The following is a 57,671-nucleotide window of genomic DNA, read 5'->3' as shown; positions in this document are numbered from 1 at the left end:
TATTGCTGGCGGGCCCGCGCCAGCGCGGAGCTGAGGTCGTCGGGGCCGTTTTCCGCCACCACCCCGACGGTGATGCCTTTGCCCTGCTCGCCGCGCGTCGGTTTGACGACGACCTCGCCGACCTCCTTGAGGAAGGCGAAATCGCCCTCGTCGAAGGTGGCCAGCCGCGCCCGCGGCACGGTGATGCCGGCCTCGGAGACCAGGCGCCGTGTCAGCCGCTTGTCGTCGCACCGGCACATCGCCACCGCCGAGGTGTACTCCGACAGCGACTCGCGGGTGATGACGCTGCGGCCGCCGTGGGTCAGACGCATCTCGCCCGTCTCGGCGTCGAGCACCTCCACCCAGATCCCGCGGCGCAGCGCCTCGTCGGCGATGATCCGGGCGTAGGGGTTGAGGTCATCGACCGTCTCGGGCGGCGGGCTGAACAGCGGCTCGTTGATCGCGTTCTTGCGCTTGATGGCCAACACCGGCACGCGGCGGAAACCGAGTTTTTCGTAGAGGCCGATGGCGGCGGCGTTGTCGTGCGCCACCGACAGATCCATGTAGGCGCGGCCCGCGCTGCGGAAGTGCTCGGCCAGCGCCTTGGTGAGGGCGCCGCCGACGCCGGGCAGCCCGGCGGCCGGGTCGACCGCCAGGGTCCACAGGCTCGACCCCTCCTCCGGGTCGTTGAACAACAACTCGTGATCGACGCCGGTGACCGTGCCGACCACCGCGCCGTCCTCGTCGCGCACCGCGAGCAGATACTTCACCGCCGGCACGTTCTGGTGGTTGTCCCAGATGACGTCGACCCCGGCCGGGACCATGCCGCAGCGCACGTAGACGCGGTTCATGGCGTCGGCGTCGATCGGGTCGTTGAGCGTGCGCACCGTCACGCCCAGCGGCGCCGGCGCCAGGTTCTTGGTCTCCGGCGTGAAACGCAGCCGGTAGGTGTGGCTGGGGTCGATGAAGAGCTCGGTGGGCGCCTCGGCGACCACCACGTGGGATTCGCGGGCGTAGATGCAGATGTCGCGCCGGCCGGGCCCCTCGCGGCGCAGCGCCTCGACCAATTCTTGGGAATTGGCGAAGGTCTGCCCGAAAATCAGTCGGCCCCAACCCAATTCGAGCTCGACATCTTTGGCCATCGCATCGACCAACTCGGGCGGCGACGCGTCGTGCAGGCCGAGCGTGATCGCCTCGGTGTGGTCGTGGCCGCCGGACGGATCGACCATCGTCATGCGACCGGACCGGTGACACCGTGGCGCTGCAGCCACAGCTCGAGCAGCGCGATCTGCCAGAGCTCGTTACCGCGCAGCGGGGTCAGCTTGCCGTTGGGATTGGCCAGCAGCGCGTCGACCGCATCGGTGTTGAACAGGCCGCGTTCCTTGGCGGTGGGCGCGTAGAGGGCGTCGCGGACCATCTCGAGGTAGGGGCCTTCGAGGTGCGTCAGCGCCGGGACCGGGAAGTAGCCCTTGGGGCGGTCGATGACCTCCGACGGAATCACCCGTCGCGCAGCCTGTTTCAGGACTCCCTTGCCTTCGTGGGCGACCTTGAGTTCCGGCGGGCAGGTCGCGGCCAGCTCGACCAACTCGTGGTCGAGGAACGGCACCCGGCCCTCGAGCCCCCACGCCATCGTCATGTTGTCCACCCGCTTCACCGGGTCGTCGATCAGCATCACCGTGGTGTCGAGCCGCAGCGCGCGGTCGATGCCGGTCTCGGCGCCGGCCTGCGCGAAGTGCTCGGTGACGAACCGCAGGCTGGGGTCGCCCGGCGCGACGATGCCCGATCCGACCAGCGCCTGCACCCCGGCCGCGTCGCGGTCGAAGAAGGCGCCGCGGTACTGGGCCACGGCGCCGTCCAGGGTGGCGGCGGCCGGATCGCCCATCGGCGGATACCAGTGGTAGCCGGCGAACACCTCGTCGGCGCCCTGCCCGGACTGCACGACCTTGACGTGGCGCGCCACTTCCTGGCTGAGCAGGTAGAAGGCCACGCAGTCGTGGCTGACCATCGGCTCGCTCATCGCGCCGATCGCCCCGTCCAGCGCGGGCAGCATGCGGTCGGAGTCGATGCGGATCTGGTGGTGGTCGGTCTCGAAGCGCTGGGCCACGATGTCGGAGTACTGGAATTCGTCGCCCTTGACGCCGCCCGCCGACTCGAAGCCGATGGAGAACGTCGACAACCCGTGCTGACCGGCCTCGGTCAGCAGGCCCACGATCAGGCTGGAGTCCACGCCGCCGGACAGCAGGCAACCGACCGGCACGTCGGCGACCAGGCGGCGCTTGACCGCCAGGCGCAGCGTGGACAGCACGGCATCTTCCCAGTCGCGCTCCGACCACTCCGCGCGGTCGGCGTGCCGGGTGAAGTCGGGCGCCCAGTAGGTGGTGACGGTGCGCCTGCCGTCGGGCTCGATGGCGACCAGCGAGGCGGGCGGCACCTTGCGGACGCCGCGCAGGATGGTGTTCGGCGCGGGCACCACCGAGTGGAAACTCATGTAGTGGTGCAGGGCGACCGGGTCGATCCGGGTGTCCACGCCGCCGCCGGCCAGCAGGGCCGGCAACGTCGACGCGAACCGGACCCGGTGACCGTCCTCGGTCAGATACAGCGGCTTGATGCCCAGCCGGTCGCGCCCGAGCAGCACCCGCCCGCTGTCGCGTTCGACGACGGCGAAGGCGAACATGCCGAACAGATGGCTGACGAAGTCATCGCCCCACCGGTGGTAGGCCTTGATCAGGACTTCGGTGTCGCTGTGCGAGAAGAAGCGGTAGCCGTACCCGCTGAGCTCTTGCCGCAACTCCTTGTAGTTGTAGATGCAGCCGTTCCAGGCCAGCGACAGGCCCAGCTCCGAGTCGACCATCGGCTGGGCGCCGGCTTCGGTCAGGTCGATGATTTTCAGGCGACGGTGGCCGAGCGCGACCCGGCCCTGCGACCAGGCGCCGCCCGCGTCCGGGCCCCGTGGTGTCAGCACCGCGGCCATCGCTGAGACCGCCGCTACGTCGGGCGCCTGCCCGTCGAGTCGTACCTCCCCGGTGACTCCGCACACGTCTTCGACCCTACCGTTGCCCGGATCGACGCGCGCGTGAGCTCCGCCAAAAGCGCTGCACCACCGCCCCTGCGGGCGCGCCCGACCCGTCGTGATCACCGTGATCGACCGACGTGTGAACTCGGTCGCACCGGCGCGGCGAACCGACGACGATCATGAGTTGGCGGGCGGCTCGTCGTTGCCGGCGGCCGCGTTCGGCCGTTCGTGCGGGGCCAGCTCGCGGCGACGTTCCGCGCGGACCAGGTGCCGCAGTTGCGGCCCGTACCTCTCGACCGAGTCGGGGGTGAGCATCTCGTTGTGCGTGCAGTCCACCGGGTGGGTGAGAACGTCGCCCGAGGCGTAGGGCTCCCAGGAGCGGACCAGCAGCGAACTGCGATCGCCCTGGTCCCGCACCGCGGAGAACACGCAGATGTCACCGTCGAACAGCCGGGGCTCGTGCAGCCGGTACAGCTCGATGTTGCGGTTGAGGTTGCCGAGCAGTAGCCCGACGAGCCGCCGGTGCCGCGATAGGTCCGCGATGCCCGACTCGCGCAACAGTTCCGCCAGCTGCTCGTCGGTGGGCGGGCCGGTGTGCGCGTCGACGCTGAGGTTGTAGGCCCGCAGGACGTCGTCGAGCACCTGCTGCTCGCCCAGGGCGTGCTCCGGCAGGGCGATCCCGTCGTCGATGCTGGGTTGAGCGTCGAGCAGGATCAGGCGTCCGACCACGCGCCCGCGGCGCTGCAGCTCGATCGCGATCTCGTGGGCGACGACCCCGCCGAACGACCAGCCCAGCAGGTGGTAGGGCCCGTCGGGGTAGACGTCCTGGATCCGGTCGGCGTAGACCTCGGCCAGTTCGCGGACGGACCGCGGCGCGGCGCCGTCGTCCCGCGGTGTTTGCTGGATGCCGAAGATCGTGCAGTCCACGTGCGCGCCAAGCGCCTGATACGGCCAACTCACCCCGCCGGCCGGGTGGATGCAGAACAGCGGCACCCCGGACCCCTCACGCAGGGTCTGCACGGGGACGACGTCGTCGGCGTCCGTCGCCCCGCACTGCAGCCGCTGACTCAGCGCCCTGACGGTGGGCGCGTCGAACAAGGCGCGGACCCCCACGTCAACGCCGAGGCCGGCGTTGATCGCGGCGACCACGCGCATCGCCGAGATGCTGTCGCCGCCCAGGTCGAAGAAGGAGTCGTCGACGCCGACGCGCTCCACGCCGAGCACCTTGGCGTAGTTGTCGGCCACGGCCCGCTCGGTGGCGGTGGACGGGGCCCGGTATCCGCTGCCGGTGTACTGCGCCGCCGGCAGGGCGCGGACGTCGAGTTTGCCGTTGGGGGTCAACGGCAGCGCGTCCAGGGCGACCACCGCGGCCGGCACCATGTAGACGGGCAGCCGCTCGGCCAGCGCGGTGCGCGCCTCGCCCGGGTCGGCCGTTCCGGTGATGTAGCCCACCAGCCGCTTGACGCCCGGCTGGTCCTCGCGGGCGATCACCACGGCCTGGTCGACGTCGTCCAGCGCGGCCAGCGCGGCGTGGACTTCGCCGAGTTCGATGCGGTAGCCGCGGATCTTGACCTGCTCGTCGGCGCGGCCCAGATAGCGCAGCTGGCCCGCGCCGGAGCCGGAGTCGCCCCAGCAGACCAGGTCCCCGGTCCGATACATGCGCGCCCCGGGCGCCCCGAAGGGGCACGCCACGAACCGCGACGCGGTCAGCCCGGCCCGGCCGACGTACCCGGCGGCCACCCCGTCCCCGGCCACGTACAGCTCGCCGACGACACCGGCGGGCACCGGCCGCAACCACGGGTCGAGCACGAACAGGGCCGCGCCGTCCACCGGCAAGCCGATCGGCGGCGTGCCGGATCCCCGCGTCAGCGGGGCGCTGATCGCCACGCACATGGTGGTCTCGGTCGGTCCGTACGCGTTGACCATCACCCGGCCGGGCGCCCAGCGATCCACGACCTCGGCGGGGCACGCCTCGCCGACCACCGCGAGGGCCACCGACTCCAATCCCTCGGGCGACAGCATCGCCACCGCCGACGGGGTCTGCGTCAACACGGTGACCTCCGCGTCGACCAGCAGGGCGTGGTAGTCCTTCGGCGAGCGGGCCACGGACTCGGGCACCACGACGAGCCGGCCGCCGCGCAGCAGCGCGCCGAAGATCTCCCAGACCGACACGTCGAAGGCGTACGAGTGGCTCTGCGTCCACACGCCCACCCGCGGCAGGCCCGCGTCCAGGGTTTGCAGCAGCTGGGTCACGTTGCGGTGGGTGATCGCCACGCCCTTGGGGACGCCGGTGGTGCCCGAGGTGTAGATGACGTAGGCGATGCCGTCGGCCGCGACCGCCGGTAGCGGCGTGGCCGCGCGGTCCTCGATCCGGGGGTCCTCGATGTCGATGACCGTCAGGTCGGAGCCGTTGAGCCGCGACCGCAGTCCCCCGGTGGTGACGGCGGCGACCGGCGCGGCGTCGTCGAGCATGAAGCGGATCCGGGTGCCCGGCGCCGCGGGGTCGATCGGCAGATACGCCGCCCCGGTCTTGAGCACCGCCAGGATGGCCACGATCGCCTGCGCCGACCGCGAGAACAGCAGCGCGACAGACTCTCCCGGGCCCGCGCCCTGCTCGGCGAGCAGGCGCGCCAACCGGTTGGCGGCCTTGTCGAGTTCGCGGTAGGTCATCGACGTGCCGCCCCAGCTGATCGCCGCGGCGTCGGGCCGGTCGGCGACCTGGGCGTCGAACAGCGCGGGGATCGACGGCAGCGCGGGCACCGGCCGGGTCAGCGCCGCCCGGTTGCCGATCTCGTCGAGGCGGGCGTGCTCGGGCGTGCCGAGCAGGTCCACCGCCGACAGGGGCCGGCCCGGGTCGGCGGTCATCGCGAGCAGCACCCGCTCCAGCCGGTCGCGCAGCCCGTCGATGGTCTGCGTGTCGAAGACGCCGGTGTCGTACTCGACCCGCAGGCCGAGTTCCTGGCTGGACAGGGCGGCCTGCATCGTCAGCGGGTAGTGGTTGCGCTCGAACATGTCGACGTGGGCGATCGCCAGGTCGTGGTCGACCGCCATCGCCGAGGTGTCCAGCGGATAGTTCTCGTAGGCGAACAGGGTGTCGAAGAGCTTCTCGTGCCCGGCGATCCGGTGCAGCTCGCTAAGCGCCAGGTGCTGGTGGTCGAGCGTGTCCGCGTGGCCGCGTTGCAGCTGGCCGAGCAGCTCGGTCGTGGTGGTCGCCGCCGTCATGTTGGCGCGCACCGGGACGGTGTTGATCATCAGACCCACCATCGATTCGGCGCCGAGGACCTCGGCTGGCCGGCCCGACACGGTGGTGCCGAAGGCGACGTCGTGCTGGCCGGTCAGCCAGGCCAGCAGCTGCGCCCACGCGGCCTGCAGCACGGTGCTGACCGTGGTGTGGCTGGAGCGGGCCAACTCGCCGAGCGCCCGGGTGGTGTCCTCGGACAGCGCGAACGCCCGGACGCCGCGGCCGCCGGGTTCCCGCTGTTGCGGCGGCCCGACCAGCGTCGGGGTGTCGAACCCGTCGAGCAGTTCGCGCCAGGCGGCGCGGGCGGCGTCGAGGTCACGCTCGGCCAGCCAGGTGACGAACCGGCGGTACGGCGCGGGCGCCGGCAGCCGCTGGCCGGTGTAGCAGGCGAACGTTTCGTTCAGCAGGATCGGCACCGACCAGCCGTCGAGCACGATGTGGTGCATGGTGAGCACCAGCCGGTGCCGGTCGTCACCCGTGCTGATCAGGGCGGCGCGGACGGGCGGCTGGTCGGCCAGGTCGTAGACCGCGGCGCGCTCGTCGGCGCACAGGCGCTGGATCCGCTCTTCGGGCTCGCTGCCGTTGGGCCTGATCTCGAGGGAGCGCCAGGCCAGCGCGGGGTTGGCCGGGATGATCTGGACCGGCTCGTCGAACTCCTCGCAGAACCGGGCCACAAGGTGCGGGTGCCGGCCGACCACGGTGTGCATGGCATCGCGCAGCCGGTCCCCGTCGAGCGGGCCGGTCAGCGTGAGGTCCAGCTGCACCGCGTACAGGTGGTCTTCCCGCTGGCCCCGGTCGTCCCGCCTGGAGCCGGTGTGGAAGAGCAGCCCCTGCTGCAGCGGGGTCAGCGGGAGCACGTCGGCGATCCGCTGGCGCCGCTCGAGCCGCTCGATCTGCTGCTGGTTCAGCCGCGCGGGCGCGATGTCCGACGGGGTCAGCCCGCCGCCGCCGTGGCGCACGTGCGCGCAGATGCCGGCCAGGGCCTCGAACCACAGCCGGCTCAGCCGGGCGACCTGGTCGCGGTCCAGCGCCGAGGCCGCCCACGTCCAGGTGGCGTGCAGCTGCGGTCCCTCGGCGGTGTCCACGGTGCCGGCGTTCAGGCCGACGGTGTGCATCAGCGGCATGGGCACCGCGGTGCTGGTGGCGGTGGCCGACGACCCGTCCGGGCTGATTCGCCACAGCTCGTCGGAGAGCTCGGCCGCCGCGCCGCCCAGCCGGCCCAGGTAGTTGAACCCGATCGTCGGGTCGGCGGCGTCCAGGTCGACGTCGGCGTTCAGGTAGCGCAGCAGGCCGTAGGTGAGCGGATCGGGCAGCGCGCGCAGCTGCTCCTTGGCCTCCTTGACCAGCGAGCCGAGTATCGGCGCGCCGGAGGTGACCTGCGACCAGGACAGCCCGCCGACGTCGAGCGCCACCGGGTACTTGGTGGTGAACCACCCGACGGTGCGCGACAGGTCCACCCCGGCGGCCAGTTCCTCGTGGCGGCCGTGGCCCTCGACGTCGATGCCGATGGGGGTGCCTTCAGCAAGGCGGCTGCCCAGGAATTCGGCCCAGGCCAGCGCGAACCCGACCAGCAGGATGTCGTTGACGCCGGCGTGGAATGCGGCCGGCGCCTCGCCGAGCAGCGTGCGGGTGGTCTTCGCGTCGAGCGTCGCCGACATGTTCTCGGCGGTCTCGTAGGTGTCGACCTCGGGCCGCACCGCCGGCAGGGCGGACGGGGTGGCGGCGACCCGGCGCCAGGCCTCGGCCTGGTCGACCACGGCCGGTGACTGCGCGTGCTCGGCCAGCAGCCTGGCCCATCGGGCGAACGAGGTGCCACCGGCGGGCAGCGCGACGGGCTGGCCGTGGTGATGCTGGCCCCAGGCGATGTTGAGGTCCTCGAGCAGCACCCGCCAGGACACGCCGTCCACGGCCAGGTGGTGAATGATCAGCACCAGCTGACGCGAAGAGGTCACCCACAGCGCGCTGAGCATCACCCCGGCGGCCGGGTTCAACCGCGACCGCGCCTCGATGACCGCCGCGTCCGACAGCTCGTCGACCGCGTGCACCCGCTGGGCGGCGTCGACCGAACCGGGTTCGGGGACCTGCAGCGACCATTCCCCGGCCCCGTCACCTGAACTGTCGTCGACGCGCAGCCGCAGCATGGCGTGCCGGTCCAGCAGGGCCTGCAGCACCGCCACCACGTCGGCCTCGGTGACGCCGGCGGGCGCCTGCAGGACTATCGTCTGGTTGAACTGATCGACCGGGCCGTTCACGCCGCGCAGCCAGCGGATGATCGGCGTGGCGGCGACGGCGCCGACGCCCTCGTCGAGCACGCCGTGCTCGCCGTCGGTGACACCGGCCAGCCGGGCCAGGCGGGAAACGGTCTGCTCGGTGAAGATATCGCGGGTGCGCAGCGCCAGGCCGGCCGCCCGCGCGCGGGTCACCACCTGCATCGAGGAGATGCTGTCGCCGCCGAGGTCGAAGAAGGAGTCGTCGACGCCGACCCGGTCGACACCCAGGACCTGGGCGTAGATGCCGGCCAGGGTCTCCTCGACCGGGGTGGCGGGGGCGCGATACCGGTCGACGTCGCGGTACTCGGGTGACGGCAGGGCCCGCGCGTCGAGCTTGCCGTTTGGTGTCAGCGGCAGCGCGTCGAGCGCCACGATGGCCGCCGGGACCATGTAGGCCGGCAGGCGATCGGCCAGCCGGGCGCGGACCTCGACCGGGTCCGCCCCCCCGGTGACGTAGCCGACCAGGCGCTTGTCGCCCGGCCGGTCCTCGCGGGCGATCACGGCCGCCTGGTCCACGCCGTCCAGCGCGGCGATCGCCGAGCGCACCTCGCCGAGTTCGATGCGGTAGCCGCGGATCTTGACCTGCTCGTCGGCGCGGCCCAGGTACTGCAGCTGCCCGTCCGCACCCCAGCGCACCAGGTCACCGGTGCGGTACATGCGCGCCCCGGGCGCCCCGAACGGGCAGGCCACGAAGCGCGACGCGGTCAGCTCGGCGCGGCGCCAGTAACCGACCGCGACGCCGCCGCCGGCGACGTAGAGTTCGCCGACCACGCCGTGCGGGACCGGCCGCAGGGATTCGTCCAGCACGAACAGCCCGGCCGCCGGCACCGGGGAACCGATCGGCACTGGCCCGGTAGTGGGCGATCCGGCCTGCAGGGGGGCGCTGACCGTGGCGTACACCGTCGCCTCGGTCGGGCCGTAGGCGTTGATCATCGCGCGCCCCGGCGCCCACCGGTCGACCAGCTCGGTCGGGCAGGCCTCGCCCGCCACCACCAGCGTCGCCGAGTCCAGCCCGTCGGGCGACAACACGTCCGCCGCGGACGGGGTCTGGCTGATCACGGTGACCTGTTCGGCGACCAGCAGCGCGTGGAAGTCGTCCGGCGAGCGGACCACCGAGTCGGGGATGACCACCAGGCGCCCGCCCTGCAGCAGCGCGCCGAAGATCTCCCAGACCGAGACGTCGAAGGCCAGCGAGTGCCATTGCGACCAGACACCCTCGCGCGGCAGGCCGGAATCACCGGAGGCCAGCAGCCGGGCGACGTTGCCATGCGTGACCGCAACGCCTTTGGGGACACCGGTGGTGCCGGAGGTGTAGATCAGGTAGGCGATGTCGTCGGCGCTCGGCGCCGGCAACGGGGCCGAGGGCTGGGAGTGCGCCGCCGGATCGTCGATATCACCGACGTCGATGACGGCGACGTGGTGGCCGTACAGCCGCTCGGCCAGCTCGGCGGTGCTGATCGCGACCATCGGCGCGGCGTCGGCCAGCATGAAGCCGATGCGCTCCGCCGGCAGCCCCGGGTCGATCGGCAGATAGGCCGCACCGGTCTTCAGGACGGCCAGGATGGCCACGATCGCCTCGGCTGAACGACCGAACAGCAGGGCCACCCGCTCACCGCGACCGACGCCGAAGCCGGTCAGCCGGTGGGCCAGCCGGCTGGCGGCCTCGTCCAGCTCGCGATAGGTCCACGAGCGGCCGGCGCAGCGCAGCGCGACCGCGTCGGGGGTGCGCGCGACCTGCTCGGCGAACAGCGCCGGGATCGAGGCGGCCGCGGCGGCGGGCGCGGTGAGCACCGCGCGGTTGCCGAGGGCGTCCAGGCGGGCATGCTCGCGGCGGTCCAGCAGGTCCACCGTCGACAGCGCGCGGGTGGGATCGGCCGTCATCGCCTCGAGGACCCGCTGCAGGCGCCCGATCAGCGTCGCGATGGTGGCCGCGTCGAACACGTCGGTGCGGAACTCCACCCGACCGCCGATCCCGGCGGGCTCGTTGTCCTCGCCCCAGCGCTCGGCCAGCGAGAACACCAGGTCCATGCGGGCGACCTGGGTGTCCAGCGGTATCGAGGTGACCTGCACGTCACCCAGGGCCAGCCCGGCGCCGGGATCGCTGTCCTGGCCGGCGAAGTTCTGCCAGGCCAGCATGACCTGCACCAGCGGGTGGTGCGTGAGGCTGCGGGTCGGGTTGACGCGCTCGACCAGCACCTCGAACGGCACGTCCTGGTGCTCGAAGGCCTCCAGGCTGCGGGCGCGGACGCGGGTCAGCAGCTCGGTGAAGCTGGGGTCGCCGGCCAGGTCGACCCGCAGCACCAGGGTGTTGACGAAGAACCCGACCAGGTCGTCGAGCGCGGGGTCGCGCCGGCCGGCGATCGGGAACCCGACCGCGACGTCGGTGCTGGCGCTGATCTTCGACAGCAGCACGGCCAGCGCGGCCTGCACCACCATGAAGCTGGTCGAGTTGTACTCGCGGGCCAGCCCGGCGACCTGCTGCTGCAGGTCGGCCGGCCAGTCCACCTCGACGGCCGCCCCGCGCTGATCGGCGATCGGCGGGTAGGGCCGGTCGGTGGGCAGCGCCAACCGCTCCGGCATGCCGGCCAGCGCGTCCTGCCAGTAGGCCAGCTGCGCCGCGATGCGGCTGCCGCTGTCGGCGAGTTCGCCGAACTGGGCGCGCTGCCACAGCGTGTAGTCGACGTACTGCACCGCCAGCGGCTCCCAGTCGGGGGCCTGCCCGGCGCAGCGGCTGGCGTAGGCCATGCCCAGGTCGCGCACCAGCGGCCGCAACGACCAGCCATCCGCGGCGATGTGGTGCACCACGGCCACCAGCACGTGTTCGTCGTCGGCGAGGCGGAACAGCGTTGCGCGCAACGGGATCTGGGTGGCCAGGTCGAAGGTTTCGCGGGCCGCGGCGTCGATGGCCTCGCGCAGCCGGCTCGCCGACCAGCCGCGGGCGTTCACGGTCCGCCAGCTCAGATCGGCTTGCTCGACCGGGATCACCACCTGCTGGGGCGTTTCCCCGGTCACGGCGAACACCGTGCGCAGGCTCTCGTGGCGGGCCACCACGTCGGCCAGCGCCGCTCCCAGCGCCGGGACGTCGAGGCGTCCGTGCATCCGCATGGCCGCCGCCATGTTGTACACCGGGGACGGCCCCTGCAGCTGGTCGAGGAACCACAGCCGGCTCTGCGCGAAGGACAGCGGGACCACCGCCGGACGCTCCCCCGCCACCAGCGGGTCGAGCCGGCCGGTGTCCTCGCCGATGCGCGGCGCCAGCTGCGCGACGGTGGGCGATTCGAAGATGACGCGCACCGGCACGCCGACGTCCATGGCGCTGTTGACCGCCGCGATCACCCGCATCGCCGAGATGCTGTCGCCGCCGAGGTCGAAGAAGGAGTCGTCGACGCCGACCCGGTCGACGCCGAGCACGTGGGCGTAGATGCCGGCCAGGATCTCCTCGGTGGGGGTGGTCGGCGAGCGATACCCGGCCGCGGAGTATTCCGGCGCCGGCAGGGCGCGGATGTCGAGCTTGCCGTTCAGCGTCATCGGCAGGGCGTCGAGCACCACGATCGCCACCGGCACCATGTAGGCGGGCAGGCGCTCGGCCAGCTGAGCGCGGGCCTCGGCGGGATCCGCGGGGCCGGTGATGTAGCCGACGAGGCGCTTGTCGCCCGGCCGGTCCTCGCGCGCGATGACGACCGCCTGCTCGACGCCGTCCAGCGCGGCCAGCGCCGAGCGCACCTCCCCGACTTCGATGCGGTAGCCGCGGATCTTGACCTGCTCGTCGGCGCGGCCGAAGTACCGCAGCTGGCCGTCCGGTCCCCAGCAGACCAGGTCGCCGCTGCGGTACATGCGCGATCCCGGTTCGCCGAAGGGGCAGGCCACGAACCGCGACGCGGTCAGCCCGGCCCGGCGCATGTACCCGTACCCGACGCCGCGGCCGGCGACATACAACTCACCGATCACCCCGGCGGCCACCGGGCGCAACCAGCCGTCCAGGACGAAGAGCGCGGTCCCGGGCACCGCCGAGCCGATCGGCGGCGTCCCCGAGCCCGCGGACAGCGGCGTGCTCATCGACGCGAAGATGGTGGCCTCGGTCGGGCCGTAGACGTTGACCATCGTGCGGCCGGGCGCCCAGCGGTCCACCAGCTCGGGTGGGCAGGGCTCGGCACCGATCACCAGCGCCGCGGATTCGAGGCCCTGCGGCGAGAGCATCCGCACGGCCGACGGGGTCTGGCTCAACACCGTGACCTTCTCCGCGACCAGCAGGGCGTGGAACTCCATGGGTGAGCGGGCCACCGAGTCGGGCACCACGACCAGCCGCCCGCCGTGCAGCAGCGCGCCCCAGATCTCCCACACCGAGTAGTCGAAGGCGTACGAGTGGAACTGGGTCCACACCTGTTCGGGTGACAGCTCGACGCCGACGGCCTGCGCGTCGAACATCCGGGTCACGTTGTGGTGGCTGACCGCCACGCCCTTGGGCAGACCGGTGGTGCCCGACGTGTAGATGATGTGGGCGACGTGTTCGGGCGCCGGCGCCGGGAGGGCGGTGCGGGGCTGGCGCGCCACGGCGCGGTCGTCGATGTCAATGACGATCAGGTCGTGGGCGTGCAGCTTGTCCGCCAGCGCCGCGACGGTGATCGCCGCCATCGGGGCGGTGTCGGTGAGCATGAACTCGATGCGGGCCGCCGGCAGCGCCGGGTCGATCGGCAGGTACGCGGCGCCGGTTTTGAGCACCGCCAGGATGGCCACGATCGCGTCGGCCGACCGGCCGAACAGCAGCGCCACGGACTCGCCGGGGCCTACCCCCCGGTCGATCAGCAGGTGCGCCAGCCGGTTCGACTTCTCGTCGAGCTCCCGGTAACTCATCGACCGGCCCTCGAAGGTCACCGCCGCCGCCCGCGGGCTGCGCGCGGCCTGCGCGGCGAACAGCTCGGGGATGGACGACGGCGTGGCGGGCTCGGTGAGCACCGCCCGGTCGGCCCAGCCGTCCAGCCGGTCGTGTTCGGCGGCGTCTAGCAGGTCGATCGACGACAGGCGCCGCGACGGGTCGGTCGTCATCACGACCAGCACCCGCTGCAGCCGTTCAATCAGCGTCGCGATGCGTGCGGCGTCGAAGACGTGGGTGTCGTATTCGACCTGCAGGCGCAACTCCTTGCCGGGCTGGGCCTGCACCGTGAGCGGGTAATGGGTGGATTCCCGGGTGGTGATGTCGGTGACGGCCAGCTCGTGGTCGGCCGACAACGCGCTGGCGTCGATCGGATAGTTCTCGTAGGCGAACAGGGTGTCGAACAGCTGGTCCTGTCCGGTGATGCGGTGGATCTCGTTGAGCCCCAGGTGCTGGTGGTCCAGCGTGTGGTTGTAGGCGCCTTGCAGCTGGTCGAGCAGCTCGGCGGTGGTGGTTGTGGCGGAGATGTTCGCCCGCACCGGCACCGTGTTGATGAGCAGGCCGACCATGTTTTCCGCGCCGGCGACCTCGGCGGGCCGGCCCGACACGGTGGTGCCGAACACGACGTCGCTTTGGCCGGTCAGGGCGCACAGCAGCTGCGCGAACGCGGCCTGCAGCACCGTGTTGACGGTGGTGTGGCAGGAGCGGGCCAGCTCGGTGATGGACTGGCTGAGCTCGGCGGGCAACGCGAACGACTCCACGCTCTGCCGCCCCAGCTCGGTCCGGTCCTGCGGGCCGACCAGGGTCGGGGTGCCGAAGCCGGCGAACACCTCGGCCCAGGCGGCGCGGGCGGCGTCGACGTCGCGCGCGGCCAGCCAGTCGACGAAGCCGCGGTAGGGCGCCGTCGCCGGGAGGCGCTGGCCGTAGTAGCCGGCGAAGATCTCCCCCAACAGGATCGGCATCGACCAGCCGTCGAGCACGATGTGGTGGTTGGTCAGCACCAGCCGGTAGCGCTCGGGTGCGGTGCGCAGCAGCGCCACCCGGAAGGCGGGTTGGCCGGCGAGATCACCGCAGACGGCGGCCCGCTCGGCGGCGCAGAGCCGCCGGATCTGCGCGTCGGCGTCGGGGTCGGTGTCCAGCTCGACGTACTGCCAGGCCGCGGCGGGGTCGGCGGGGATGATCTGGACGGGCTCGTCGTAGTCGTCGCAGAAGCGGGCCACCAGGTTGGGATGCCGGCCGATCATCGTCTGCACGGCGTCGCGCAGCCGGTCCGGGTCGAGCGGGCCGGCGATGTTGATGTCCAGCTGTCCGGCGTACAGGTCGTCGCTCGCCTGGGCGGTGTTGGCGTGGAAGAGCAGCCCCTGCTGGACCGGGGTCAGCGCCAGCACGTCGGCGATATTGTGTTGGCGCGCAAGCTGATCGATCTGCGGCTGGGTGAGCCGGGCGGGCGCGATGTCGGACGGGGTCAGTCCACCGCCACCGCCGCGGACGTGCGCGCAGATGCCGGCCAGGGCCTCGAACCACAACCTGCCCAGCCGGGTGATCTGCTCGTCGCCCAGCGCGGACGGCGCCCAAGTCCAGTTGGCGTGCAGCCGCGGTCCGGCCTCGGAATCGACGGTGACCGCGTTCAGCTCGAGGGTGTGCATCAACGGCATCGGTATCGCGGTCGCCGCCCGGGTGCCGGTCCAGCCGTCTGGGTCGGGGCGCCACATGTCGTCGGTGAGCTCGGCCGAGCCGCCCTGGCGTCCCAGGTAGTTGAAGCCGATCGGGGGCTCCGGGGCGTCCAGGTCGACCTCGGTGTTGAGGTAGCGCAGCAACCCGTAGCTCAGCGGGTCAGGCAGGGCGCGCAACTGCTCCTTGGCGTCCTTGAGCACCGCGCCCAGCGCGTCGGCGCCTGCGGCCACCTGCGTCCACGAAATACCGTGCATCGCAAGGGATATCGGGTATTTGGTGGTGAACCATCCCACCGTGTGGGACAGGTCGACGTCGCGGCCTAGTTCCTCGTGGCGCCCGTGGCCTTCGACGTCGATGCCGATCGGCGCGCCGCGCCGCCCGGAGAATTCCGCACACGCCAGCCCGAACGCGATCAGCAGAATGTCTTGCACGCCGGCGTGGAACGCCGCGGGCACGTCGCCGAGCAGCATGCCCGTGGTCTCGGCGTCGAGCTCCATGGACAGGTGTCCGGCCGTGGCGAAGGTGTCGACGTCGGGGCGCACCGCGGGCAACGCCGCGGGCGTGGCCGCCACCCGCTTCCAGGTGTCGGCCTGGTCCACCACGTCCGGATGGTGCGCGTGCTCGGCCAGCTGCGACGACCAACGGGCGAACGAGGTGCCCACGGTCGGCAGCGCGACGGGCTGCCCGCTGTGATGCTGGGCCCAGGCGATGTTCAAGTCCTGCAACAGGATTCGCCACGATACGCCGTCGACGGCCAGGTGATGGACGATCACCACCAGTTGGCGGGTGGCGCGCGCCCACACCGCGCTGAGCATCACGCCGGCGGCCGGGTTCAACCGCGACCGCGCCTCGACGACCGCGACCTCGGACAGTTCGTCCACCGCGTGCAGGCATGCGCGGGCATCCACCGAGCCGGCCTCGGGCACCGTCAGCGACCAGCCGGCGGCGGCTTGAGCGCCTTTGTTGTCGACGTGCAGCCGCAGCATCGCGTGGCGGTCCAGCAGGGCCTGCAGCACCGTGACGACGTCGTCCTCGGTGACCGCGGCGGGTGCCTGCACGAGCATGGTCTGGTTGAACGCAGCGACGTCGCCCCCGGCCTTCGCCACGTCCTGCAGCCAGCGGATGATCGGGGTGGCCTCGACCGGCCCTAGGCCCTCGTCGGCCACCGCGGTTGCGGCGTCGAGGACTTCGGCCACCCGCGCCAGCCGGGCCACGGTTTGCTCGACGAAGATGTCGCGCGTCTTGCACACCAGGCCGGCGGCGCGCGCCCGCGTCACCACCTGCATCGACGAGATGCTGTCGCCGCCCAGGTCGAAGAAGGAATCGTCGACGCCGACGCGTTCGAGGCCCAGCACCTGTGCGTAGATTCCGGCCAGGATTTCTTCGATCGCGTTGTCGGGGGCGCGATACCGGTCGGCGTGGGAGTACTCCGGCGCCGGCAGGGCGCGGGTGTCGAGCTTGCCGTTGGGGGTGAGCGGCAGGGCCTGCATCACCACGACGGCCGTCGGGATCATGTAGCCCGGCAGCCGCTCGGCCAGCGCGGCGCGCACCGCGGCCGGGTCGGCGGTGCCGGTGACGTAACCGACCAGGCGCTTGTCCCCGGGGCGGTCCTCGCGGGCCACCACGACCGCCTGCTCGACGCCGTCGACCCACGCCAGCGCCGCGCGCACCTCGCCGAGCTCGATGCGGTAGCCGCGGATCTTGACCTGCTCGTCGGCGCGGCCCAGGTAGTCCAGCTGCCCGTCCGCGCGCCAGCGCACCAGGTCACCGGTGCGGTACATGCGCGATCCGGGACCGCCGAACGGGCAGGCCACGAAGCGCGCCGCGGTCAAGCCGGGCCGCTTCCAGTAGCCGCAGGCCACGCCGGCGCCGGCGACGTACAGCTCGCCGACCACGCCCGGCGGCACCGGCCGCAGCCAGTCGTCGAGCACGAACGCCGCCGCACCGGGCACCGGGGCGCCGATCGGCACCACGCCCGGTGAGTCGGCCTCCAGCGGTGCGCTGATGGCCGCGTACACCGTGGCCTCGGTGGGGCCGTAGGCGTTGATCATCGCGCGGCCCGGCGCCCACCGGTCGACCAGTTCGGACGGGCAGGCCTCGCCCGCCACCACCAAGGTGACCGACTCCAGTCCCCGCGGTGCCAGTGCGCCCGCCGCGGACGGGGTTTGGCTGAGCACGCTGACCTGTTCGGCCACCAGCAGGGCGTGCAGGTCTTCCGGCGAGCGCGCCACCGATTCGGGCACCACGACGAGGCGGCCGCCGTGCAGTAAGGCGCCGAAAATCTCCCACACCGAGACGTCGAACGCGAGCGAATGCCACTGCGACCACACGCCCGAGCGCGGCAGTCCCGAGTCCCCGGACGCGAGCAGCTGGGTGACGTTGCGATGGGTGACGGCAACGCCTTTGGGCACACCGGTGGTGCCGGAGGTGTAGATCAGGTACGCGAGGTGCTCCGGTGCCGGCGCCGGCAACGCGGTGGCGGGCAAGGCGTCGACGGCGGGATCGTTGACATCGATGACGTTGACGTCGTGGCCGTCGAGTCGGTCGCTCAGGTCGGCGGTGGTGATCGCGGCGATCGGCGCGGCGTCGGTGAGCACGAACCCGATCCGCGCCTCGGGCAGCGCCGGGTCGATCGGCAGGTAGGCCGCGCCGGACTTGAGCACCGCCAGGATCGCCACGATCGCCTCGACCGACCGCGAAAACAGCAGTGCCACAGTCTGTCCCGGACCGGCGCCATGGCCGGTCAGCAGGTGCGCCAACCGGTTCGACGCCTCGTCCAGCTCGCGGTAGGTCAGCGAGCGGCCGTCGCAGACCAGCGCCACGGCATCCGGGGTCCGGTCCACCTGTGCGGCGAACAACGTTGGGATGGAACCGGTTTGGGCCGTCGATGCGCTCAGCGCGGCGCGGTTGCCGAATGCGTCGAGCCGGGCGTGTTCGGTGTCGTCGAGGAGGTCGACCGAGGACAACGTCCGTGCGGCGTCGTCGGTCATCGCGACCAGCACCCGGCGCAGCCGCTCGATCAGCGCCCGGATGCTGTCCTCGTCGAACACGTCGGTGCGGAATTCGACGGTCCCGCCGATTCCGGCGGGTTCGCCGCGCTCGTCCCAGCGTTCGCCCAGCGAGAAGGTGAGGTCCATCCGGGCGGTCTGGGTGTCCACCGGTATCGGCGTGACGTCGACGTCGCCCAGAGCGAGCCCGGCGGCGGGGCCGGCGTCGTGTCCGGCGAAGTTCTGCCACGCCAACATCACCTGGACGAGCGGGTGATGGCTCAGGCTCCGCGCCGGGTTGAGCCGCTCGACCAGCACCTCGAACGGCACGTCCTGGTGCTCGTAAGCGGCCAGGCTGCGCTGGCGCACCTGGGAGAGCACCTCGGCGAAGCTGGGGTCGGCGGTCACCTCGACGCGCAGCACCAGGGTGTTGACGAAGAAGCCCACCAGCTCGTCGAGCGCGGGGTCGCGCCGCCCGGCGATCGGGAAGCCCACGGCCACATCGGGATTGGTGCCGATCTTGGACAGCAGGACGGTCAGCGCGGTCTGGATCACCATGAAGCTGGTGGCGTTGTGGCGGCGAGCCACGTCCCCGACGCGCCGCTGCAGCTCGGTGGGCCAATCGATTTCGACGGTGGCGCCGCGCTGGTCGGCCACCAGCGGGTAGGGCCGGTCGGTGGGCAGCTGCACGCGTTCGGGCATCCCGGACAGGGCGTCTTCCCAGTACGACAACTGGGCGGCGATGCGGCTGTTGCCGTCGTCCAGATCGCCGAATTGGGCGCGCTGCCACAGCGTGTAGTCGACGTATTGCACCGGCAGCGGCGCCCAGTCGGGGCCGCGGCCGGCGGCCCGGCCGGCGTACGCCACCCCGAGGTCGCGCACCAGCGGGGTGATGGACATGCCGTCGGCGGCGATGTGGTGCACCACGGCGACCAGGACGTGCCGGTCGTCGCCGAGCCGGAATAGCTCCGCGCGCAACGGGATTTGGGAGGCCAGGTCGAAGGTGTAGCGCGCGGTGGCGCCGATCGCCTCCTCCAGCTGGGCTGCCGACCAGGCGCTGGCGTCGACAACCTCCCAGCCGAAATCGGCCTTGTCCGCCGGGATGACCACCTGCTGCGGTGTTCCCTCGGGCGCCGCGAACAGGGTGCGCAGGCTCTCGTGGCGGGCGACCACGTCGCCCAGGGCCGCGCCGAGCGCGTCGGCGTCGAGCGCACCGTCCAGTCGCAGCGCGGCCGCCATGTTGTACACCGCTGAGGGGCCTTGCAATTGGTCGAGGAACCACAGCCGGTTCTGCGCGAACGACAGCGGGACGATCGCCGGCCGCGGCCCGGGCGTCAGGGGCTCCAGCCCGCTGCCGCCCTCGCCGAGCCGGGGTGCCAGCTGGGCGATCGTGGGCGCCTCGAACACCACCCGGACGGCGAGGTCGGCGTCCAGGCTCGCGTTGATCGCGGCGATCAGCCGCATGGCGGAGATGCTGTCGCCGCCGAGGTCGAAGAAGGAGTCGTCGATGCCGACCCGGTCGGCGTCCAGGATCTCGGCGTAGATCCCGGCCAGGATCTCTTCGGTGGGCGTCTCCGGGGCGCGGTATTCACCGGCGGTGTATTCGGGCGCCGGCAGGGCGCGGGTGTCCAGTTTGCCGTTGGCGGTCAACGGAAGCGCGTCGAGCGCCATCACCGCGGCGGGGACCATGTAGGCGGGCAGCCGTTCGGCCAGCGCGCTTCGAACCAGGGCGGCGTCGGCGCGGCCGGTGATGTAGCCGACCAGGCGCTTGTCGCCCGGTCGGTCTTCGCGGGCGACGACCACGGCCTGCTCGACGCCGTCGAATCCGGCCAGCGCGGACCGGATCTCGCCGAGCTCGATGCGGTAGCCGCGAACCTTGACCTGCTCGTCGGCGCGGCCGAAGTACTGCAGTTGCCCGTCGGCGTTCCAGCGCACCAGGTCGCCGGTGCGGTACATGCGCGTGCCCGCCCCGCCGAAGGGGCAGGCGACGAACCGCGACGCAGTCAGCCCGGGCCGCCCGACATACCCCGCGGCCACCCCGGATCCGGCGACGTAGAGCTCCCCGACGACGCCGGGCGGTACCGGCCGCAACGCCCCGTCGAGCACGAACAGCGCCGCCCCTGGCACCGGGGACCCGATCGGCACCGGCCCATTGGCCGCCGACCCGGGCGCCAGGGGCGCGCTGATGGTCACACACATGGTGGTCTCGGTCGGGCCGTAGGCGTTGACCATCACGCGACCGGGGGCCCATTGGTCCACCACCTCGGCCGGGCACGCCTCACCGGCCATGACCAGGGACACCGATTCCAGGCCCTCGCGCGGGAGCATCGCCACCGCGGACGGCGTCTGGGTCAGCACGCTGACCCGCTGGGCGACCAGGACGTCGTGCAGGTCTTGCGGTGAGCGTGCCACCGATTCCGGCACGACGACCAGCCGGCCGCCGCGCAGCAGCGCACCGAAGATCTCCCACACCGAGACGTCGAACGCCAGCGAGTGGCATTGCGACCACACCCCCGCGGCCGGCAGGCCGGCATCCAGCGAGCCCAGCAGCCGGGTCACGCTGTGGTGAGTGATGGCAACGCCTTTGGGGACACCGGTGGTGCCCGAGGTGTAGATCAGGTACGCGACGCCCTCGGGCCTGGGCAGCGGCAGGCCCGTCTCGGGCAGGGTGTCGATGCGCCGATCGTCGACGTCGACGACCCTGATGCCGTGCCCGTCGAACCGGCCGGCCAGGTCGGCGGTGGTGATCGCGACGACCGGTTTGGCATCGCCGAGCATGAACTCGATCCGGGCCGGCGGCGAGGAGGGATCGATCGGCAGGTAGGCGGCCCCGGTCTTGAGCACTGCCAGGATCGCGGCGATCGCCTCGGCCGACCGCGAAAACAGCAGGGCCACAGTCTGTCCCGGACCGGCACCCTGCGCCGCCAGGTGATGCGCCAACCGGTTCGACGCCTCGTCCAGCTCGCGGTAGGTCACCGACAGGCCCTCGCACACCAGCGCCACGGCGTCCGGCGCGGCGGCGACCTGCGTGGCGAACAGTTCGGGCACCGACACCGGCGCGCCGGCCGCCCCGGTCAAAACGGCTGTGTTGCCCAGCTTTTCCAGGCGGGCGTGCTCGGCATCGTCGAGCAGATCCACCGACGACACCCGGTGCGTGGGATCGGCGGTCATCGCGGTCAGCACCCGCTGTAGCCGCGCGATCAGCGTCTCGATGGTGGCCGCGTCGAACACGTCGGTGCGGAATTCCACCCGCCCGCCGATCCCGGCGGCCTCGCCGGCCGCGGTCCAGCGCTCTCCCAGGGAGAACACCAGGTCCATGCGTGCCGACTGGTCCTCGACCGGCACCGAGGTGACCTCGAGGTCGCCCAGCGCCAGGCCGGCGGCCGGGTCGTCGTGCCCGGCGAAGTTCTGCCAGGCCAGCATCACCTGCACCAGCGGGTGGTGCGTCAGGCTGCGGGTGGGATTGACCCGCTCCACCAGCACCTCGAACGGCACGTCCTGATGCTCGAACGCGGCAAGGCTGCGCGCCTGGACGCGTTCCAGCAGTTCGGCGAAGCTGGGATCACCGGCCAGGTCGACCCGCAGCACCAGGGTGTTGACGAAGAACCCGACCAGCCGGTCCAGCGCGGGGTCGCGCCGCCCGGCGATCGGGAAGCCAACGGCCACATCGGAACTCGCGCCGATCTTGGACAGCAGCACGGCCAGGGCGGCCTGCACCACCATGAAGCTGGTGGCGTTGTGCTGGCGGGCCAGCCGGCGGACCTGGTCCTGCAATTCCGCCGGCCAGTCCACGACCACGCTGTCGCCGCGCTGATCGGCCACCGGCGGGTAGGGCCGGTCGGTGGGCAGCGCCAACCGCTCCGGCATGCCGGCCAGGGCCTCCTCCCAGTAGGCCAGCTGGCCGCCGATGCGGCTGGAGCTGTCGTCCAGGGCGCCGAACTGGGCGCGCTGCCAGAGCGTGTAATCGATGTACTGCACCGGCAATTCGGTCCAGCCGGGGGCGTGACCGGCGCACCGGCTGGCGTAGGCCACGCTCAGGTCGGCACCCAGCGGCGTGAGCGACAAACCGTCCGCGGCGATGTGATGCACCACGATCACCAGGACGTGCTCGTCCTCGGCGACCGCGAAAAGCTGTGCGCGGATGGGGATTTCGGCCGCCAGGTCGAACGCATAGCGCGTCGCGGCCTTGATGGCGTCGTCCAGCTGCTCGGCCGAGTATGCGGTGGCGTCGGTGACGTCCCAGCCGATGTCGGCGCGCTCGACGGGCACCACCACCTGGTGGGGCGTTCCCTCGTGCGCCGGGAACAGGGTGCGCAGGCTTTCGTGGCGGCTCACCACGTCGGTCAGCGCGGCGCCCAGGGCCCCGGCGTCGAGCTGCCCGCGCAGCCGCAGCGCCGCCGCCATGTTGTATAGCGGTGAGGGGCCCTGGAATTGGTCGATGAACCACAACCGGTTCTGCGCGAACGACAGCGGGACCACCGCGGGCCGCTCACCGGCCACCAGCGGCTCCAGGCCGGCCGCGCTCTCCGCGATGCGCGGCGCCAGCTGCGCCACGGTGGGCGCCTCGAAGACGACGCGCACCGGAAGGTCGCTGTCCAGCGCGGCATTGATCGCGGTGACCAGCCGCATGGTGGACAGCGAGTCGCCGCCCAGGTCGAAGAACGAGTCGTCGACACCGACGCGTTCGAGCCCCAGGATCTGGGCGTAGATGCCCGCCACGATGTCCTCGACCGCGGTGCTGGGGGCGCGATAGTTGTCGACGGTCCGGTAACCCGGCGCGGGCAGGGCGCGGGTGTCGAGCTTGCCGTTCACCGTCACCGGCAGCGCGTCGAGCACCACCACCGCCGCCGGGACCATGTAGCCCGGGAGCCGCTCGCCCAGCGCGGCGCGCGCCTTGCCGGGGTCCGCCGAGCCGGTGACATAACCGACCAGGCGCTTGTCACCGGGGCGGTCCTCGCGGGCGACGACGACCGCCTGCTCCACCCCGTCGAGCGCGGCGAGCGCCGCCTGAATCTCGCCGAGTTCGATGCGGTAGCCGCGGATCTTGACCTGCTCGTCGGCGCGGCCGAGGTAGCGCAGCTGCCCGTCGGGGCCCCAGCACACCAGGTCTCCAGTGCGGTACATGCGGGTGCCGGGCTCGCCGAACGGGCAGGCCATGAACCGCGACGCGGTCAGGCCGGGGCGACGCCAGTACCCGACGCCGACGCCCTCGCCGGCCAGGTACAGCTCGCCCACCACGCCCGCGGGCACCGGGCGCAGCCATTCGTCGAGCACGAAGAACGCGGCACGGGTGACCGGTGAGCCGATCGGCGGGAAGCCCGACCCCGCCGTCAGCGGGGCGCTCTTGCAGGCCCACATGGTGGTCTCGGTGGGGCCGTACACGTTGACCATCACCCGCCCCGGCGCCCAGCGGTCCACCAGTTCGGGCGGGCAGGGCTCGGCGCCGATCACCAGCGCCGTGGAGTCCAGGCCGTCGGTGGGCAGCAGCCCCACCGCCGACGGGGTCTGGGTCAGCACCGTCACGCCCTCGCGCACCAGCAGGGCGTGGAATTCCTCCGGCGAGCGGGCCACCGCGCCGGGCACCACGACGAGGCGCCCGCCGTGCAGCAGCGCACCCCAGATCTCCCACACCGAGAAGTCGAAGGCATAGGAGTGGAATTGGGTCCATACCTGCTCGGCCGACAAGGCGAAGCCGAGCCGCAGGTCGTCGAAGAGCTGCGCGACGTTGTGTTGGGTGACCGCAACACCTTTGGGCACGCCGGTGGTACCGGAGGTGTAGATGACGTGTGCCAGGTCGGTGGGCGCCGGCGCGGGCGGCGGGGTGTTCGGCCGGTCCGCGACGGCCGGGTCGGCGACGTCGACGACGGTCAGGTCGAAGCCGTCGAACCTGTCGGCCAGGTCGGCGGTGGTGACCGCGGCCATCGGGGCGGCGTCGGTCAGCATGAATTCCACTCGCGGGGCGGGCAGCGCGGGGTCGATCGGCAGATACGCCGCCCCGGACTTCAGCACCGCCAGGATCGCCACGATCGCCTCGGCCGAGCGCGAAAACAGCAGCGCGACAAACTCACCCGGGCCCGCGCCGCGGTCGACCAGCAGGTGCGCCAGCCGGTTGGCGGCCTCGTCGAGCTCGCGGTACGTCATGGACCGGTCCTCGAACGTCAGCGCCACCGCGTCCGGGGTGCGGGCCGCCTGCGCGGCGAACAATCCCGCGACGGTCACCGGTTCCATCGGGTCAGTCAGCACGGACTCGTTGCCCCACGTGGCCAGTCGGGCGTGCTCGGCGGTGTCGAGCAGGTCCACCGAGGACAACCGGCGCTCCGGCTCGGCGGTGACGGCCGCCAACAGCCGCTGCAGCCGCCCGATCATCGCCTCGACGGTGTCCGCGTCGTAGATGTCGGTGCGATACTCCGCCGTCACCGCGATGCCGGCGCGCTGACCGGACTCGGTGAACCGTTCCGCCAGCGAGAACGTCAGGTCCATGCGAGCGGTGTTGGTGTGCAACGGCATCGGGGTGACCTGCAGATCGCCCAGCGCCAACCCGCCCGCGGGCGCCGTGACCTCGCCGGGGAAGTTCTCCCAGCCCAGCAGCACCTGGATCAGCGGGTGATGGGCCATGCTCCTGGTGGGGTTGAGCCGTTCCACCAGCAGCTCGAAGGGGACGTCCTGGTGCTCGAAGGCGGCCAGGCTGCGCCGGCGCACCTGGGCCAGCAGCTGGGCGAACGTCGGGTCGCCCGCCACGTCGACGCGCAGCACCAGCGTGTTGACGAAGAATCCGATCAGCTCGTCGAGCGCGCGTTCGGAGCGCCCGGCGATCGGGAAGCCCACGGCCACATCGTTACTGGCGCTGATCTTGGACAGCAGCGCGGCGAACGCGGCCTGAATCACCATGAAGGGCGTCGCGTTGTGCTCGCGGGCCACCCGCTGCACCTGCTGCTGCAGCTCCGCCGGCCAGTCCGCCGCCAGTCGGGCGCCGCGGTGGTCGGCCACCGGCGGGTAGGGCCGGTCGGTGGGCAGCTGCAGGCGTTCGGGCAGCCCGGCCAAGGCGTCGGTCCAGAAGTCGAGCTGCGCGGCGATGCGGCTACCGCTGTCGTCCACGTCGCCGAGATAGGCGCGCTGCCACAGCGTGTAGTCCACATACTGCACCGCCAGCGGCGCCCAGTCGGGGGCGTGCCCCGCGCACCGGCTGGCGTATGCCACCCCCAGGTCACGCGCGAACGGGGTGATCGACCAGCCGTCGGCGGCGATGTGGTGCACCGCGACCACCAGCTGGTGTTCGGTGTCGCTGACGGTGAAAAGCTCGGTGTGCAACGGGCTTTCGCCGGACAGGTCGAACGCGTACTGGGCGGCGGCGGACATGCGCTCGCGCAGCCGGTCCTCCGGCCAGCCGCGGGCGTCGACGACCTCGCAGGCAAATCCGATCTGGTCAGCGGGGATCACCACCTGCTGCGGGATTCCGTCGGCCGAGGCGAACACCGTGCGCAGGCTTTCGTGGCGGCCCACGACGTCGGCCAGCGCCGCGGCCAGCGCGCCGGTGTCCAGGTGCCCACGCAGCCGCAGCGCCACGGTGACGTTGTAAATCGGTGAGGGGCCCTGGAATTGGTCGATGAACCACAACCGGGTCTGGGCGAACGACAGCGGGATCACCGCGGGGCGCTCCCCCGCCACCAACGGCTCCGGGCGGTCGGCGTCGCCGCCGGCCAGCAGCGCCAGCTCGGCGGCCGTCGGCGCCTCGAACACGGCCCGCACACCGAGGTCGGAGTTCAGGCTGGTGTTCACCGCGGCGATCAGGCGCATCGCCGACAGCGAGTCGCCGCCCAGATCGAAGAACGAGTCGTCGACGCCCACCCGCTCCAGGCCGAGCACCTGGGCGTAGATGCCCACCAGGATCTCCTCGGCCGCGGTGGCCGGGGCGCGGTAGCGATCCACGTCCTGGTACTCGGGCTCCGGAAGGGCCTTGCGGTCGAGCTTGCCCGACGAGGTCATCGGGAATTCCTCAAGCGCCACAATGTGTGTCGGCACCATGTATTCCGGCAGCCACGCGCTGAGCCGCTCGCGCACCTCGCCGATCTTGGTGTTGGTGCGGGGGTCGTTGGCGTTGCTGGTGCGCCGCCGGGCCCCGGTGGGGGGCAGGTAGAGGTCGGTCAGGGGCGCGGTCGCGTCGGGGTCGTCGGCGTCGACGAAGACGGCGCTGAGAGTGCCCGGTACCGCACCCCAGGTGACGGCGACGCGATACCCGGCGGACTCGCCGATGCGGTGCACTTCCTCGGCGACGGCGGCACCGGCGACGGCGTCGGCGGCGGCGAGCGCGTCGGCCACGGGTTGCCCCTCGGCGAGCGCCGATTCGACGCGAACGTCGGCGATGACCCCGGCGTGCGGGATGTCGGTGACGCGGACGACGCCGGGACGCTGGGACGTCAACACGTCGCGCAGCCCGTCGATGCCCGCGCATTCGGTCCACGACCAGGTGGGTGCCTCACCCACCGAGCGCACGGGCGCGGGCGATTTGCGGATGACGACGTCGTAGCGGTACCGGTTCAGTTCGTTGTCGGCGAAGCCGCGCTTGACTTGGATGTCGACGCCGCCGGCCGCAGGACAGCTGACCGCCCAGGTGGTGAAAAACTCTGGGGCCAAGAGCAATTCGGTTTCACCGAGCATGGCGTGGCGCACGCGCTGACGGATGTCGGCGGCCTCGGTGGCGGCGGCGCCGCCGCGGGACAGTGCGATCGCGGTCTGGAACGCGCCCTGCAGGCTGTGGTTTCGGACGTCACCGACGAACACCGCCCCGCCGGGGGCCAGCAGTTCCATGGCGTTGTCGATGACCTCGGCCAGGTAGCCCGCGTTGGGGAAGTACTGGACGACCGAGTTGAGGATGATCGTGTCGAAGTGGCCGCGGGGCAGCCCGTCGGTGACGTGGGCCGGCTGGGTCCGCAGCTGGACCCGGTCACGCCAGGGCAACTGCAGCTGCTCCAGCGAGCGGGCCAGGTTCTCGATGGCCACCGGGGAGAAGTCGGTGGCCAGATATTCGTCACAGTGCGGGGCGAGTTGCGACAGCAGCAGCCCCGAGCCCGCGCCGATCTCGAGCACGCGTCGCGGTTGCAGGGCCGTGATCCGGTCGACCGTGGCGGCTCGCCACTCGATCATCTCCGCGAGCGGGATGGGGTCACCCGTGTAGCTGCTGTTCCAGCCGCGGAAGTCCATGCCGAATCGGGACTCGAGGTCGGCGCCGTAGAGGTCGTCGTAAAGGTGTTGCCACTCTTCGACGTTGTCCTCGTCGTGGTCGGAGCCAATGGTGTGGTCGAGCGTGACGTAGGCGACCAGATGCGAGCCGGTGGCGCTGTCCAGCACGGTGACGGCGGCCTGCGTCACCTGCGGGCAGGCCAGCAGGGTGTTCTCGATTTCGCCCAGCTCGATGCGCTGGCCGCGCAGCTTGATCTGGCTGTCGGCGCGCCCGACGAAGTCCAAGTCCCCGTCGCGCGTCCAGCGCACCAGGTCGCCGGTGCGGTACATCCGGTCCCCGGGAGCGCCAAAGGGGTTGGCCACGAAGCGTTCCGCGGTCAGGTCCACCCGGCCCATGTATCCGTGCGCCAGCGCAGGACCGCTGACATACAGCTCGCCCACCACGCCGACCGGAACCGGCTTCAGCCAGGCGTCGAGCACCACCGCGCACACGCCCGGCAGCGGGGTGCCGATGCGAACCGGCCCCTCGGCCGACAGTGGCGCGCTGAAGGTGACCCAGATGGTGGTCTCGCTCGGGCCGTAGACGTTGAACATCCGCCGCCCGGGCGCCCAGGCGGCCACCAATTCCTTGGGGCAGGCCTCGCCGCCGACCATCAGCTTGTCGAAGCCGGGCAGCCGGGCGCGATCCAGCGACGACAGCACCGTCGGGGTCAGGAACGCCGCGTTGACGCGCTGGCTCTGCAGCAAGGCGGTCAGCGGCTCGCCGGCGTACACCTGCGGTGGGGCCACCACCAGCGCGGCCCCGGACGCCGCCGCCAGCACCATCTCGCCGACCGACGCATCGAAGGTCGGCGAGGCCACCATCAGCACTCGGGTGTCGGCGTCCAGCTCGGACGCATCACATTGCGCCGCAGCCCATCCCAACAGGCCCGCGTGGCTGACCACTACCCCCTTCGGGGTGCCGGTCGATCCCGACGTGAAGATCGCGTACGCGCTGTCCCGGGCGGTCAATGGTGCCAGACGGTCGGCGTCGGTGATCGATTCGGCGCCGTAGGCGGACAGGTCCAGGTCGTCGATCCGCAGCACGGGCCGCGTCCCCGCGCCGGCGACCTCGTCGGCGCCGCGGGTCAACACGCACACCGCGTCGACGGCGTCGAGCACCGAGGCGACCCGCTCGACCGGATGATCGACGTCCACCGGCGCGTGAATGCCGCCGGCCTTGACCACGGCCCACCACGCGACCACCAGTTCGGCGGACCGGACCACCGCCACGCCCACGGCGCGCTCCGGGCCCACGCCTGCGTCAATCAGCTTGCGCGCCAAGCGCGTTGACCACTCATCGAGTTCGCGATAGGACAGTTCCCGCGCACCGTCGACCACCGCCGGCGCGTCCGGGGCGATCGTGAGCGCCGTGGCCAGCAGCTGCGGCGCCACGCCGACGGGGCCGGTGATGCCGACGCCCGACAGCCGCGTCAGCACCAGCTCGCGCTCGTCGCGGTCCAGCAGTTCGACCGCCGACAGCCGCCGGGTGGGATCGCTGGTCATCGCCTCCAGCACGCGCTGGAATCGATCGAGGAGCGAGGCGATGCCGGCGGTGTCGAACACGTCCGCGTCGTATTCGACGTGCAGCCCGAGTTCGCGCCCGGGCAGGGCCTCGACCGTCAGCGGGTAGTGGTTGTACTCCCGGTTGGTGAACTCGGCGATCGCCAGCCCGTCGGGGCCCAGCGTCATGCCGCTTTCGACGGGGTAGTTCTCGTACACGAACAGCGTGTCGAAGAGTTGGTCGTGGCCCGTGACGCGGTGAATTTCGCTGAGCGCCAAGTGCTGGTGCTCGAGCGCGTCGTTGTGGCTGTTCTGCAACTGGGCCAACAGCTCCGCGGTGGTGGTGGTCGGGCCGATATCGGCGCGCACCGGCACCGTGTTGATCAGCAGCCCCACCATCTGTTCGGCGTCGTCGACCTCCAGTTGGCCGACGCGCGATCGCGGGGTGCCGAACACGACGTCGTGTTGCCCGGTCAGTGAGGTCAGCACCACCGCCCACGCCGCCTGCAGCACGGTGCTGACCGTGGTGTGGCAGGAGCGCGCCAGGTCGGTCAGGGCCTTGGTGGTTTGCTCAGGCACACAAGACTTTTCGAAGCCGCGCTCGCCTTGGCCGAGCCGGTCTTGCGGTCCGACCAGGGTGGGCGTTTCGAAGCCGGACAGCACCTGGCCCCAGGCGTCACGGGCGGCGTCGAGGTCCCGATCGGCCAGCCAGGTGAGGAACGCCCGGTAGGAGCCGGCGGCGGGCAGCCGCTGGCCGTAGTAGCTGGTGAAGATCTCCCGCAGCAGGATCGGTAGCGACCAGCCGTCGAGCAAGATGTGGTGGTTGGTCAGTACGAACCGGTGCCGACCGTCCGCGGTGCGGATCAGCGCCACGCGGAACGCGGCCTGCCCGGACAGGTCGCGCACCGCGGCGCGCTCGGCGGCGCACAGCTGCTCGATCAGCTGGTCGGCGTCGGCGTCGGTGCCGTCGAGATCGAGGTATTGCCACTGCACCACCGGATCGGCGGGAATGATCTGCACCGGTTCGTCGTAGCGGTCGCAGAACAGCGCCGCCAGGTGCGGATGCCGGTTGACGACGGTGTGCACCGCGTCGCGCAGGCGATCGGGATCGAGGGACCCGGTAAGGGTGAAGTCCAGCTGCACCGCGTACATGTCGTCGCTGCCCCGCGCGGTGCTGGAGTGAAAGAGCAGTCCCTGCTGCAGCGGGGTCAACGGCAGGATGTCGGCGATGTGGTGCTGGGTCGCCAACTCGTCGATCTCGTGCTGGCTCAGGCGGGCCGGCGCGATGTCCGACGGGGTCAGGCCGCCGCCACCGGCGCGCACGTGCGCGCACACCCCGGCCAGGGCCTCGAACCACAGCCTGCTCAGCCGGGTGATCTGCGTCGCGTCGAGAACCGATGGCGCCCAGGTCCATTCGGCGTGCAGGTGGGGCCCGGCGCCGGTGTCGATGGTGCCGGCGTTGAGTTCGACGGTGTGCATCAGCGGCATGGGCACCGCGGCGGCGGCCCCGATCAGGGTCAGGCCCTCCTGACTGATGCGCCAGCCCTCGCCTGCCGAATCCGGCGCTGCGCCTTGACGTCCCAGGTAGTTGAAGGCGATCGACGGGTCGGGCCCGGCCAGCTCGACCTCGGTGTTGAGGTACCGCAGCAGCCCGTAGGTCAGCGGGTCCGGCAGGGCCCGCAGCTGTTCCTTGGCGTGTTTGATCACCGCGCCCAGCGCCGGGTCACCGGCCACCACCTGGGCCCACGTCAGCCCCGACACACTCAGTGACACCGGGTATTTGGTGGTGAACCACCCGACGGTGCGGGACAGGTCGATGTCCGCGGCGAGTTCCTCGTGTCGGCCGTGGCCCTCGACGTCGATGCCGATCGCGTCGGCGCCGTCGCCCAAAAATTCCGCCCAGGCCAGGCCGAACGCGATCAGCAGGATGTCCTGGATTCCGGCGTGGAACGCCGTCGGCACGTCGCCGATCAGCGCGCCGGTCGTCTCGGCGTCCAGCTCCACCGACAACCGCCCGGCCGAGGCGTAGGTGTCCACCTCGGGGCTGGCGGCCGGCAGTGCGGTGGCCGTGGCTGTCACCTTCTTCCAGGCGCCCAGCTGACTGACGACCTCGGGGCGGTGCGCGTGCTCGGCCAGCATCGTCGACCACCGGGCGAACGACGTTCCCGCCGGCGGCAGCTCCACCGGCTGCCCGGCGCTGTGCAGCGCCCAGGCAATGTTGAGGTCTTCCAACAAGATCCACCACGACACGGCGTCGACGGCCAGGTGGTGAATGGTCACGGTCAACTGGCCGGTGGCCTCGCGCCACAGCGCGCTGAGCATCACCCCGGCGGCCGGGTCCAGCCGCCGCCGCGCTTCGGCCAGCGCCGCGTCGGTCAGCTCGTCCACCGACCGCAGGCAGTCCTCGGCCCGCACCGACCCCGGCTCGGGCACCTGCAGCGACCAGCCGCCGTCCGCGTCGTCGTCGACGCGCAGCCGCAGCATGGCATGCCGATCCACCAAGGCCTGCAACACAATCGCGACGTCGGCCTCGGTCACCCCGGCGGGGGCCTGGACCATCACGGTCTGGTTGAACTGGTCGACCCGGCCGCCGCTGCGTTCGATGTCCTGCAGCCACCGCATGATCGGGGTGGCCAGCACCGGACCGACGCCCTCGTCGACGACCTCGGCCGCGCCGCCGTGCACGCCGGCCACCCGGGCCAGCCGGGCCACGGTCTGTTCGACGAAGACGTCTCGGGGCCGGCACGTCAGGCCGGCGGCGCGCGCCCGCGCCACCACTTGCAGCGACAGGATGCTGTCGCCACCCAGCTCGAAGAAGGACTCGTCGACGCCGACCCGCGGCACCCCGAGCACCTCGGCATAGATGCCCGCCAGGATTTCCTCGACCGCGTTGCCCGGCGCGCGGTACTCGCCCGTGCTGTATTCGGGCACCGGCAGAGCGCGGGTGTCCAGCTTGCCGTTGGCGGTGAGCGGCAGCGCGTCCAGGGTGACCACCGCGGCCGGCACCATGTGCGTCGGGAGCCGGTCGGCCAGGGCGGTGCGCGCCTCGCCCGGGTCGGCGGTCCCCGTGACGTAGCCGACCAGACGTTTGTCGCCGGGCCGGTCCTCGCGGGCGATCACCACGGCCTGCTCGACACCGTCGAGCGCGGCCAGCGCGGCCTGGACTTCGCCGAGCTCGATGCGATAGCCCCGGATCTTCACTTGCTCGTCGGCGCGGCCCAGGTAACGCAGCTGACCGTCGGCGTCCCAGCACGCCAGGTCGCCGGTGCGGTACATCCGGGCGCCCGGAGCCCCGAACGGGCACGCCACGAACCGCGACGCGGTCAGCCCGGACCGGCCGACATATCCGCCGGCCACCCCGTCGCCGGCCACGTACAACTCACCCACGACTCCCGGGGGCAGCGGTCGCATCCAGCCGTCGAGCACGAACAGCGCGGCGCGGTCCACCGGCGACCCGATCGGCGGTATGCCGGATCCCTGCCGCAGCGGGGCGCTGATCGCCACACACATGGTGGTCTCGGTCGGTCCGTAGGCGTTGACCATCACCCGTCCGGGCGCCCATTGGTCCACGACTTCGGCCGGGCACGCCTCACCGACCACCGCCAGCGCCACCGACTCCAACCCCTTCGGCGAGAGCATCGCCACCGCCGACGGCGTCTGCGTCAGCACGCTGACTTGCTCTGCCACCAGGACGTCGTGGAACTCGTCGGGCGAACGGGTGACGTCTTCGGACACCACCACTACGCGTCCGCCGCGCAGCAGCCCGCCGAAGATCTCCCAGACGGAGACGTCGAAGGCATAGGAGTGGCACTGCGACCACACGCCCGCGGCGGGAAGGCCGGCGTCCAGGGACGCCATCAGCTGCGTCACGTTGCGATGAGTCACCGCAACGCCTTTGGGGACACCGGTGGTGCCCGAGGTGTAGATCAGGTAGGCGATATCGGCCGCGTCGGGCACCGGCAGCGCCGTCGCGGGTCGGGCGTCGATGCGCGGGTCGTTGACGTCGATGACGGTCACGCCGTGGCCGTCGAACCGTTCAGCAAGCTCGGCGGTGGTGATCGCGGCGACCGGCTTGGCATCGGCGAGCATGAACCCGATCCGCGTTCTCGGCGACGACGGATCGATCGGCAGGTAGGCCGCCCCGGTCTTGAGCACCGCCAGGATAGCCGCGATCGCCTCGGCCGACCGCGAAAACACCAGCGCCACAGTCTGTCCGGCGCCCACGCCGTGCGCCACCAGGTGATGCGCCAGCCGGTTCGATGCCTCATCGAGTTCCCGGTAGGTCACCGAGACGCCCTCGCCCACCAGCGCCACCGCGTCGGGCGCGCGGGTCACCTGCTCGGCGAACAACTGCGGCACCGACACCGGCGCGCTCACCGGGCGGGTCAAAACCGCTGTGTTGCCAACCTCTTCCAATCGGTCGCGCTCGTCGGCATGCAGCACGTCCAACGACGACAGCTGCTTGTCCGGCCCGGCGGCGATGGTCGCCAGAATCCGTTGCAGCCGCTCCCCCAGGTCGGAAACGTCGAAGTTCGAGAAGGGTTGCCCGGTGCCGACCGTGCTCAGGTACTGCTGATCGCCGAATCCGAGGAAGAACAGCCCGAAGTGGCCGACCGGGCCGAAGCTGGTGTACTTCGCGGTCGCCGGTACGTCGCCCAGGCTGAGGGTGAGACGCGCCGGGACGAAGTTGACGACGACGCGGTTGGGCGCCTGGCGGGGACCGCTGAAGTGACCTTCGCCATCCAGCGTTCGCGTCGGAAACTGCTGATGCCGCAATGCTTCTCGCGATCGCGCGTCGACCTGCCGGCAGAAATCGGCGAACGTCGTGTCCGGCGCAGCGTTCAGCACCAGCGGCACCACTCCGGCGAGCATGCCGGGATGCGTCTTGGACGCCGGATCGACCCGCCTGCTGACCGGGAAGTCGAGCACGACTTCGTCCGAGCCGTCGGCGGACCAGCCGCGGACCAGCAGCGCGCACGCCGCCGTAAGCACCGAGGACCGCCGGATGCCCAGCGCCTTCGACAGCTGCTTGACCTTGCCGACCACGCCTTCGTCCAATTGGACTGGCGGAGAAGGCGAATACGGGTCCCGTCCATCGTCGGTCACCGTCGACGGATAGTCCGCCCCGCTGCCCGCAGGCCGGTGCGCGGTCCAATATTCCTGATCCTCAAGGAATTTGGGGGATGCCTCGTACTCCAGCTCGCCGTTGGCGAGGTCATGCAGCGACCCGAAGAAGGCGGGCGGGACCGGCTTCCCGGACGCCAGGGCGGAGTAGATCGCCGCGATCCGCCGACCGATCAGGGCGATGCCCATCCCGTCGATGGCGATGTGATGGCAGGTGGTGAACCAGTAGTACTCGTCGGGAGCCGTCCGGAACAACGCGAACTTGATCATCGGGCCCGTGAGCGGCATCGGCGTTCTCTGAATCGATGCAGCCGTCTCGCGGACTTCCCGCTCCGGCTCGTGCGCGTCGGTCAGGTCGTAGAAAACCAGATCGACATCGTCGTACTCGATGGCCTTCTGGAAAACCTGGCCGTCCACCTCGAAGAACGAAGCACGTAGGCTCTCAGCCTCATTGACCACCTGTCGCATAGCCTCATGCAACAAACCGGTGTCGATGGCGCCCTGGATGTGTACGAGTACGCCGAGTTGCCAAGCCACATCGAAGTAGCCCCTTTGCAGCGCCAGCCAAATATCGAGCTGACCCCGCGTCACCGGGACCGCCCGGTCAACACGCTCCACTACACGCCCCCCACCAAGAGTCGACCCCGGAACCCTTCATACCGATACCGGTCTACTGATCACAAACCGGCGCGGTCAGCGTGTCGCGCAGAGTTTTCGCCCGTATATCGGGCCAGGCTTCTTCGATGTAGTGCAGGCATGTGGCGCGGTCGGCTTCCCCAAAAACTACTCTCCAACCGGCGGGAATGACAGCGAAGGCTGGCCAAAGACTGTGTTGTTCCTCGTTATTGACCAAGACGAAAAATTGGCCGTTGTCGTCATCGAACGGATTGAGCGACACCGATGGACCCCCTAACACCGAGACGTACATTTACCAAGACGCGCCGCGGACAACTCCAAATATCGTTGCGGCGCTTGAGGATTGAGCCGTCAAGCCAGGCTGGTATGTCGACCGGCCCAGGCGCCCGACGTCAACGCCGGTAAGCTCGGTCGCCAGCGACGGCGCCACGACACGATGGCCGGTACGGCCATCGTGGCCCCTCGCCGACAGATAGCGTTCATCAGCAGTGCACTCCGGGTGAGCTGCTGCTACGACCGTCGGCGTCGCGATCCACGGAGTGGACGATACCCAGCCAATACTGTGCGAAACATGTGAATTCCGTTCGTACATAACCGATCCGCAGTCACTCTACTGCCACACTCGTTTTTTGCTGCTTAGCGAAAGTAACGTGTCGCGCGTGCGGCGGGTTCATCTCCACTTCCCCACTACGACGCCGGGGGCTATTTCGCGTGCCCTCCACGAGTGATCGTTTGCCGCTGTGGGCATCGAAAAACCTCGTTTACGCAACCGCAAAATATTTGCCCCTGCGGCCCAGGCGGGAGCGGCGCCGGCACGCGTGATCGCGAAACCGCCGATTGAATTCACGTTGGTACCAAGTCCCAGCGCCTTCAGCTGCGCATTTGCGAACGTTCCTGGGCGTGCTCCGCCGGTGTGCTCCGACATCGAATTCGGCTGCCGCCATGCAAAAACGTACGGGCGCTTGCTAAAACGCGGCCGCCGGTACGGCGAATCACCGATGGCGATCCCGGCCGCGCCGTAGCTGCACCGAGCCGGACCGGCCCACGTCACCTGCCCCATCGCCTGCCTCCGTCGTTGCATGTCGCCGAGCGAATCGGCCGCCAAGCCAGCCTCGCACGATTTGCCAAGGGGCGCTCAGGGCCATCCACACGGGCCCGTAAACAGGCACGTTGTGATTGATCTCACCGGCACCCGGCGCAGAAAATGTTCGCCAGCGTTCGGGCGTCGGCCGGGCCCGCTACTTCCGATGCCCGGCTGCGCCCACCCGAGCCGGGCGGCTTTTCGGCCCGCGCCCCGCCCTCTCACCTGCCGCGCTACCGTGCGGTGGCCGGCCCCGAATCCGTTGAACACGATCATGTTTGGCGCACACAGCAGATTCATAGCCGACTTTGCGGCGCGAAAATACTCGAGTACTTACTCGGGTAGCGGCCGCGTTTAGACGCGGCCGCTCACGGGTAGAGCCCCGAACCATGTGGGGGTCTGTGCTGGGCTTGGGGATCCTGGCAGCGCTCAATCCGGTCCGCCTCGGCCTCGCCTTGTTGATGATCTCGCGACCCCGTCCGGGGCCGAGCCTGCTCGCCTATTGGCTCGGCGGATTGACGGTATGCGTACCCGAGCTGCTCGTCCCGCTGATGCTGCTGAACTTCACGCCGGTGTTCGGCCACCTTGCGCACGGCTCGGCGTCCCCGTCGACGAGCTCGGCCCTCGGCAGAATCCAGATCACCCTCGGCGTGGTCGCCTTGTCGGTCGCCGCACTGATGACGGTCCGCTTCCTGACCGGGCAGCGGAAGCTGGAGCCCGCGCCCGACGCCGACCGCTCGCCAGAACTGTCGATGGTCTCGGGTGCGCCGATCGCGATGCCGCGGCTGCTGACCCGGGTCCAGGACGTGCCGGCCGACGACCCGTCCCGATTCCGGCGCCTGCTCGGCCGCATCCACCACGCCTGGGAAAGCGGGGCGTCGTGGGTGGCGTGGGTAATCGGCGTCATCGCGGTGCCGGTCGACGGCGTCCTCTTCATCGTCGCCATCATCGCCGCCTCGGGCGCCTCGATCACCGCGCAGGCCGGCGCCTCGGTTGCATTCGTCATCCTGATGTACGCCGTCGTCGAGATCATCCTCGTCGGCTACGTGATCAGGCCGGCGAAAACACAGTCCTTACTGTTGGTGCTGCACGACTGGGTGCGGTCCTATCACCGGCAGATCCTGGTAGCGCTGTTCACCGTGGTCGGGGTCTCGGAACTGGCCCAGGGTCTGCACATCCTCTGAGCGGCTCGCCGACTCAGGACGACCCGCGACCCGCCGGCCCGGTCGGGGGCTGCTCGGACTCGACCAGCATGCGGGCGATCTGCTCGACCCGCGTATTCGTCTCCTGCGAGAGCCTGGTCAGCAGCCCGAACGCGGCGGCGGCATCGATCTTGAATCGTTCCATCAGCATGCCCTTGGCCTGACCGATGGTGTCCCGGGTGTCGATGGCGCGCATCAACTGCGTCACCTCGTCGGACAATGCCCGCTGGCGTTGGAGGTGACGGGCGGTCTCCACGGCGTTCACCGCCTCGAGCGTGTGCAACAGCTCACCAGGATCCCAGGAGCCGCCCTGCTCGACGTCGCGCGTCACCTCCGCAAGAACCTGCTTGCTTTCCGAGACTTCCGTGACGCAGTGCACCACACCCACCAGTTCGCCGTGGTCGAGCAGCGGGGAGTTGGTCGGGCTCCACACCTTCGGCAGGTATTCCTCCGGGTTGGCGGGGTTGCGGATGTCGTACCGCTGCAGCCGCATCTTGTGGGTGTGTCCACTGTGCATCGCGGTCTCCAGCGACGACGCGAGCTTGGCGGTTCCGTCGGCGTGTGGGTCGTTGGGGTTGTCCGGGAAGGCGTCGAACAGGTACTGCCCGGGCAGCTCGTCGTGCTCTCGCAGCGTGACGTGCTCGTAGGCCGGGCTTGCCGCGCGGATCCGCAGCCCGCTGTCGAGCAACAAGCAGCACACCCCCGGTGCCCCTCGGACCAAATCCCGGGCGATCACGTCGAACTGATCTTGGTTGCGCACTGTGGAAGGCACTTACCCGTTTGTCAAGGTGCCTAACCCGCCGGTGGCGGCGTCCCGGTGGCGAATCCGGGGCGACTCGCGCAGGATCGCGCTATGAGACGCGAAGTGGGCGCCGAGCTCGAAGTCGAAATCACCGCGGCCACGACGCTGGAGTTTCAGATCGCTGTGGCACCGCATCCGCGGGCCGAGGTGTTCGAGTCGCTGCGGTTCGTCCTGAACGGGCGGCCGATCACGCCCCTGGAGATCAGCGGGCTGCACGGCAACCGCATCCACAAGTTCGACGCGGCGGTGGGCACGCTGCGCGTCGATTACGAGGCGACGATCGTTGGTCAGACCGATCCGGCGCCGGTGACCGAATACGACCAGTCGATGTACCTGCGGCCCAGCCGCTACGCCGAATCCGACAAGTTCTTTGGTTTCGCCGCAACGGAATTCGGCAAGGACCGCGATTCCGCCGAACTGCTGGAGCACGTGAGTTCGTGGGTGGGCACCAGGCTGGACTACGTGCCCGGCTCCAGCGACCCGATCGACGGGGCGGTGGACACCCTGCTCGCCGGCGAAGGCGTGTGCCGGGACTACGCGCATCTGGTGGTGGCGCTGTTGCGGGCGGTCAGCGTCCCGGCCCGGGTGGTGTCCGTGTACGCGCCCGGCGTGTACCCGATGGACTTTCACGCCGTCGCCGAGGCGTTCGTCGACGGGCACTGGCGGGTGGTGGACGCGACGCTGCTGGCGCCGCGCCAGACCCTGGTGCGGATAGCCACCGGCCGCGACGCCTCCGACACGGCGTTTCTCGACAATCACAAAGGCTCGGTCACCCTGAACCGTCTGGGCGTGAGCGCCGTCGTGGACGGCGATTTGCCCATGGACTCCATCGACCACCTGGTTTCCATCCGCTGAAATCGGTTGAAACCGACTGCGCTACAAGGCAAATCGAAGCCGACCAGGCAGCACACAGCCGGAAACCGCGATTTGGTGATTTGCGCCCCTTCGGGCCGGGGATACCGGGTAGTGTGGGAGCAATCGGCGATACTTCGTGCGTGGCTATTCAAAGCCATGTCGTCGTCGATTCGAATAATTTGGCCGGTTTCGCGGTCAAGACGGGAGCGTCGTCATGACGCCGCAAACGGACCATATGGATGTCGGACATCGACACACCCCACCGATCCACACCCCGCGGTTGCGCCTCAAACCCAAAGCACCGCCCAGCGGGTCTGTCGATGGAGCGTGGTGGCCACGCAGCCAGGATCTCGTGGCAGAACTGCCAGACCTGTTGGCGGTGCTGTCAGTCCGACTCGGTCCGATCGGCCGGGTGATCTACAAACTCACCGATTGGGCGCCGGCGCCCGCCAAATGCGAGTTTGGCAACCAGGTGGTACGACTCGACGGGTATCGCCTCCAGCCCGTCAACACCATCGAAGTCGTCGGGACCAACCGCAAGAGAATCGTTCTCCTGGTGCTGTCGCCCGAGACCGACCCCGCGCAGGCGCATGCCGTCATGATGACCGCCGCCGGTCCGAACAACGGCTTGACGGTCGAAAGCTTGCTGATGATCAGCGCGAAAGAGATAGAAGCCCGCACGTAGGTCGCCCATACCGGCGGCAAGCGCTGCGATATTCAACGAGAACTGTCTATCCTGCCCGCGAGATCGTCTCAGCGGCGACGGCGCGCCACGGACATCGGCTCGCCCCCGGCGGCGCGCACAATGCCTTCGGCGGACTTGAACGCGCGCGAATCGTGATCGACCGCATAGACGGGTAGGCCGGCAGCTCGCCGTAGAACCATCACCGCCAGCGCAGTACCGGTGCGGTGCGGGACAATCAGAAGTCTTGCGCGCGCATCCCGTCCGGAGACCGTCATGATTTGAGGGTCAATGCCTAGCCACCAACCCCAATTCAGTTGCGGCTGGCCTTGCAACGCTGACCAGTTGACGTTGATGTCGACGACCTGCCCCAAACGGACGTTCAAGACGGACACTAATTCGGGGAGTTCTCGCGAGATCACCCCGGTCCGGGGCCACCACGCCCCATCGACCTTGTTCCCGAGCCGGGTCGCTAGCGTGAGCCGCAGCGAGCTCTGTCGGCACGCCGGCCCTATCGTCCCGATCATCCGTGGGGGTGGTTCCGCCACCGCATTCTGTCCTGATGCGACGAGATCGAACGACGGATTTGCGCGATTCATTTGCGGCCCTTCACACTTCGCGGTGGCCGGCCCGAGAGACCGGGTCGACGGAGGAATCGCATTGTCCGTGATCTCGTGCGTGCGATGACGTTCGAGGCCAGTGCCGACAATGAAACGGCTCTGTATCAACGTTACGCCATCATGTGCTCGAGTAGCACCCAGTCGGCCACGGCACCCAACAGCAACTCACGTCGACGGAGCGAACCCCGTTGCGGCTCAACGTACCTCGTCACGAACCGGACGTCGGTGCACCCGTGGGCTGGGCCGACCGGAAGGTGATGGAACAGCGCGCCATCAGCCCAACCCATCGGCTCGCGCTGCACGCAGGTTTGCGGCGAACGGCGGAAAACGTGACTTTTTGCGGGCAGCCAGATTTCACCGTTTTGTGTCTTTTCAAGGCGTTCACCAGCAGTTTCTGGATAGATGAGGACGGGCGGCCCCGCAGGAGCGTAGACTCGGCGAACCGGGACCGATCAGGCCCCCAAATCAAAGGGCCGCGATGTCTGACAAATCCCCCCGCCAAACTATGTCGAAGAAGTCGGGTAAGTCCCTGAAAGAAAAACGCGCTGCGAAGCGTACCGAGGCCGCCAGCGTGTCCCAGACTGATTCGTTACTGCACGGCAAAAAGGCCTGATCGGGGAACTAGCGATTCCACCATGCCGGCCGTCTCGAGGGTGCCGGGCAAAATCGGTCGGCACGTCGCGTTGCTGCCGCGTCGCGGCGGAATGTGGATATGCCTGAATCAGATCCACTGGGAAAAGAGAGAGAAGTTGTCATGCCGCAAGGAACTGTGAAATGGTTCAACAGCGAAAAGGGTTTCGGATTTATCGCCCCTGACGGTGCAGAAAAGGACGTGTTCGTCCACCAATCCGAGATTCAGGCAAGCGGTTTCCGAACGCTTGAGGAGAATCAACGGGTCCAATTCGAGATCACACAGGGGCCTAAAGGTCCCCAAGCGGTCGGAGTGTCCACCCTCTAGCGACGAAGCACGAGGCCGCGGCGCCTGACACCGTTGTCCGCGCCTGCCGTTCAGCGGCGTCGCGAAACTGCCTGAGGCAGTTGCCTTATCGGGCGCTGCCCGCGACCCGAAACGACCGAGGAACGGTCCTCAATCCTCGGAGTCGTCGTCGGACTTCTCGGAGTCCTCGGAGTCCTCGGAGTCCTCGGAGTCGTCGTCCGACTTGTCGGAGTCCTCGGACTTGTCGGAGTCCTTCGACTTGTCGTCGGAGTCGTCCTTGGACTCCTTGTCCTTGGACTCCTTGTCCTTGGACTCCTTGCTCTTGTCCTCGGATTCCTTGTCCTTGGATTCCTTGTCTTTGGACTCCTTGTCCTCGGACTCGTCGTCCTTGGACTCGTCGCCCTTGGACTCCTCGTCGTCGGACTCCTCGTCCTTCGCATCCGCCTCATCGGCCTTGTCCGCATACTTCGTCAAGAGGCCGGCGAGCTCGCGGGCCTCTTGTGGCGACAGCAGGTCGTCGAATATTCGCTCATCGCTGTCAGAGATGCGCTCGAGATAAACCGCCTTGGCTTCGGCGCCGACATCCCAGCGGCCCCCTTCGTGACGAACCATCCGATGCCGCCTTTCGACTACCTGATTGCACACTCGGCGCGGTCCCGCGCTTGTACGGTGCTTACCCACTTTTGCCGTCGAAGACGACCACGATTTTGCGCCGGGCCCGGCGGGTAGTCCTTGCGTCGACAGAGGAGTTGCGATGACCGAACGCCCAGAACCCGACCGCGACGACCCCAAGGACGACCCTCCCGGCCCCGCGGATCATGGCCGCGAAGGTGGAATGGCGACCCGCGAGAACGCGCCCGAACTCACCAAGCCCGACCGCGACGACTGACGTCGCGGCCCGCGCCGCCTCAGCGCGGCCGCAACAGACCCGCGGCCAGCATCGCGGCGGCCATCCAGGCCGCGGCGTAGCCGAACGCCGCCGCCGGAGACACCAGCGTGTACAGGAAGCCGGCCACCACGGTCGCCACTAGGTCACCCGCCGCCTGCACGGCGCCAAGGACACCGAATCCGCTGCCGCGCAGCCGGTCCGGCAGCAGCTGAGACACCACCGCCGACTGGGTGGGTTCGGCCAGCCCGATGCCTATCCCCGCCGCACGAAACGCCACCACGATCAGCGCGACGCTATGCCCCCCGACGGCGAACAACCCATATCCGACGACGTAGACCGCGGCGGCCGTGGCGAAGACGGCCCGAGGCCCCGCGCGGTCATACCAGCGTCCCGCCAGCAGCGAGGAGACCGTCGCGGCGACGTTGTGACCCGCATAGACCAGGATGGCCAGTGACGTGGCTGCGGTCGCCGACCGCAGCGGCGAAACGAAAAGATGCGCCGCCCGCAGAATGAGCAGAGTCGCGGCGAGGTTGCCGAACTCGAACAGCGCGACCGGCAGCAGGGCGCGCAGCATCCCCGCATCACGGAGCGCCGCAAGCTGCAGCCGCCGTGCCGCCGGCTCGCCGCCTGCGGGATCGTCGCGACGCGCCGCACGCGCGGCGACGAGAATCGCGAGCGCGGCGAACAACCCGGGCACCGCCGCCAGCAGCAGCGCCGGCCGAACACCTACCCATGCCACCAGGCCCGCGGCCAGCAGTGGCCCGACCACCGCGCCCAGGTTGTCCCCCGCCCGCTCCAGCCCGAAGGCTCTGCCGTGCGCCGACGGCGGGCTCAGCGATGCCAGCAGCGCATCGCGCGACGGCGAGCGCAACCCGCGTGACAGCCACGCCAGGGCGCGGAACAGCCCCGCCTGCCAGACCGCGACCGTCGCACCGATCGCGCCCGTGGCCAGCGCCGTGCCCAGATAACCGCCGGACGCCGTGCGACCTCGCTTTGTGCGGTCGTTGGCCAACGGAGCACCGGCCAGTTTCATGACGCCGACGAGGGCGTCACTGATGCCGTCGATGATTCCGAGGGCACTCGCGGAGGCCCCCAGCGTTCCGGTGATGAATGCCGGCAGCACCGACGTGGTGATCTCGTGGCCGGAGTCGGAAAAGAAGCTTGCCGCACCGACGGCTCCGACGCCCGGGGTCAGCCAGCGCCCGGCGGCACCGTCCCCGTCCGGCTCCGCCGCTCCCGCGGGCGAGGCTTCCTCGAGGGGACGGTGCGAAGACGGCTGATCGGACATGCGCCCTTCCTTCAACGCCTGCGGCTGCTCGCGTGCCGGCCCGGTGATGTCGATATTGTGCCGGACGCCTCGCCCATTGCGTCGTCGCCGTGACAGCTACCGGCGGGCCCGGCGCCGCAGAGCCAATAGTCTGGTGTTTTCCGACGCCGTTCGAGAGGTGATGACATGCCTGCACCGTCTGCCGAGGTCTTCGATCGCCTGCGTCCGCTGGCCGCGATCAAAGACGCCACCGCACGCCAGACCAAGACGATCGACGAGGTCTTCACCGGCAAGCCGCTGACCACCATCCCGATCGGCACCGCCGACGACGTCGAAGCCGCATTCGCCGAGGCGAGGGCGGCCCAGGCCGCCTGGGCGATCCGGCCGGTCGCCGAGCGCGTCGCGATCATCGCCCGCTACCGCGACCTCGTCGTCGACAACCGCGACTTCCTGATGGATCTCCTGCAGGCGGAGGCCGGCAAGGCCCGATGGGCGGCGCAGGAGGAAATCATCGACCTGATTGCGAACGCGAACTATTACGTGAGCGTCGCGGCCGACCTGCTGAAGCCGCGCACGGTGCAGTCGCTGCTCCCCGGGATCGGCAAGACCACGGTCGGCTACCAGCCCAAGGGTGTCGTCGGGGTGATTTCGCCGTGGAACTACCCGATGACGCTGACGGTGTCCGACTCGGTGCCGGCACTGCTGGCCGGTAACTCGGTGGTGCTCAAACCGGACAGCCAGACGCCGTATTGCGCGCTCGCGTGTGCCGAGCTCCTGTACCGGGCCGGCCTGCCGCGCGCGCTCTACGCGATCGTGCCCGGGCCGGGCTCGGTGGTGGGCACCGCGATCATCGACCGTTGCGACTACCTGATGTTCACCGGCTCGACCGCCACCGGCAGGCAGCTCGCCGAACACGCCGGCCGCCGTCTGATCGGGTTCTCGGCCGAGCTCGGAGGCAAGAACGCGATGATCGTCACGCGGGGGGCCAACCTCGACAAGGCCGCCAAGGCGGCCACCCGCGCGTGCTTCTCGAACGCGGGCCAGCTGTGCATCTCCATCGAGCGCATCTACGTCGAGAAGGACATCGCCGACGATTTCATCGGCAAGTTCGGCGCCGCGGTGCGAAACATGAAGCTGGGCACCGCATATGACTTCTCGGTGGACATGGGCAGCCTGATCTCCGCGGGTCAGCTGGACACGGTGACGGATCATGTCGAGGACGCGAAAACCAAGGGCGCCAAGGTGATTGCGGGCGCAAAGGCGCGGCCCGACGTCGGCCCCCTGTTCTACGAGCCGACCGTGCTGACCGATGTCACGCCCGAGATGGAGTGCGCGGCCAACGAGACGTTCGGGCCGCTCGTCTCGATCTATCCCGTCGCCGACGTGGACGAGGCCGTCGAGAAGGCCAACAACACCGACTACGGCCTCAACGCCAGCGTGTGGGCGGGCTCCTCGGCCGAGGGACAGCAGATCGCCGCCCGGTTGCGGTCGGGCACGGTGAACGTCAACGAGGGTTACGCGTTCGCGTGGGGCAGCCTGAGCGCGCCGATGGGCGGCATGGGCCAGTCCGGCGTCGGTCGCCGGCACGGTCCCGAGGGCCTGCTGAAGTACACCGAGTCGCAGACGATCGCGACCGCGCGCGTGTTCAATCTCGATCCCCCGCTTGGCATTCCGGGAACCCTGTGGCAGAAGTCGCTGCTGCCGATCGTGCGGACGGTGATGAAGATCCCCGGCCGGAACTGAGTTCGCCGGCGACCGATCGCCCGTTGACCCAGATCTACTACCGAGCGTAGTATCCGGGCTACCCCATCCTGCACAAGGAGGTGCGATGTGAGGTGGAGTTTCGCCCAGATCGGGCTGCTGATCATCTGCGTTTTTCACGTCGTCCAGGCGGTGATCGGCCTCGTCATCAACCCGAGCTTCGCCACCGGCCCCACCGCGCCGACCGTGCAGCTGCTCGGAATGGACTACAACGGCTGGCACGCCGTCGCCGGTCTGGCGCTGTTCGCCCCGGGTCTGGTGTTCGCGCTGCGCAAGTCGTGGTCCGTGCTGTATCTGTTGCTCGCCGCCATAGCCGGTGCGCTGCCGGGCATTTGGGCCTTCTTCTCCCATCAGGTCGCGTTCGTCTTCACCTTTCCCAACAACACGACGGACGCGGTGGTGCACCTGGTGACCGCCGCGGTGATGGTCGCGGTGGCGGCCGTGCAGATCCGGATGGACGGCGGTCTCAGGAATTCGCTCGGTGATCTGCGGAGCCGACTGCGCTGAGACGCTCGCCCACCCGGGCCAGTGCCGAGTTCATCTCGGCGCCGCTGCGGGCTGTCCGTCCGTCGGCTGACCGGCTGGCGGCGCGGCGCCGACCGAAACGGATCGCGTTTCGCGCGGTCAGCGGGGGCGGGTGGCCGGGATGTCGCCGCCGCGACGAAAATGGAGGGATGCCGTCAGAACAGGCGCCGCCGCCGCCGCAATCGGCACCCGGCTGGTACCCCGATCCCGCCGTAGGCCACGGGTTGCAGCGATATTTCGACGGCACCAGCTGGACCAGCGAGTGGGCCTTTTCGGCAGACCCGCCGAAGAAAGGCCTTCCCGGCAAGGCGGTCCTGGCGCTGGCGGCGCTGTGCGTCTTGGTGCTGCTCATCATCGTCGGCAAGAGCTGGGTTTTCGATCCGAAGAAGGACAGCCGATCGGCCGAATCGAGCAGTTCGGCCACGGCGGGACCGACCGAGGCGGCGCCGTCGACGTCGGCCGGTCCCAGAAAGCCCGACGGCGTCACCTTCACCATCGCGTCGGGCCCAGAAGGCGACGTGGTCGACGCGAAATTCGCCATTCGTGACAACTACACCGAGCAGATGATCAAGGACGGTGCCCGGCTGGACACCATTGGCATCCTCAAGTACGCGCGGGCGACCTACCCGGACGCGTCGGCGGTGAATGTGCAGGGCACCTTCCCGATGACCGACCCGTACGGCAACACCTCGACTCAGGTCGCCATCGACCTCACGTATTCGCGGGCCACGTTGGACAAGATCAACTTCGACGGCATCAGCAAATCCAGCATCTGGGAGATTCGCGACTCCGGCACCGTCCTTCCGGCCTTCCAGCCGTAGGCCGGTCGATGCGTCGCGGCTAGGTGCTGCAGTATTGCCCGTTGATCAGGCAGTTCGCCGGTGGGGTGAAGGAGCCGGTCAGCACGCCCCTGAAACCGCCCGTGGCCGAACCCCCGGGTGCAATGGTGCGATTCCAGTTCGCGGGCGTGAGGACATAGTGCGTGCCCGATTGGGTGACGGTGCTGTTCCAGGCGTGCAGGACGGATTCGCCCGCCGGCAGGTCGAATTCCAGTTTCCAGTCGTTCAGCGGCGCCATGCTCGCGTTGGTGACGCTGAAGCGGGCGATGAAACCGTTCTGCCACGCATGATCCACCGACAACGTCGCCGTGGCCGCGGCCGCGTGCGCTGCGGGGGCGACGCCGAGTCCCACGACGGCAGCCGTCAACGCCGACACGGTGACGTGAAACGCTGCGCGCCAGCCATTCCCGCGATTGTTGACTCCTCCCATGACAGCCAACCCTAAAAGCACGGGGCCGAGATCGGCCCACGCGGCGCGGCTAAGCTGCAATACCTTTGCCCAACCGAAACCGTCATGAAATTTTGGCCCCTGCGCGGGCCGGCGGACTGAGGTGCCGGCCACAACCGCCGCTGACCTCTGGTCGGGCTGACAGGATTTGAACCTGCGACCACTTGACCCCCAGTCGGACATGAGCTGAATTTCGTTGTCTCGCAATAACTCTGGATGCAGTCTGACCAGCGATAACCGTATCCCGGCGTCCCCCTCCGACTCCCCTGGTTCGCTCCTAGTTGTGACAACGTTGTGACAACGCCGCCGATCGTGTGCCCCGCGATGACAGATTCAGAGGTGTTTGCTTGACGACACGCGCCAAATGATCGTGCGTTTTGTCGGACCGTTATGCGAAGCTGTCCGGCTGCCCACAGAAGGGAGCCACAGACGATGTGACATTACGAAGGAAGGTACGAACGTGGAAGACGCCGAGCAGGAAGGCATAGAGCAAGTACGCGACTGGATCGGCCGGCTAGAGGTGTTCGCAGCCGCGCTAGATGACATCGAGGGTGACGACGCGACAGATTTCTGCGACGGCGCGCTTGACGCTTGGCAAAACATAGGGTTACCGAGCGTCACACACGCAGGACCGCAGGCTCTAGTGGTCTTCGAGGCCCTAAATGCGCTCGCGAGAGTTGGCACCGCTGCGGCAATGGACTGGGCGGATACGCCTGACGTGCGGGATCGCTATACGCGAGACTCTGCGCAACAGCTTGTGTCGGACGCTTTGGATGACGTCATTTCTGAGTGCAAGTGTTGGCTTTCCGAAGGCCTGCCTCCTGCGGATGAGATTAAGCACAGGTTCACCACAGTGGCTGGCGAACTCAAGAAGTCTATGCAGGTATTGGGCGAGAAGAACGCCGAGCTGGACGCTCAGGACGCCGAAGCGGAGGCAGACCAGTACGGCGCAATTCTCTTGCACCGCGATCCCAGCCGGTCTGACGCACCCATCTTCGAGAAGGTGTGTTCGTTCACCGAAGAGGAAAACGCTAGGTACGTAGATGCGTACAACAGGATTCGGCGAATGCTGGACTGCGAACTCTTGCAGCACATTTCAGATGAAAGCGACCGCCTGTGCGATGTGCTGATGGACGTGCTTAGCGAGCTTCAGAAGAATCAAGGGTTACTACGCCATAGTGCCGCCATGGCTGAACGTCGACGCAAATTGCGCTCGGCCCTGATTTCGTTCACCGCGGCTCTGCAGATCCACGAGTACCAAACCATCCGCAGCGCACGGCGAACCCTTGGCCTGGACCGCTCAGAGGTGGACAAGATCAAAGCCCTGTTCGCCGAGCTTAAGGAAACATCGTTCGACTACAGGTGGCTAGAGGCTCTACGCGATGCGCTGCAGCACGGCGACATCGATGCCTTCAAGTGGCGCTTCAGCATCAGCATTGATGCCGAGCCTGCCGTGACCATCACCATGGACCGCGCATTCATGCTCGAATTCCATAACGACAACCGAACGAAGCCTTGGCTTAAGCGTCGTGAACTGGAGGAGCTGGACTCTGATCCCAACGTGCTGGACATGATCAAAGGGGTTCAGCCTCTAATGGGTGCCTTGCAGAAAAAGCTTGACGCCGTCTTGTACTCGAACGTGGCCGAGGATGCCGCCACCGTCAAGGAGCTGATCGGGCGGTTCGACGGCAGAGAAGGGATGTACTTCCTGCAGACCGGCCCCGGCTTCACTCGGCGAAAGTTAGCGCCGCCACAAATGCCGCTTGAGCCGCACGTGCTGAACTTCGCCTACACCTATACGCCCGAGGAAGCCTCGGACGCAGCACGCGGCTCGTGACCTGATGGGCACCAATGGGTATGCGTCGAGCCGGTGAGCAAGATACGGGGCTACGAGGCTTGTCGTCCCTCGGGGGTCCGCCCTCACCAGTATCCGCTAGCCTTGCTTCGCGGGGGCGTGGGCGTTAAGAAGCCAGCAACTTCTTGACTATTCTCCTTGAGCCACCGTCTTTGCCCTGCATAGACGCCGTGAAGCTTCCTCTCATGGCCGCGGATCACGACGAGCATGATTACCAAGCCGGCAGCAGCAGTCCATCCCGCAATATGGCCGATAGTTGCCAGAATAGTTTTGTTCGATGGGCCATACAACGCCAATGAAAGCGCTATTGGGATCAGGAACATCGCGCCCGCGAGTGGTGAACGAAGCTTGCGACGTCTGGGGGTGGTGGTCCGATTGACCTGCGGTGGCGGATTGGGCGCTTCCTCATCGCCGACGAGGTAACGCCACATCCAGTAGGAAATACAAACTACTAGTCCGGATACCGCTATTCGGCGATCTTCTAACTGCAGAAGCTCCCAAGTGCGACGGGACCTTAATGCCGGAAGAAAAATCTTTGCGGTCGGAAGCAAGAGACGCAGTCCGGAAAGCCTATTAATAATATGGAAGATGAACGGATCAGCCAGAAGCAATAACCCAACGAGATATACAGCCATTGACCGCTTTGTCGCACCTTTAAAATTATCCAAAAAGCTGCTTAACGCTGTCCTTTGGCGGCGAGCGCCCTTGCGCTCATATCCTCGATTTATTAAGAATGCGACGAAGTAGACAACCACCAACAAAGCCGCGGCAAGCAGATGCGTTAACCGGCATCCTGAGCGCACAGAGCTACCAAAGTTTAGCAAAGCCACTCCAAAGACAGCCGCTGTGGCTATAGCGAGACCTAGTATCATTTCAAGTCCGATGCGAAACATCGATCCCATATACAACGCTCGGTTTCGCGTATTTGCAGGCATGCGCGTATTTAGGAGTAGCAAATATGCGGTCAATAACTCGGATGGGCTGATTTCTGGATATTCCTCTTCAAGGAAGTTGGTCGGCTGACTTTCAGTGTACGAAGCGGCGCGAGCAGGTATATCCAAAAAGTAAAGAACCAATCCGGTCATCAGTGCTGCGACTAAGCCGACGAACGGGCCCTCCAGCACCTCCGTCTTTACGCCGGGCGCAATAGCTTTAAATGTCACCACAAAGATTGCATAATTTACTAGCCCCGGAATGACTATCCTGATCCCCTCATATGCGTCAAACGAACCCGGGCTAACTTCACCAAACGCAGCCATTTTAGAGGAGTGTATAGGCGCTAGGTAGTGGCAATTTCCGCGACTCGTCGGCCACTTTCGCGGTCTGCGGCGCCAGTGACCGCAACGATTCTGGAATCGTGTGACCGATGTCTATAAGCGCGCCGATTGCAGCCCGGGGATCGGGAACATTTTCATAGCTGGCAATCTCATCAACTACCACCTCTGCCTGTTCATGCACGGCCATCACGCGCAAGATAGCCGCCCATAAGGCTGGGATGTCAGTCGACTGCAACTGCCTGGCCAGAGACTCCAGGGTCGAGCCCTCAAGTGGAATGTTGCACAGCAAAGGACATAGCCGTATTAGTGTCCAGGGCCACAGGACAGGCCCCTGCACAATGCCTTGGACGCGCTCTCTGACATTTTGGTGTTCCAAAAACCGACTGAGATAATACACCAAACGAGGGGTATCCACCGAATTCTGAGAGAGTTGCTGGATTGCATATTCGACGGCAATATCGTCTTTCTGCGTTGCGAGCCGAGGCAAAGAGAAACGTAACAAACGTCGATCTTGATCGTTCACGGCACGGAAGAACACTGTACGCAAGCTTGCGCGAACGACAGCACCAGATTCCATTTGCGGGTGGTAGACACTTTCCAGCGGCGCTCCGTGCTTTCGAGTAAGGTACTCCTGCGACGTGGTGAGCGAAAGCTTCTGAACGTTCAGCTTGAAACCGAAGTCGCCGAGAGCATCCGCGAGTCTCGCTGCAGCGCACTCCGCCTCGCGTGGGGTGTCCGCGAAGATTCGATAGTCATCAACCCAACGTGTAAATGGCCTTTGTATGGCGGCGTCTGCTCCGCTTAAAAGGTGGTTTGCGATTAATCGCGCATCGCCGTAGCCAGCGGGTAGGCCACGAATTCCCGACCGCGAGGCCAGCAGCAAGAAATTATGGACGCGCCACCAGCTATTGCCCACTCGGGCGGGCATCTTCTTACTCAGTAATTCTGGATCTACTGAATCGAAAAAACTTTGCACGTCGGCAACGACGACATACCTATGCTCATGCGCTAGCGCATCGCCAATGCTTCTGAAGCGTAGGTACTCGTCGCTGTAGGCACCGCCATAAGTCGCTCCTGTTCGGTACCCGCAGACTGCGGGATCCAAGAGTGCCTCACTTATCTGACGGAGGGGCGCTATCGCATCCCGGAGCGCGCGCAGTGCCGAACCGCTAAGGACCGGTACGGTGCGCTTGCCCCGATCCGTTCTCGGAACATCGACGAACTGCACGTCAGCAGCAGTCAAACCGGGTGCCATCAGGCATTTTTTGAGGTCAAAGTTTCCAAGCACATCTGGAATCCACTGGGTTGCCAGGTCCTCATGGAGGTCGCGCGCAAGCTCCTCGCTGATTGTCCCGGCGTCAACTTGAAGCATGGTTTTAGGGTATCGGCGATATATGACAACTCTCGAGCTCTAGACCTCGACTCGCCGAGAGATGCCACCCAGAAGAGGCCCACCCAGGTCGACTGGGGCTAGTCTGGCGTACCCGGCGCGTCGGCGCACCAGCTTGTCGGCGGCCGCAGATAGCGTGACTTCCGTGGTGAATACAGACGTCGACACCTCCCATGCGGCACCGCCACCCCGACAGGCGATTCCTGCTGGCCTTGAACCGGGCACACAAGCGTGGCGGGTGCACGTCGCCGTGTGGGCGTACAAGTTCTTCAGCCCGGCGCGCGACCCTGAGGTCGCCGCGGCGATCGGCAAGCCTGAGCCTCCACTCCCAGAGCAGCCGGATCCCGATCCTCGGAATGCCGTGCCGTTTGAGCCGTGGTCGGTGTTCGACTTTTCCCGGTATCTGCACTCGCTTGGCCTACTCGGCGCGGGCAACGTCGCGGCGCTCACCCGCCTCCTGGGCGCTATGGAACGTGCTGGACTGCTCCTGCCCCTGGGCTGGCAGCAGCACCTCCCGATGATGGGCCAGCAGTACGTCACGGAGGTCGCCGTATCGAAGGGGCAGAGCGGGGGCAACCTGTGGCTGTCAGAGGTCTTCGGCGCCAGCCTGATCATCCCCAGCTACAACGCCATAACCATCCGGCTCGCCGGCCACGACGAATACGACAACCCCATAGACAGCTGGGGCACCGGCCTCCTGCTCGACCACACCCACGTCCTCACCAACAAGCACGTCATCACCGGCCTGATGGGCAACGCGGGCCTGTCCATCTACCCGTCCGATGAACGCGCGATCCGTGCAGGGCACTTCAGTTGCGCCGCCCAGGTACGAGCGCATCAGACCCTCGACGTGGCGGTCATCGAAGCCCACATGCCTGAAGGCAAGGGGATGCCGCGCCTCGCCGGCATGGCGTTCCGCGACCCCGAGTGGGACGACGACGTGTACGTGTTCGGCTATCCGCGTGTTCCGATGACCACCGAAATGGGCATCACCGTACAGCGCGGCCCGGTCGTCAACCCCGCCGCAACCACGATCCCCGACCAACAGAAGATCTTCCTATACTCGGCCATCGCTCGGCCGGGCAACAGCGGCGGCCCCATCGTCGCCCAGGACGGCCGGGTCATCGGCATCGTCGTCGAGGACTCCGCGGAGCGGTCATCGACGGATAGCGAGCCGGCAGGAGCACCGTTCTACCGCGGCATCCCCTCCAGCGAGGTGATCCGCGCGCTAGACGAAATGGGCTTCGGAGGCCTGATACAGATGGACACCATCCCGTAGCGACTGCCGCATGTTCCGCCCAAAATGGGTCGTCCTGCTGCAAGTCGAGCGCCACACGCGCCACACTGTCCGCTAGCCGGGCGCCGCGCCAATCGCGTCTCGGATCGCGTGCAGCAATGCGTCCACCCGATCTAACTGGTGCTCGTTGTAAATGCGGGTTTGATCGGGCAGTGCCACCGGCTCCGCCACATCGGCGAACCACACCTTCGCGGCGAAAACCCATCTCCCATGCTCTGTGAGCCCGCGTTCGCCGATCGTCAGTTCGGTAATCCGGTGGAGGGGTCGCACCCATGCCGCCCGCACCGTCGCATTCGCGTACTGGCCGCGATACATCGGTACGTCGCGCTCAACTTCGAGCGTGTAATCGCGTTGGTCAAACGCCACATCGACATAAGCCAACGCCGTGCCCGTGACCGCGTACACGGTCCACGCCGTTGCCGCCTCATCCCGGCCGTCGTACTCGGTGACCGAGGCGCGGATCGCGGCCGGGGAGACCAGTCCCCCGACAAGCGATGACACTAGCGTCGGTGGCTCCTCGACTGCGTTGCTCTGCCCCCGCGGGGCTACTAGCCGGGACGGAGACGCCTTCAGTTCGTCATCTTCGACGCGCATATCGCGCACCGTACTCGCGCGGACCGACAAGCCGGTCCATCCCAGAGCTGCTGGGCACCCCGTCGCTCGTTGTCACCTGCCGGATACCGGTCGCCGAACCGCCCCGCAGCGCTGGGACTGGCGTAATCACGCTGGCCGGCCAGAATTCCGCCTGCGCAAATTAAATAGCTAACTACCTTTGCGCGGAGCCGGGTTAAGCACAATCAATCCGACGGATAGCGGACTCACAGAGATGGGGCCCGGGTCTCGCCCGGTGGGCTAGAGTTCGAGTCCCTCGATCGAGCGATCTGCTTGGATGTGGTGGCTGCGGGCGGTCCATGCTGCGTACGCGAATGCGATTGTGTCGTCGCGCCAGCGTCTGTAGCCGCGGGCGAGGTTGCTGACCGCTTCTGTTCGGCGTTGGGTCGCGGCGCGAACACGCGCGGGATGGAACTGGGAAGCGGTTGTGGCGGCGACGTCATGGGCGGTGGCGGGGTGTTCGTCGTTGGCGGTGATGCCGCGCAACAATGTCGCGGCGTCGTGGCGGCTTCTCCGGTCCGCGACGTGGGGGGCTTGAGCCGAGGCGTCTCGGTATTCCTGCTCGGTGCGGCGCTGGTAGAGGTAGGCGGTGTTGGCGTCGCGGCCGCGGGTGAGGGCGACGTAGGCCAGTGCGCGGGTGGCGTTTTCGCTCAGCACGGCGTGAGTGTTGTCGGCTGTGACCCCTTGGGCGGAGTGCACGGTGAGCGCGTAACCGTAAGTGATGTGTTCGCGCACATAATCCTTGGGGAAGGCGCCCACGGTGTTGTCGCCGAGGCGGCGGGCGACGAGCCGGCCGTCGTCAGGATTGATCCGGGCCACCTGCCAGCGCTGCCCATTGCGCACCACGCTGTGTTCGGCTGCAGGGTCGTCGGTGTTGCGCAGCGGGATCGAGGCGTCGTTGCGGCGGGTGAGGATGACATCGCCGACGGCTAGGGCGTGTCCGCGGGCGCCGGTGAGGGCGGGGGCGTCAGAGGGGACGGTGTCGTGGTGTAGGCGCTGGTTGAGCGCGTCGGCCATTTCGGTGCTATCGCAGAGCAGTAGCGCGTCTTTGCCGGCGGCGGTGTCGGCCTGGTAGGCGGCCAGGGCGTCGGCGGCCATCGTAATGGCATCCCCGCAATGCAGACGGTCATGGGTGCGGTACCAGCCGATGGCGCGGCGCAGCGGCGCTGGCCCGCCGTCACGGAGCGCCAGCGAGGCGGCGCGTTCGTCGGGGTCGCGCATGCGCCACACCGCCGAGAGGCGTTGGGACCAGGGCAGATCGGTGCACAGTTGGGCGAACATGCCCCCGCGGGCCTTGACCGGGGCGAGCTGATGCTGATCTCCGATGAGGACCGTCTTGGCGCCGGCCGCGGTCGTCGCGGCCAGCAGCCGATGCAGATCGCCGGTGCCGGCCATCGCGGCCTCGTCGACGACCACCAGCGTGTGCGGGCCGAACTCTAATTGGTTGATGTCCAGGAGTTGCAGGGCTTTGGCGATGGTGTAGCCGTGATCGCCGGCGCCCTCGCGCACCGCGACATCGACGGCCTTGCCGGTCGGTGCGAGTACGAGGACGTTGCCGTGGAAGCGGCGGCGCGCCGCGGCGCGCAGGGCTCGCATCGAGGTGGTCTTGCCTGCGCCGGCGGGCGCGCACAGCGGCTGGATCAGCCACGGTGAGGCGCCGATGTTGTGTACGGCGCGCTGTTGGTCCGGTGACAGGTACGCGGTGTCTTCGGGTTTGACCCACAGCATGGCGCGGTCGGCGCGCGCGTCGGCGAGGTCGAGCACTGCGGCCTCCTCGCGCAGGATCGCGTCGAGGGTGAAGCGCTCATGGCCCTCGCGCTGATGCGCGGCCCTGGGCGCGCTCAACCGCACCGCGACCTCATCCACGGCGGATTCCACCAGCTCGCGGGGGGTGCGCTCGGTGTCGACCGGCAGCTGCGCACCGAGCATCTCGACCAGATCGGCGCGGGTGAACGCAGCCTTGTCGATCCGCTCGGCCGCACCCAGGAGGCGCGCTCGATCCAGCGGGGTGCGTGCTGCTGCGCGCCGCGCCGCGCGCGCGGTTTGGAACGCGGCGCGGTCCAGGCGCAGGCCGCGCTCATCGGCGCGCCACTGCGCCCGCAGCTGCGCCCAGGCGAGTTCTTCGGGCTTGGTAGGCCGCGTGGCCTTTTGCGCGGCCGCCAACTGCGCGGCGGTCCACGGCTTGTCGACGACCTTGAGGTGATCCGCGGCCCAGTCGCGCAGTTGGGTGGAGCGCCGCGACCACGCGGCGATCGTCTCCCGGTCGACCCCGGCCACCTCGGCCATCCCGGTCGCCGGGTCCACCGGCGCCCATTCCACGCCCAGCGACTGATGCAGCTCCCGGCGCAGGGTGGCCTGATAGATCACCCCGGCAGCGCGGGCTTCGTGATACAGCGACGTCCCGTCAAGCGACACCAGTACCCCGTCGGCGCGGGCCTGCCGGTTAGGGACGATGACATGCGTGTGCAGATGCGGGTCTCCGCTCCGCGACGTCTCATGCTGATAGGCGATTGCCACGAGTCCTGGCAGCCGCACGAGGTCTTTTTCCCCGGTGCGCGGGTTATGGATCCGGGTGTAGCTGGCGTGCACGCTCAGATACGCCAGTGCCTCGGCCAACGCGCTCGTGTGCGCGTCGGCGATCGCCTTGGACACGACATCATCGGCACGCAAGGCTCGCAGCAGCGAAACGCTCTTATGCGCGCAGAAAGTCAGATCGAATCCATGCACCCCGCGTTGCCCGAAGGAGCGTCCCCGCCCGCCGTTGGGTGCGATGCCCTCATCGAGCCAGCGGGCCACCACCTCGGCGTCCGCCTCGCCCCCCGCCCGCTGCGCATCGCTCAGGCCGACCAACCCGGTCACGGTGTGGGTGTCGCCGGACAGCAGCCAGGTCGGGGTGCGGGTTTCGTGTTCGGAGTAGTACTCCCCCAGCCCGCCGCCAGTTCGAGCCGCATCACGGCTGGCGATCTCGGCGGTGCGGGCGGTGTCGATGTAGTAGTTGATCGACCACCGCTTCAGCTTGGAGATCGTCAACACTCGCACCACCCACTGACGGCGACTGCGGCGCAACACATCTGCTACCGCGGTTGTGGCACTTGCTGTGCCACAACCATTCTCGCACACTGTGCAAATGTGCCCGAGTCAATTTCGGAGCGATTATTACTGTGATCGCGTGTCCTGTAAGGCGTTTGGGAGTACATAGGAAAGATAGAGCAGTAAAGGGGTCGGGCTCGGAATAGTTGGGAATTGATGAGAAGTGCTGAAGGAGAGTGTGCTTGGTGGGCTGCGCTTGGCGCATGCTTGCGGGTTCGGCAGCGACTACGCGAGCCGAGGGACTCGCGGACGACAACCAAGCCACCGGCGGCATCGACCGTTACGCACGTTTGGCTAACGGTGGGGGAGATCTGAATAGCGTCTCAGGCGCACTCACGCTCTATCCCAATGCGAGCGGATTTGATAGCTAATTTTACGACAGATCAACGTAATCCACCACGACGTCGGGCGCATCGTCAGGGAAAAACCCGGCCGTGAAATGCCCCTTGTCTTCCGCGTCGCGTTGAACCCAAGACGTGCCAGAATCGTTCCTCGGGTTCTGTATGGCGGCCTCGGCGGTCCCTTCGCCTTCGTACGATCCGTGGAGTTCGAATTGTGGCCCCCCGGGGTCGACGGTAAGACCATTGACGGCTACGTCTATGCGCGCCTGCACCGGCCCAACGTCTGGGCCATACCCGCGCTCCTCCAACGCATGCTCGATAAGTCGACGCAACTGGGCTCGTATTTCGTCAATTACCGCCCGGACCGTTGTGACGAGCGCGGCGTCAAAATCGCAGCTGTACGCGTCTTCGAGGAGTACTCGCGCCCTCCGTGACGTCTCGTCGAGGGTTACCGTCACAAGGTAATCGTCCATCGCGTCGCCGTCCGGATCGGAGAAGTCGTAGTTGGACGGCCCTTCGAGGATTTGTGGAACGATGTGGCGCAACCGGTTAATTAGCGCGGGACCGAGTTCAGACAGCGTTTCCATCACATCATCATTGGTCTGATCGAATCCGGTGACGGTGGACATCGCCGAATTGAAGGCCTTGCCGCTGTGGAACTTTTCGACGGCCTGTATAACGCGACGTTCGAGCCTGCGAGCTTTACGAAGCACCGACATCATACGGGGTGCGGAGGTGAAATCGCCGTTCGATTTTTCGCCGTTGCAGGGACCGCAGATCGGCCCAAGATTGTGCGGTGCATGAATGTCGAAGGGCAGTTCGCGTTCGGCGGTGGTGAGGTGTTCCTGCAGAAGTTCTTGCAGGCGAATCTCTGAGGTCTTCTGGGGAATCAAGTGGTCGATTTCCACGGCGAGTAGATCGCGTGGGTGCCTGCACCAGCAGCACCGCCAATCCCAAGCATCCCAGAGGGCGTACCGCAGGATCATATTCTGCGCGGAGTCGCCGGGTCGGTATCGCACATCCACGATTCGAACGGTACGCCTGGCGCGGTGACCTGCTGCATCATATGCGGCTGCGGTGCATGGTCATGACTGACCGCCGTAGTCCGCCGCTACGCGCCGGGGGGCGGGCCGTAATGCCGTATTGGGTGCATTAGGTGCACTATCCGAGGGACGCACAGACTGTGGCACCAGAGCATTGCTGGAAGCGATGAGCGACGGTGTAAGCGGCCGAAACCTCTGTGACCGGGTGGGCTGACTCTAAGCGCCCCGTCGTTATTCGCAACGTTTATTAACGACCACTGCTCCAATACGAATGGGTCTGCTGCACGAATAGGTGACAACTGAGATGGCTTGCCCGGCGTGGGCAGGCTGGAAGGATGTCACCAT

General features: G+C 68.4%; 24 protein-coding genes (1 of these 24 running past the window's edge). 10 read left to right on the top strand and 14 right to left on the bottom strand.

Annotated features, from left to right (window positions below; all coding sequences use genetic code 11):
- From ngg to DQP57_RS14575, 4 genes are all read right to left on the bottom strand, one after another.
- Positions 1-1,214, bottom strand: the 5' portion of a protein-coding gene (gene ngg, locus DQP57_RS14590; RefSeq protein ID WP_112633618.1) for an N-acetylglutaminylglutamine synthetase. The gene continues 583 nt to the left of window position 1, outside the view; only the first 1,214 of its 1,797 coding nucleotides appear in the window; it begins with the start codon at positions 1,212-1,214; its stop codon lies off the left edge, out of view.
- Positions 1,211-3,016 (bottom strand): N-acetylglutaminylglutamine amidotransferase, encoded by a 1,806-nt coding sequence (locus DQP57_RS14585; RefSeq protein ID WP_112633617.1) that lies wholly within the window; start codon positions 3,014-3,016, stop codon positions 1,211-1,213. The genes ngg and DQP57_RS14585 overlap by 4 nt, the downstream gene beginning before the upstream one ends.
- Positions 3,017-3,169: 153 nt before the next feature.
- Positions 3,170-34,495, bottom strand: a complete 31,326-nt coding sequence (locus DQP57_RS14580; protein WP_112633616.1) for a non-ribosomal peptide synthase/polyketide synthase — start codon at positions 34,493-34,495, stop codon at positions 3,170-3,172.
- Between the two features lie 52 nt (positions 34,496-34,547).
- Positions 34,548-34,775 (bottom strand): MbtH family protein, encoded by a 228-nt coding sequence (locus tag DQP57_RS14575; protein ID WP_112633622.1) that lies wholly within the window; start codon positions 34,773-34,775, stop codon positions 34,548-34,550.
- Positions 34,776-35,983: 1,208 nt separating this feature from the next.
- Between DQP57_RS14575 and DQP57_RS14570 the strand changes: the two genes are divergently transcribed.
- Positions 35,984-36,778 carry a GAP family protein gene (locus tag DQP57_RS14570; protein WP_112633615.1) on the top strand — a complete coding sequence of 265 codons (795 nt, stop codon included), beginning with the start codon at positions 35,984-35,986 and terminating at the stop codon, positions 36,776-36,778.
- Positions 36,779-36,791: 13 nt separating this feature from the next.
- Here DQP57_RS14570 and DQP57_RS14565 read toward each other — a convergent pair whose 3' ends face one another.
- Positions 36,792-37,556 (bottom strand): ANTAR domain-containing protein, encoded by a 765-nt coding sequence (locus DQP57_RS14565; RefSeq protein ID WP_112633614.1) that lies wholly within the window; start codon positions 37,554-37,556, stop codon positions 36,792-36,794.
- A 93-nt stretch (positions 37,557-37,649) separates the two neighbouring features.
- Between DQP57_RS14565 and DQP57_RS14560 the strand changes: the two genes are divergently transcribed.
- Both DQP57_RS14560 and DQP57_RS14555 read left to right on the top strand, forming a co-directional pair.
- Positions 37,650-38,453, top strand: coding sequence for a transglutaminase-like domain-containing protein (locus DQP57_RS14560; protein WP_205869132.1), 804 nt, complete (start codon positions 37,650-37,652; stop codon positions 38,451-38,453).
- Between the two features lie 214 nt (positions 38,454-38,667).
- Entirely contained in the window at positions 38,668-39,138 is a 471-nt protein-coding gene (locus DQP57_RS14555) for a DUF5994 family protein (protein ID WP_112633612.1), read from the top strand.
- A gap of 68 nt (positions 39,139-39,206) precedes the next feature.
- On the opposite strand, the gene DQP57_RS14550 is transcribed toward DQP57_RS14555, so the two are convergent.
- Complete coding sequence (locus DQP57_RS14550) at positions 39,207-39,662, bottom strand: DUF5994 family protein (RefSeq protein WP_112633611.1); 456 nt, start codon at positions 39,660-39,662, stop codon at positions 39,207-39,209.
- A gap of 847 nt (positions 39,663-40,509) precedes the next feature.
- On the opposite strand from DQP57_RS14550, the gene DQP57_RS14540 reads away from it, so the two are divergent.
- Positions 40,510-40,713 (top strand): cold-shock protein, encoded by a 204-nt coding sequence (locus tag DQP57_RS14540; RefSeq protein WP_112633609.1) that lies wholly within the window; start codon positions 40,510-40,512, stop codon positions 40,711-40,713.
- A 129-nt stretch (positions 40,714-40,842) separates the two neighbouring features.
- Here DQP57_RS14540 and DQP57_RS14535 read toward each other — a convergent pair whose 3' ends face one another.
- The gene (locus DQP57_RS14535) at positions 40,843-41,304 is read right to left on the bottom strand and encodes a hypothetical protein (protein WP_240631763.1); all 462 of its coding nucleotides are present in this window, start codon (positions 41,302-41,304) and stop codon (positions 40,843-40,845) included.
- A gap of 142 nt (positions 41,305-41,446) precedes the next feature.
- Here DQP57_RS14535 and DQP57_RS27435 point away from each other — a divergent pair, with 142 nt between their 5' ends.
- On the top strand, positions 41,447-41,581 hold the full coding sequence (locus tag DQP57_RS27435; protein WP_276310833.1) for a hypothetical protein: 135 nt from the start codon (positions 41,447-41,449) through the stop codon (positions 41,579-41,581).
- Between the two features lie 19 nt (positions 41,582-41,600).
- On the opposite strand, the gene DQP57_RS14530 is transcribed toward DQP57_RS27435, so the two are convergent.
- Complete coding sequence (locus tag DQP57_RS14530; protein WP_240631762.1) at positions 41,601-42,869, bottom strand: MFS transporter; 1,269 nt, start codon at positions 42,867-42,869, stop codon at positions 41,601-41,603.
- Positions 42,870-43,034: 165 nt separating this feature from the next.
- Between DQP57_RS14530 and DQP57_RS14525 the strand changes: the two genes are divergently transcribed.
- The 3 genes from DQP57_RS14525 to DQP57_RS14515 all read left to right on the top strand — a co-directional run bounded on the left by DQP57_RS14525 (position 43,035) and on the right by DQP57_RS14515 (position 45,955).
- Entirely contained in the window at positions 43,035-44,591 is a 1,557-nt protein-coding gene (locus tag DQP57_RS14525) for a succinic semialdehyde dehydrogenase (RefSeq protein WP_112633608.1), read from the top strand.
- A gap of 87 nt (positions 44,592-44,678) precedes the next feature.
- Positions 44,679-45,116, top strand: a complete 438-nt coding sequence (locus tag DQP57_RS14520) for a DUF4383 domain-containing protein (protein WP_112633607.1) — start codon at positions 44,679-44,681, stop codon at positions 45,114-45,116.
- Positions 45,117-45,283: 167 nt separating this feature from the next.
- On the top strand, positions 45,284-45,955 hold the full coding sequence (locus DQP57_RS14515) for a DUF2510 domain-containing protein (protein WP_112633606.1): 672 nt from the start codon (positions 45,284-45,286) through the stop codon (positions 45,953-45,955).
- Positions 45,956-45,974: 19 nt separating this feature from the next.
- Here DQP57_RS14515 and DQP57_RS14510 read toward each other — a convergent pair whose 3' ends face one another.
- On the bottom strand, positions 45,975-46,403 hold the full coding sequence (locus DQP57_RS14510; RefSeq protein WP_112633605.1) for a cellulose-binding domain-containing protein: 429 nt from the start codon (positions 46,401-46,403) through the stop codon (positions 45,975-45,977).
- Positions 46,404-46,881: 478 nt separating this feature from the next.
- Between DQP57_RS14510 and DQP57_RS14505 the strand changes: the two genes are divergently transcribed.
- Positions 46,882-48,258 (top strand): hypothetical protein, encoded by a 1,377-nt coding sequence (locus DQP57_RS14505; protein ID WP_112633604.1) that lies wholly within the window; start codon positions 46,882-46,884, stop codon positions 48,256-48,258.
- An 83-nt stretch (positions 48,259-48,341) separates the two neighbouring features.
- Here the strand turns inward: DQP57_RS14505 and DQP57_RS26615 are convergent, their stop codons facing one another.
- Both DQP57_RS26615 and DQP57_RS14500 read right to left on the bottom strand, forming a co-directional pair.
- Positions 48,342-49,535 (bottom strand): hypothetical protein, encoded by a 1,194-nt coding sequence (locus tag DQP57_RS26615; RefSeq protein ID WP_133259241.1) that lies wholly within the window; start codon positions 49,533-49,535, stop codon positions 48,342-48,344.
- A gap of 1 nt (position 49,536) precedes the next feature.
- Positions 49,537-50,925, bottom strand: a complete 1,389-nt coding sequence (locus tag DQP57_RS14500; protein ID WP_112633603.1) for an RNA-directed DNA polymerase — start codon at positions 50,923-50,925, stop codon at positions 49,537-49,539.
- 268 nt (positions 50,926-51,193) lie between these two features.
- Between DQP57_RS14500 and DQP57_RS14495 the strand changes: the two genes are divergently transcribed.
- Positions 51,194-52,222 (top strand): S1 family peptidase, encoded by a 1,029-nt coding sequence (locus DQP57_RS14495; RefSeq protein WP_112633620.1) that lies wholly within the window; start codon positions 51,194-51,196, stop codon positions 52,220-52,222.
- Between the two features lie 72 nt (positions 52,223-52,294).
- Here DQP57_RS14495 and DQP57_RS14490 read toward each other — a convergent pair whose 3' ends face one another.
- The 3 genes from DQP57_RS14490 to DQP57_RS14480 form a co-directional block, all read right to left on the bottom strand.
- Positions 52,295-52,834, bottom strand: coding sequence for a hypothetical protein (locus tag DQP57_RS14490; RefSeq protein ID WP_133259240.1), 540 nt, complete (start codon positions 52,832-52,834; stop codon positions 52,295-52,297).
- Positions 52,835-53,092: 258 nt separating this feature from the next.
- Positions 53,093-55,885, bottom strand: coding sequence for a MobF family relaxase (gene mobF / locus DQP57_RS14485; protein WP_112633601.1), 2,793 nt, complete (start codon positions 55,883-55,885; stop codon positions 53,093-53,095).
- Between the two features lie 430 nt (positions 55,886-56,315).
- A complete protein-coding gene (locus DQP57_RS14480) occupies positions 56,316-57,191 on the bottom strand; it encodes a hypothetical protein (protein ID WP_133259239.1) in 876 nt (291 codons plus the stop codon).
- Positions 57,192-57,671: the final 480 nt, after the last annotated feature.

It is taken from the genome of Mycobacterium colombiense (assembly GCF_003284935.1).
GTDB lineage: Bacteria > Actinomycetota > Actinomycetes > Mycobacteriales > Mycobacteriaceae > Mycobacterium > Mycobacterium arosiense_A.
This window is presented reverse-complemented; position numbering and strand designations above follow the sequence as displayed.

What these genes read in the sequence shown, in the direction of transcription:
- DQP57_RS14570 (WP_112633615.1), top strand. Translation starts at nt 35,984, where the DNA reads ATGTGGGGGTCTGTGCTGGGCTTGGGGATCCTGGCAGCGCTCAATCCG.
- DQP57_RS14560 (WP_205869132.1), top strand. Translation starts at nt 37,650, where the DNA reads ATGAGACGCGAAGTGGGCGCCGAGCTCGAAGTCGAAATCACCGCGGCC.
- DQP57_RS14555 (WP_112633612.1), top strand. Translation starts at nt 38,668, where the DNA reads ATGACGCCGCAAACGGACCATATGGATGTCGGACATCGACACACCCCA.
- DQP57_RS14550 (WP_112633611.1), bottom strand. Translation starts at nt 39,662, where the DNA reads ATGATCGGGACGATAGGGCCGGCGTGCCGACAGAGCTCGCTGCGGCTC.
- DQP57_RS14540 (WP_112633609.1), top strand. Translation starts at nt 40,510, where the DNA reads ATGCCGCAAGGAACTGTGAAATGGTTCAACAGCGAAAAGGGTTTCGGA.
- DQP57_RS14535 (WP_240631763.1), bottom strand. Translation starts at nt 41,304, where the DNA reads ATGGTTCGTCACGAAGGGGGCCGCTGGGATGTCGGCGCCGAAGCCAAG.
- DQP57_RS27435 (WP_276310833.1), top strand. Translation starts at nt 41,447, where the DNA reads ATGACCGAACGCCCAGAACCCGACCGCGACGACCCCAAGGACGACCCT.
- DQP57_RS14530 (WP_240631762.1), bottom strand. Translation starts at nt 42,869, where the DNA reads ATGTCCGATCAGCCGTCTTCGCACCGTCCCCTCGAGGAAGCCTCGCCC.
- DQP57_RS14525 (WP_112633608.1), top strand. Translation starts at nt 43,035, where the DNA reads ATGCCTGCACCGTCTGCCGAGGTCTTCGATCGCCTGCGTCCGCTGGCC.
- DQP57_RS14515 (WP_112633606.1), top strand. Translation starts at nt 45,284, where the DNA reads ATGCCGTCAGAACAGGCGCCGCCGCCGCCGCAATCGGCACCCGGCTGG.
- DQP57_RS14510 (WP_112633605.1), bottom strand. Translation starts at nt 46,403, where the DNA reads ATGGGAGGAGTCAACAATCGCGGGAATGGCTGGCGCGCAGCGTTTCAC.
- DQP57_RS26615 (WP_133259241.1), bottom strand. Translation starts at nt 49,535, where the DNA reads ATGGCTGCGTTTGGTGAAGTTAGCCCGGGTTCGTTTGACGCATATGAG.
- DQP57_RS14500 (WP_112633603.1), bottom strand. Translation starts at nt 50,925, where the DNA reads ATGCTTCAAGTTGACGCCGGGACAATCAGCGAGGAGCTTGCGCGCGAC.
- DQP57_RS14490 (WP_133259240.1), bottom strand. Translation starts at nt 52,834, where the DNA reads ATGCGCGTCGAAGATGACGAACTGAAGGCGTCTCCGTCCCGGCTAGTA.